Annotated in this window: 57 protein-coding genes (1 of these 57 running past the window's edge); 27 read left to right on the plus strand and 30 right to left on the minus strand. The window is 61.9% G+C overall.

Annotation, left to right across the window (positions count from 1 at the left end):
• The 3 genes from VF662_RS06465 to hisIE form a co-directional block, all read left to right on the plus strand.
• Positions 1-206, plus strand: a 206-nt coding sequence (locus VF662_RS06465; RefSeq protein ID WP_464138997.1) for a HisA/HisF-related TIM barrel protein, incomplete at its 5' end; no start/stop codon positions are given.
• Complete coding sequence (gene hisF / locus VF662_RS06470; protein ID WP_464139000.1) at positions 193-957, plus strand: imidazole glycerol phosphate synthase subunit HisF; 765 nt, start codon at positions 193-195, stop codon at positions 955-957. The genes VF662_RS06465 and hisF, both read left to right, overlap by 14 nt.
• A complete protein-coding gene (gene hisIE, locus VF662_RS06475) occupies positions 933-1565 on the plus strand; it encodes a bifunctional phosphoribosyl-AMP cyclohydrolase/phosphoribosyl-ATP diphosphatase HisIE (protein ID WP_464139002.1) in 633 nt (210 codons plus the stop codon). The genes hisF and hisIE overlap by 25 nt, the downstream gene beginning before the upstream one ends.
• A gap of 124 nt (positions 1566-1689) precedes the next feature.
• Here hisIE and VF662_RS06480 read toward each other — a convergent pair whose 3' ends face one another.
• The 3 genes from VF662_RS06480 to VF662_RS06490 all read right to left on the minus strand — a co-directional run bounded on the left by VF662_RS06480 (position 1690) and on the right by VF662_RS06490 (position 4280).
• Positions 1690-2466, minus strand: coding sequence for an inositol monophosphatase family protein (locus VF662_RS06480; protein WP_464139005.1), 777 nt, complete (start codon positions 2464-2466; stop codon positions 1690-1692).
• Positions 2467-2533: 67 nt separating this feature from the next.
• A complete protein-coding gene (locus VF662_RS06485) occupies positions 2534-3001 on the minus strand; it encodes a hypothetical protein (protein WP_464139009.1) in 468 nt (155 codons plus the stop codon).
• A gap of 238 nt (positions 3002-3239) precedes the next feature.
• Positions 3240-4280 carry a rod shape-determining protein gene (locus tag VF662_RS06490; RefSeq protein WP_464139012.1) on the minus strand — a complete coding sequence of 347 codons (1041 nt, stop codon included), beginning with the start codon at positions 4278-4280 and terminating at the stop codon, positions 3240-3242.
• Positions 4281-4471: 191 nt separating this feature from the next.
• On the opposite strand from VF662_RS06490, the gene VF662_RS06495 reads away from it, so the two are divergent.
• The gene (locus VF662_RS06495) at positions 4472-4735 is read left to right on the plus strand and encodes a hypothetical protein (protein WP_464139014.1); all 264 of its coding nucleotides are present in this window, start codon (positions 4472-4474) and stop codon (positions 4733-4735) included.
• On the opposite strand, the gene VF662_RS06500 is transcribed toward VF662_RS06495, so the two are convergent.
• Positions 4732-5487 (minus strand): 2OG-Fe(II) oxygenase, encoded by a 756-nt coding sequence (locus tag VF662_RS06500; RefSeq protein ID WP_464139017.1) that lies wholly within the window; start codon positions 5485-5487, stop codon positions 4732-4734. The genes VF662_RS06495 and VF662_RS06500 overlap by 4 nt on opposite strands.
• A gap of 91 nt (positions 5488-5578) precedes the next feature.
• Between VF662_RS06500 and VF662_RS06505 the strand changes: the two genes are divergently transcribed.
• On the plus strand, positions 5579-6325 hold the full coding sequence (locus tag VF662_RS06505) for a 2OG-Fe(II) oxygenase (RefSeq protein ID WP_464139020.1): 747 nt from the start codon (positions 5579-5581) through the stop codon (positions 6323-6325).
• 20 nt (positions 6326-6345) lie between these two features.
• On the opposite strand, the gene VF662_RS06510 is transcribed toward VF662_RS06505, so the two are convergent.
• Positions 6346-6864, minus strand: coding sequence for a hypothetical protein (locus tag VF662_RS06510; protein ID WP_464139023.1), 519 nt, complete (start codon positions 6862-6864; stop codon positions 6346-6348).
• Positions 6865-7136: 272 nt separating this feature from the next.
• Between VF662_RS06510 and VF662_RS06515 the strand changes: the two genes are divergently transcribed.
• On the plus strand, positions 7137-10211 hold the full coding sequence (locus VF662_RS06515; protein ID WP_464139025.1) for a TonB-dependent receptor domain-containing protein: 3075 nt from the start codon (positions 7137-7139) through the stop codon (positions 10209-10211).
• A gap of 62 nt (positions 10212-10273) precedes the next feature.
• On the opposite strand, the gene VF662_RS06520 is transcribed toward VF662_RS06515, so the two are convergent.
• From VF662_RS06520 to VF662_RS06535, 4 genes are all read right to left on the minus strand, one after another.
• On the minus strand, positions 10274-12055 hold the full coding sequence (locus VF662_RS06520; protein WP_464139027.1) for a tetratricopeptide repeat protein: 1782 nt from the start codon (positions 12053-12055) through the stop codon (positions 10274-10276).
• Positions 12056-12589: 534 nt separating this feature from the next.
• Positions 12590-13336, minus strand: coding sequence for a transposase (locus tag VF662_RS06525; RefSeq protein ID WP_464139030.1), 747 nt, complete (start codon positions 13334-13336; stop codon positions 12590-12592).
• 424 nt (positions 13337-13760) lie between these two features.
• Complete coding sequence (locus VF662_RS06530) at positions 13761-14726, minus strand: IS110 family RNA-guided transposase (RefSeq protein ID WP_464139033.1); 966 nt, start codon at positions 14724-14726, stop codon at positions 13761-13763.
• A gap of 429 nt (positions 14727-15155) precedes the next feature.
• Complete coding sequence (locus VF662_RS06535) at positions 15156-15953, minus strand: hypothetical protein (RefSeq protein WP_464139037.1); 798 nt, start codon at positions 15951-15953, stop codon at positions 15156-15158.
• 266 nt (positions 15954-16219) lie between these two features.
• On the opposite strand from VF662_RS06535, the gene VF662_RS06540 reads away from it, so the two are divergent.
• The 5 genes from VF662_RS06540 (at position 16220) to VF662_RS06560 (ending at position 21194) form a co-directional block, all read left to right on the plus strand.
• Positions 16220-17968 carry a type I secretion system permease/ATPase gene (locus tag VF662_RS06540; protein ID WP_464139041.1) on the plus strand — a complete coding sequence of 583 codons (1749 nt, stop codon included), beginning with the start codon at positions 16220-16222 and terminating at the stop codon, positions 17966-17968.
• Entirely contained in the window at positions 17965-19326 is a 1362-nt protein-coding gene (locus tag VF662_RS06545) for an HlyD family type I secretion periplasmic adaptor subunit (RefSeq protein ID WP_464139045.1), read from the plus strand. Before VF662_RS06540 ends, VF662_RS06545 begins: the two co-directional genes overlap by 4 nt.
• Before the next feature lie 341 nt (positions 19327-19667).
• Positions 19668-20036 (plus strand): hypothetical protein, encoded by a 369-nt coding sequence (locus tag VF662_RS06550; RefSeq protein WP_464139048.1) that lies wholly within the window; start codon positions 19668-19670, stop codon positions 20034-20036.
• A 193-nt stretch (positions 20037-20229) separates the two neighbouring features.
• Positions 20230-20670 (plus strand): hypothetical protein, encoded by a 441-nt coding sequence (locus VF662_RS06555; RefSeq protein WP_464139050.1) that lies wholly within the window; start codon positions 20230-20232, stop codon positions 20668-20670.
• Positions 20667-21194, plus strand: a complete 528-nt coding sequence (locus VF662_RS06560; protein ID WP_464139055.1) for a hypothetical protein — start codon at positions 20667-20669, stop codon at positions 21192-21194. The genes VF662_RS06555 and VF662_RS06560 overlap by 4 nt, the downstream gene beginning before the upstream one ends.
• Before the next feature lie 25 nt (positions 21195-21219).
• On the opposite strand, the gene VF662_RS06565 is transcribed toward VF662_RS06560, so the two are convergent.
• The 6 genes from VF662_RS06565 to VF662_RS06590 all read right to left on the minus strand — a co-directional run bounded on the left by VF662_RS06565 (position 21220) and on the right by VF662_RS06590 (position 25569).
• A complete protein-coding gene (locus VF662_RS06565; protein ID WP_464139060.1) occupies positions 21220-21450 on the minus strand; it encodes a DUF6961 family protein in 231 nt (76 codons plus the stop codon).
• A gap of 461 nt (positions 21451-21911) precedes the next feature.
• Positions 21912-22148 carry a hypothetical protein gene (locus VF662_RS06570; protein ID WP_464139065.1) on the minus strand — a complete coding sequence of 79 codons (237 nt, stop codon included), beginning with the start codon at positions 22146-22148 and terminating at the stop codon, positions 21912-21914.
• A gap of 151 nt (positions 22149-22299) precedes the next feature.
• Positions 22300-22902 carry an SOS response-associated peptidase gene (locus VF662_RS06575; RefSeq protein ID WP_464139068.1) on the minus strand — a complete coding sequence of 201 codons (603 nt, stop codon included), beginning with the start codon at positions 22900-22902 and terminating at the stop codon, positions 22300-22302.
• Positions 22903-22986: 84 nt separating this feature from the next.
• Positions 22987-23409, minus strand: coding sequence for a hypothetical protein (locus VF662_RS06580; protein ID WP_464139071.1), 423 nt, complete (start codon positions 23407-23409; stop codon positions 22987-22989).
• A gap of 332 nt (positions 23410-23741) precedes the next feature.
• The gene (gene ligD, locus VF662_RS06585; RefSeq protein WP_464139075.1) at positions 23742-24812 is read right to left on the minus strand and encodes a non-homologous end-joining DNA ligase; all 1071 of its coding nucleotides are present in this window, start codon (positions 24810-24812) and stop codon (positions 23742-23744) included.
• A 307-nt stretch (positions 24813-25119) separates the two neighbouring features.
• The gene (locus VF662_RS06590) at positions 25120-25569 is read right to left on the minus strand and encodes a hypothetical protein (protein WP_464139079.1); all 450 of its coding nucleotides are present in this window, start codon (positions 25567-25569) and stop codon (positions 25120-25122) included.
• 714 nt (positions 25570-26283) lie between these two features.
• Between VF662_RS06590 and VF662_RS06595 the strand changes: the two genes are divergently transcribed.
• Positions 26284-27195, plus strand: a complete 912-nt coding sequence (locus tag VF662_RS06595; RefSeq protein WP_464139081.1) for a methyltransferase — start codon at positions 26284-26286, stop codon at positions 27193-27195.
• Here the strand turns inward: VF662_RS06595 and VF662_RS06600 are convergent.
• Positions 27192-28100, minus strand: coding sequence for an isoaspartyl peptidase/L-asparaginase family protein (locus tag VF662_RS06600; protein ID WP_464139085.1), 909 nt, complete (start codon positions 28098-28100; stop codon positions 27192-27194). The two genes, VF662_RS06595 and VF662_RS06600, sit on opposite strands and share 4 nt — an antisense overlap.
• Positions 28087-28905 carry a hemerythrin domain-containing protein gene (locus VF662_RS06605; protein ID WP_464139087.1) on the minus strand — a complete coding sequence of 273 codons (819 nt, stop codon included), beginning with the start codon at positions 28903-28905 and terminating at the stop codon, positions 28087-28089. Before VF662_RS06605 ends, VF662_RS06600 begins: the two co-directional genes overlap by 14 nt.
• A 364-nt stretch (positions 28906-29269) precedes the next feature.
• Between VF662_RS06605 and VF662_RS06610 the strand changes: the two genes are divergently transcribed.
• The 3 genes from VF662_RS06610 to VF662_RS06620 all read left to right on the plus strand — a co-directional run bounded on the left by VF662_RS06610 (position 29270) and on the right by VF662_RS06620 (position 31881).
• Complete coding sequence (locus VF662_RS06610) at positions 29270-30100, plus strand: cyanophycinase (protein ID WP_464139090.1); 831 nt, start codon at positions 29270-29272, stop codon at positions 30098-30100.
• Between the two features lie 350 nt (positions 30101-30450).
• The gene (locus VF662_RS06615; protein WP_464139093.1) at positions 30451-30861 is read left to right on the plus strand and encodes an esterase/lipase family protein; all 411 of its coding nucleotides are present in this window, start codon (positions 30451-30453) and stop codon (positions 30859-30861) included.
• A 531-nt stretch (positions 30862-31392) separates the two neighbouring features.
• Complete coding sequence (locus VF662_RS06620; RefSeq protein WP_464139095.1) at positions 31393-31881, plus strand: hypothetical protein; 489 nt, start codon at positions 31393-31395, stop codon at positions 31879-31881.
• A gap of 36 nt (positions 31882-31917) precedes the next feature.
• Here the strand turns inward: VF662_RS06620 and fixJ are convergent, their stop codons facing one another.
• A complete protein-coding gene (gene fixJ / locus VF662_RS06625; RefSeq protein WP_464139097.1) occupies positions 31918-32532 on the minus strand; it encodes a response regulator FixJ in 615 nt (204 codons plus the stop codon).
• Complete coding sequence (locus VF662_RS06630) at positions 32522-33967, minus strand: sensor histidine kinase (protein ID WP_464139100.1); 1446 nt, start codon at positions 33965-33967, stop codon at positions 32522-32524. Before VF662_RS06630 ends, fixJ begins: the two co-directional genes overlap by 11 nt.
• Before the next feature lie 199 nt (positions 33968-34166).
• Here VF662_RS06630 and VF662_RS06635 point away from each other — a divergent pair, with 199 nt between their 5' ends.
• Positions 34167-34856 (plus strand): alternative oxidase, encoded by a 690-nt coding sequence (locus tag VF662_RS06635; protein WP_464139102.1) that lies wholly within the window; start codon positions 34167-34169, stop codon positions 34854-34856.
• 50 nt (positions 34857-34906) lie between these two features.
• Positions 34907-35287, plus strand: coding sequence for a response regulator transcription factor (locus VF662_RS06640; protein ID WP_464139105.1), 381 nt, complete (start codon positions 34907-34909; stop codon positions 35285-35287).
• A 746-nt stretch (positions 35288-36033) separates the two neighbouring features.
• Here VF662_RS06640 and VF662_RS06645 read toward each other — a convergent pair.
• From VF662_RS06645 to VF662_RS06655, 3 genes are all read right to left on the minus strand, one after another.
• A complete protein-coding gene (locus VF662_RS06645) occupies positions 36034-36249 on the minus strand; it encodes a response regulator (RefSeq protein ID WP_464139108.1) in 216 nt (71 codons plus the stop codon).
• 88 nt (positions 36250-36337) lie between these two features.
• On the minus strand, positions 36338-37189 hold the full coding sequence (locus tag VF662_RS06650; protein WP_464139111.1) for a DUF6544 family protein: 852 nt from the start codon (positions 37187-37189) through the stop codon (positions 36338-36340).
• Positions 37190-37240: 51 nt separating this feature from the next.
• Positions 37241-37873: a CPBP family glutamic-type intramembrane protease gene (locus VF662_RS06655; RefSeq protein ID WP_464139113.1), complete on the minus strand. Its 633-nt coding sequence runs from the start codon at positions 37871-37873 to the stop codon at positions 37241-37243.
• Positions 37874-38395: 522 nt separating this feature from the next.
• On the opposite strand from VF662_RS06655, the gene adhP reads away from it, so the two are divergent.
• A complete protein-coding gene (adhP, locus tag VF662_RS06660; RefSeq protein ID WP_464139117.1) occupies positions 38396-39418 on the plus strand; it encodes an alcohol dehydrogenase AdhP in 1023 nt (340 codons plus the stop codon).
• Between the two features lie 480 nt (positions 39419-39898).
• Here adhP and VF662_RS06665 read toward each other — a convergent pair whose 3' ends face one another.
• The 4 genes from VF662_RS06665 to VF662_RS06680 all read right to left on the minus strand — a co-directional run bounded on the left by VF662_RS06665 (position 39899) and on the right by VF662_RS06680 (position 43201).
• Positions 39899-40654 (minus strand): CPBP family intramembrane glutamic endopeptidase, encoded by a 756-nt coding sequence (locus VF662_RS06665; protein WP_464139200.1) that lies wholly within the window; start codon positions 40652-40654, stop codon positions 39899-39901.
• A 28-nt stretch (positions 40655-40682) separates the two neighbouring features.
• Complete coding sequence (locus tag VF662_RS06670; protein ID WP_464139119.1) at positions 40683-41765, minus strand: S41 family peptidase; 1083 nt, start codon at positions 41763-41765, stop codon at positions 40683-40685.
• Entirely contained in the window at positions 41753-42259 is a 507-nt protein-coding gene (locus VF662_RS06675; RefSeq protein ID WP_464139121.1) for a MarR family winged helix-turn-helix transcriptional regulator, read from the minus strand. The genes VF662_RS06670 and VF662_RS06675 overlap by 13 nt, the downstream gene beginning before the upstream one ends.
• 189 nt (positions 42260-42448) lie before the next feature.
• The gene (locus VF662_RS06680) at positions 42449-43201 is read right to left on the minus strand and encodes an alpha/beta hydrolase (protein ID WP_464139124.1); all 753 of its coding nucleotides are present in this window, start codon (positions 43199-43201) and stop codon (positions 42449-42451) included.
• A gap of 824 nt (positions 43202-44025) precedes the next feature.
• Between VF662_RS06680 and VF662_RS06685 the strand changes: the two genes are divergently transcribed.
• Positions 44026-44433, plus strand: coding sequence for a response regulator (locus VF662_RS06685; protein WP_464139126.1), 408 nt, complete (start codon positions 44026-44028; stop codon positions 44431-44433).
• A gap of 30 nt (positions 44434-44463) precedes the next feature.
• On the opposite strand, the gene VF662_RS06690 is transcribed toward VF662_RS06685, so the two are convergent.
• Complete coding sequence (locus VF662_RS06690; protein ID WP_464139129.1) at positions 44464-44814, minus strand: response regulator; 351 nt, start codon at positions 44812-44814, stop codon at positions 44464-44466.
• 55 nt (positions 44815-44869) lie between these two features.
• Positions 44870-46219 (minus strand): PAS domain S-box protein, encoded by a 1350-nt coding sequence (locus tag VF662_RS06695; protein ID WP_464139131.1) that lies wholly within the window; start codon positions 46217-46219, stop codon positions 44870-44872.
• Positions 46220-46757: 538 nt separating this feature from the next.
• On the opposite strand from VF662_RS06695, the gene VF662_RS06700 reads away from it, so the two are divergent.
• From VF662_RS06700 to VF662_RS06735, 8 genes are all read left to right on the plus strand, one after another.
• The gene (locus VF662_RS06700; protein WP_464139135.1) at positions 46758-47462 is read left to right on the plus strand and encodes a helix-turn-helix transcriptional regulator; all 705 of its coding nucleotides are present in this window, start codon (positions 46758-46760) and stop codon (positions 47460-47462) included.
• Positions 47463-47838: 376 nt separating this feature from the next.
• Positions 47839-48435: a hypothetical protein gene (locus VF662_RS06705; protein WP_464139139.1), complete on the plus strand. Its 597-nt coding sequence runs from the start codon at positions 47839-47841 to the stop codon at positions 48433-48435.
• A 205-nt stretch (positions 48436-48640) separates the two neighbouring features.
• Positions 48641-48952 carry a hypothetical protein gene (locus VF662_RS06710; RefSeq protein WP_464139142.1) on the plus strand — a complete coding sequence of 104 codons (312 nt, stop codon included), beginning with the start codon at positions 48641-48643 and terminating at the stop codon, positions 48950-48952.
• Positions 48949-51717, plus strand: coding sequence for a relaxase/mobilization nuclease domain-containing protein (locus VF662_RS06715; RefSeq protein ID WP_464139145.1), 2769 nt, complete (start codon positions 48949-48951; stop codon positions 51715-51717). Before VF662_RS06710 ends, VF662_RS06715 begins: the two co-directional genes overlap by 4 nt.
• Positions 51718-51808: 91 nt before the next feature.
• A complete protein-coding gene (locus VF662_RS06720; RefSeq protein ID WP_464139148.1) occupies positions 51809-52633 on the plus strand; it encodes a 3'-5' exonuclease family protein in 825 nt (274 codons plus the stop codon).
• A gap of 77 nt (positions 52634-52710) precedes the next feature.
• On the plus strand, positions 52711-53286 hold the full coding sequence (locus VF662_RS06725) for a hypothetical protein (protein WP_464139150.1): 576 nt from the start codon (positions 52711-52713) through the stop codon (positions 53284-53286).
• Positions 53287-53362: 76 nt separating this feature from the next.
• A complete protein-coding gene (locus VF662_RS06730) occupies positions 53363-54142 on the plus strand; it encodes a 3'-5' exonuclease family protein (protein ID WP_464139152.1) in 780 nt (259 codons plus the stop codon).
• A 191-nt stretch (positions 54143-54333) separates the two neighbouring features.
• Positions 54334-54831 (plus strand): hypothetical protein, encoded by a 498-nt coding sequence (locus tag VF662_RS06735; protein ID WP_464139156.1) that lies wholly within the window; start codon positions 54334-54336, stop codon positions 54829-54831.
• 335 nt (positions 54832-55166) lie between these two features.
• Here VF662_RS06735 and VF662_RS06740 read toward each other — a convergent pair whose 3' ends face one another.
• Together VF662_RS06740 and VF662_RS06745 are read right to left on the minus strand one after the other, a co-directional pair.
• Positions 55167-55400 carry an MFS transporter gene (locus tag VF662_RS06740; RefSeq protein WP_464139158.1) on the minus strand — a complete coding sequence of 78 codons (234 nt, stop codon included), beginning with the start codon at positions 55398-55400 and terminating at the stop codon, positions 55167-55169.
• Positions 55401-55668: 268 nt separating this feature from the next.
• Positions 55669-56414, minus strand: the final stretch of a protein-coding gene (locus tag VF662_RS06745) for an HsdM family class I SAM-dependent methyltransferase (protein WP_464139160.1). Its footprint extends 3124 nt past the window's final position; 746 of the gene's 3870 nt are visible here — the last part of the coding sequence; its start codon lies off the right edge, out of view; the stop codon is at positions 55669-55671.

Genomic DNA, 56414 nt, shown 5'->3' on the forward strand with positions numbered 1-56414 from the left:
TCGGCCGCGACGGGATGCTGGCCGGCCCGAACTTCGAGCTGCTCGAGGCGGCGGCCGCCCGCTTCCCCCACCTCGCCATCCAGGCCTCGGGCGGGGTCTCGTCGCTCGACGACCTTCGCCGGCTCCGAACCGCCGGAGCGATCGTCGGCAAGGCGCTCTGGGAAGGCCGCATCGACTTGTCGGAGGCGATAAGTGCCTGCGCGTAGGATCATCCCCTGCCTCGACGTCAAGGACGGCCGCGTGGTGAAGGGCGTGCAGTTCCGCCAGCATCGCGACGTTGGCGACATCGTCGAGCACGCGCTCCGCTACCGCGAGGAAGGCGCCGACGAGCTCGTCTTCTACGACATCAGCGCAAGCGCGGAGCGCCGCAGCCTGGACACCGAGTGGGTGCGCCGCATCGCCCGCGTCATCGACATCCCCTTTGCAGTCGCCGGCGGCGTCCGCACCCGCGACCAGGCCGCCGCCTGCCTCGATGCCGGCGCCGACAAGGTTTCGATCAACTCCCCAGCGATCGAGCGGCCGGCGCTGATCGAAGAGCTCGCCCGCGATTTCGGCAGCCAGTGCGTCGTGCTCGGCGTCGACAGCTATGAGGCTAACGGCGACTACCGCGTGAAGCAATATACCGGCTCCCCCGAGGCAACCCGCGACACCGGCCGCCGAACGCTCGATTGGGTGCGCGAGGCCACCGGGCGCGGCGCTGGCGAGATCGTGCTCAACTGCATGCGCCGCGACGGCGTCCGCACCGGCTACGACCTCGACCATACCGCCGCCGTCGTCGAGGCCGCGCCCGTGCCCGTAATCGCGTCCGGCGGTGCAGGCGCACCTGAGCATTTCCGCGACGCGTTCGCCGCCGGTGCCAGCGGCGCGCTTGCCGCCACCGTCTTCCACGACCGCATCCTCTCAATCCCCGACCTCAAGGAGTATCTGGCCCGATGCGGGATCGAAATGCGCCGCTGACCGAGGCGGATATCGCCGGCCTCGCCTGGGACAAGATGGGCGGGCTCCTCCCTGCCGCGGCCCAGGACGCGGCCACGGGCGAGCTGCTCATGCTCGGCTACATGGACCGGGAGGCGCTCGCCGCGACCTTAAGCACCGGCTTCGCCACCTTCTTCAGCCGCTCGAAGGGCCGCCTCTGGCAGAAGGGCGAGACCAGCGGCAACCGCCTCCGCGTCACTTCGGTGCACGAGGATTGCGACGCCGATGCCCTGCTGGTGCGCGCCGACCCGGAAGGCCCCATTTGCCACCTAGGCACCCGGAGCTGCTTCGGCGGGGAGGGGGAGGGCCCGGGCTGGCTCGCTCAGCTGTCGCGCGTGATCGTGGACCGCGCCGCGGCCGGCGGCGAGACGAGCTACACCGCGCGCCTGCTCGCGGAGGGGCCCGAGCGAATTGCGCAGAAGATCGGCGAGGAAGGCGTCGAAGTCGCGCTCGCCACGGTCACTCGCGATGCCGCGGGCTGCGCCGAGGAGGTCGCGGACCTCCTCTATCACATCGCGGTGCTGATGCAGGCGAAGGGCTTCGGCTGGACGGACGTGATCCGCGTCCTCCGCACCCGCCACGGGGCCTAGGCAACAAACCGGCTAAACCTGCGCCACTCCGTTCGGGCTGAGCCTGTCGAAGCCCTGCCCTTCTCTTCAGGGTAAAAGAGAAAGGGCAGTCCTTCGACAAGCTCAGGACGAGCGGACGAGTGGATCAGACGCGCATCGCCTCCAGCGCCGCCTCGTAAAGCGCCCGCGTCGCCGCCGCGATCACCTTGCCTTCGGAGAAGTCCGCGCCGCCCTTCCAGTCGCCGATCGCGCCGCCTGCCGTCCGCACGACCGGGATCAGCGCGTTGTAATCGTGCGGCTTCAGCCCCGCCTCGATGACGAGGTCGAGCGATCCCGCCGCAAGCCGCGCATAGCCATAGCCGTCATGGCCGTAACGGGTGGTGCGCACCCGCTCCCGGATGCGCTCGAATGCGTCGGCCTCGGCGCCTCGGAAGAGGTAGGGATCGGTGGTCGAAAGCCGCGCCTGTTTCAGGCTCGAGCACCCGCTGCCGCGAAGCTCCGCCTCGTTCCCCCGGCCGCGGAAAAGGCTTCCCCCGGGGAAGCCCACATAGCGCTCGTCGAGGCACGGCGCGTCGATGATCCCGAGCACCGGCTCGCCTTCGTCGAGCAGAGCGATCAGGGTCACCCAGGTCGGCAATCCGCAGATGAAGGAGCGCGTGCCGTCCACCGGATCGAGGCTCCACGAATACCGCCCCCGCGTCGGCCGGTCCGGAAACTCCTCCCCGCTTATCCCATGCTCCGGATATTCCGTTTCGATGAGCCCCCGCATCACCCGCTCCGCCTCCCGGTCCGCGTCGGTGACGGGATCGAACTCGCCGCCTCCCTTGTCGTCCGCCGCGGCCCCGTTCACCCACCGCGGCAGCGTCTCGAGCCGCGCGGCGTCGGCGAGCCGCTGCGCGAAGGTGATAAGGTCGTGCATCATGGGGCCAGTAACGGTGCGACCGGCCGGGGGAAATAGGGGAGTAAGGAGGCTCAGCCAAACAAGTAGCCTAACCCCGCACCTGCCTCACCATCCGCTTGCGTTCGCGCTCGTCGGCATAGGCCCAACGGACTGGGTCCACGCCCTGTGGCGCGGGTGGGGTGGGGCTAGCCGGGGGAGGGGGGTCGTGGTCACTTGGCTTTGAGCCGATCAGCCAGTCCGGCATCCGCTCCGAGCCGGCGAGCCAGATGAAGGGCTGGTCCGCGCCCGCCGCCGCGACGAAGCGGCCGCTCGTCCGGCATTTCGAGGCCTTGCAGCGCGCCTTGCGGTCGATCAGGCTCCATGCCCGCCCCCTCAGCATCGCAAGCGCCTCCAGATCCACGTCGTAGACGCGCTTGCACGCGGGGCAGGCGAACCGAACCGCCGCCTCCGCCTCGATCATCTCGCCGAGCGTCCGCGCCCACACCGGCCAGATCCGCTGCGCCGCAAGCGCCTCCCGCTGCTCGGCTTTCCACCGGTCGTTCCGCGATTTCGCCATCGGGCCATATGGAACGAAAAAGGAACATTGCAAAATAGGATTTCGTCTGGCCTATGGTCCGGATGAAGCCTGTCCCGTGCCCATCCGAAGCATTTTGTTCGCCGGTGCGCAGGAGCGGCGCCCGCATGCGGTGCCGCCTTGGAGGGGACACCCCCCGCGATTCCATGTGACAGTCGTGCCATTCGTGCCATTCGCTACGCCGGCGCGCTGCGCTCCCCCGCGGGCCGTTCCGGCGCCGTCAGACCTCGGTCAGCACGCCCTTATAGTCCGGATCCTCGAGCGTCCGGCCGGAGCCGAGGGCGACGCAGTTGAGCGGATATTCCGCAACCGTCACCGACAGGCCGGTGGCGGCCGAAAGCGCCTCATCGAGCCTGGAGAGCAAGGCCCCGCCGCCGGTCAGAACGATCCCCTGGTCGATGATGTCGGCGGCAAGCTCGGGCGCGGTGCTTTCGAGCGCGGTGCGGACGGTGCCGATGATCTGGCTCACGGCCTCGTGAATGGCGTCGGCGACCTCGGCCTGGCTGATGATGACCTCCTTGGGCATCCCTTCAGCAAGGTGCCGCCCGCGGACGTGCATCGAGATTCCTTCTTCGGTGGGTGGAAGCGCGCTCCCAAGCTCGTGCTTGATCCGCTCGGCCGTCGTCTCGCCGATGACCAGATTGTGCCTGCGCCGGACGGACGCGGCGATCGCGTCGTCCATCTTGTCGCCGCCGACGCGCACCGAGGAGCTGTAGGCAAGGCCGCGCAGCGACAGCACGGCGACTTCGGTGGTGCCTCCGCCGATGTCGACGACCATTGCTCCGACGGGGTCGATCACCGGCAGGCCGGCGCCGATCGCCGCCGCCATCGGTTCCTCGATCAGCCACACCCGCGAGGCTCCGGCGTTGGTCGCCGCGTCCCTGATCGCGCGCCGCTCGACCGAGGTCGAGCCGGACGGGACGCAAAGCACGATCTCCGGGAAGCGGGGGAGGCGCGAGGGGCCGCCATTCGCCTTCTGGATGAAGTGCTTGATCATCTGCTCGGCGACTTCGATGTCCGCGATCACGCCGTCGCGGAGCGGGCGGATCGTGCGGATACTGTCCGGCGTCTTGCCCATCATCAGCTTGGCGTCCCGGCCGACCGCCTTCACCCGCTGGATGCCGTTCACGGTCTCGATCGCCACCACCGACGGCTCGTTGAGGACGATCCCCTTGCCGCGCACGTAGACGACCGTGTTCACCGTCCCGAGGTCGATCGCCATGTCGTGGGAGGGAAACCTGAAGAGGCGGGAGAAGAGCATGCGGATCCAGGATTGCGGGCGAGGCGGAGCGAGCGGCCCGCATCCTCGCGCGTTCGGGTGGGAAGGAAGTCCGGGTGCAGTGTGGCAGCCGCCGGGAAGGATCAAGCCCAAAGTGCCGCGATCGGGCCCGCCCGAGCCGCCGTTCCGCTTAAGCGGGCGATCCGGCTCGGCAACGATGGTAAGGAGCGCCCATGAACTTCGATGATCAGCTGAGCCGCTATTTCGGCACGTCCGACATCTCCGCCGTCACCCCGGCGGCGCTTGAAGCGGGCGTGGAGCGGATGCGGGTCGATTTCGGCCTTGAGACCGACCGCGGCCGCCGCTTCGCGCTCTGGGTGCTCCTCTACACGCTCGGCGCCGCGCCTGACCTCGAAGCCTTTGAAGACCCTGCCGACCGCGACGCCGCACGCAACTTCATGGACCTGGCCGACGAAGCGGGAGCGGGCGATTGCTAGCTGCTGCGGCTCCCCGGGAGCGCCGGCGGCTTTTCCCTCAGCCAGCCGGTGACGCTATAGCGCCGATAGGGCACGAAAGGAGCGACGAAGCTGACGCTGTGCGGCTGCGGGACGGCGAAGATGTTGAGCGTATTGAAGCGTGGTACGAAGCTTTCCTCCACCCAGCCGGACCGGTCGGTGAAGGTAAGCAATCCGCCCCAATCCGCCCTCCACTCCGATGCCAGGCTGAAGACGTAGGCGGCCAGCCGGTTCTTTCCCGCCACCTCGTCGTCGTGGCTCGTCAGGAAATGGTTCGGCCCGTAGGCGGTTGCCTGGGCGTCGGCGAAGCCGATCGAGCTCTGGCCCGTCACCCGGCGGAAGAAATCGAGGCAGTCCGGAGAGGACAAGAAGCGCGCGAACTGCGCCAGCAGGCTGCCGTCTTCGCACCTTTCGCCCTCGCTGTCGGGCACGCGCACCGTCTCGTAGCGAAACTGGAACCCTTGCCGGGCGCTCTTGTAGATGCCGGTGTCGAGATCGGCGGCCATTTGCGGCGTCAGCGCCGCCTGCGCCGTGCGGTCGAGCTCGAAGAGGCGGTCCCCCTGGTTGAAGACCAGCCGCCAGTCCTGCCGCTCGCGAAGATGCGCCAGCAGACGCTCGGCCGAGCGCTTGTGCAGAAAGGATGGAATGTGGATCCGCCGCCGCCGGCTGAACTCTCGGGACAGGCTTTCAGGGTCCAGAGCCGGATTGAGAGCGAAGTCTTCGGTCAACACCATGGCCGATTATGACGACGGTTCCGGAGGGTCAACCAGCCTGCTTCCCGGACCGGCGGGCGCATGCCATAGCCTCCTCCAACCTGCGGAGGCCATGAAGTTGACGCGCACTCAAACCCCGCTTTTCGAGCTGAACCCGGAGCTTCGGCGCAGCGATCTCGCCGCCAGCTTCGCGGCGCATGGCCGGCTTCAGGTAAGGGACGTCCTGACCGAGCCGACCGCGAGGACGATCCACCGGATCCTCGAGAGGGAAACGCCGTGGGGGCTCGCCTGGCAGGCGGCCGGCGACGGACCGCACAACATCCGGAGCGAGCGGCTGAGGGCGCTGGCGCCGCAGGAGAGGCAGGCGATCGGGGCCAAGATCGGCGCAGCGATGGGGGGCAGCGACTACGCATTCGCCTACAGCCAGTATCCGATGCTCGACGCCTATCTCCAGAAATGGTCGGAAGGCAGCCCGCAGGATCTTCTGCTCGAGCATATCAACGACGCGCCCTTCCTCGATTTCATCCGGCAGGTGACGGGGATACCGGAACTCATCAAGGCGGACGCGCAGGCGACGCTCTATGGCCCGACGCAGTTCCTGTCCGTGCACGACGACAGCGACGCGGCGGAGGGGCGGCGGGTGGCCTACGTCCTCAATTTCTGCGCGGTCGATTGGAGGCCCGACTGGGGCGGCTATCTCAACTTCTTCGACGAGGGTGGCGACGTGATCGCCGGCTTCGCGCCCCGGTTCAACGCGCTCAACCTGTTCCGCGTGCCGCAGAGGCACAATGTCGGCTACGTCCCGCCGTTCGCGCCGGCAGCACGGTTCGCGATCACCGGCTGGTTCAGGGATCGATGACGGTGAGCCCGCCTCCCGGCTCAGCGAACGCGCTCCACTCCAATGGCGATCTGGCCCTGCACGTTCGCGAGGTAGGAGCCCATGGTCGCCCGCCTGATCTTGATGCTGTCTCCGACGCGCGGGGTCCTCGACAGCTCCCGAGTGTCGATCTGCGCCCAGCGGGCGCCGTCTTCCAGCTCGAATATCCATTTCCCATAGGGGTTCCGGCTGATCCTGCGGATCTTGCTCTCGATCTGCGAGATGCCTTCGGCGCCCGGGGTGTCGTCTCCGAACACCGAAAGATTGGGCAGCGTGAGCCCGAACAGCTTGCGCCGCGTCGACCGGATTTCCTCCCGTTCCACGATCACCACCGCGCCGCTTGCCTGCGCCGCCTCGAGCGCCGCCGTCTCCCGGTCGAAACAGGCAAGCCGGGCGGCCGCCTCGGCGATCGACCGGCACTCGGCCAGTTTCGTCAATGCTGCGGACCGGCGGGGCTGCGCAGCGGAGGCCGCGAAGCCTTGAGCGGCAATGACCGCGGCAATGAGGATGGCCAATCTCATTCTTCCGCCTCTTCCTGCAGGAGACCCCAACCGGTCTAAACAGCGCTTTACCGATGCACAAGCGCATCTATTTGTTGCTGATTTGCTACAGGAGGATTCAAATATCCTCTTCGGCTCAGGATCGTTCGCGAAGCAGCAAAACTCCGTGTATCGAGCAGGTTCGGCGTGGTCTCCTACTGCGCCGCAAGAGAGACAAATGTCGTGGGGTGCGATGCTGTCGGGGACCTGGTCCCAAGGAGCGCATCGGCACTTGTCAATAAAAGGGGATGAAAATGGCTAGAAACGTACGGCAGAGGCTGCTTGCCTCGACCTTTATCGCAGGGGCTGCCGCCATGGCTGCTCCGGCCTACGCGCAAGCGTCGGACCAGGACACCAAAGAGAATGCGGTTCAGGCGACGGCTGACCCGGATAGCGGCGAAGGCACCGAATCGATCGTGGTCACCGGCTCGCGCATCCGGCGGATCGACCTTACCTCATCGAGCCCCGTTGCAGTCGTTCAGGATGAGGAATTCAAGCTCTCCGGGACGGTCAACGTCGAGCAGGTGATCAACACCCTGCCTCAGGTTCTTCCGGGAACGACGGCCTTTTCGAACAATCCGGGCGGCGGCTTTGCGACCCTCGATCTCCGCGGCCTCGGCTCGTTTCGTACGCTCGTCATCGTCAACGGGCGTCGCTACATGTTCTTCGACACCTCCCAGCGCGTCGACTTGAACACGATCCCGGCCTTCCTTTTGGACGGCGTCGATGTCGTGACGGGCGGCGCCTCTGCCGTGTACGGCTCCGACGCGATCGCCGGCGTGGTGAATTTCCGCCTTCGGCAAGACCTTCAGGGCATCGAAGCCGGCACCACCTACAGCATCACCGACCGCGGCGACACGCCTCGGTTCAATGCCCATATCGCGATCGGCACCGCCTTTGCTGACGGCCGCGGCCACGTCACGGCTTATGCGGAATATTACGACCGGGACGCCACGTTCGCGGGCAAGCGCGCATTCTCGCGCCAGGTCTACAACGCGACCCTCGGCACCGCCACCACTCCCGAGACGCGCGGAGTGTTGTATCTGGGTGGAAACACCACCACGCCGCAGGGCCGTTTCCAGGTAGCGGCAACGCAGACGGTCGGCGCCGGCAACAACCTTCCGGCAGTAACTCTGAACCTCGGCGCCGGGACTAACTTCGGCACCGCCAACGGCGCCACCTTCCTGACGCCGAATGACGGCTCGATCCCCTATACCTCGGCGAACGCCTACAACTTCTATCCGGACAACCTGCTGGTTGTGCCGCAGGAGCGCTGGGCCCTTGGCTCCTACGGAGAGTATGAAGTCTCCAAGGGGATCACCGGGTACATGGAGGTGAGCTTCGTCAATAACCGCGTGCAGAACGAACTGGCGCCGACGCCGGTCACCGGGACGTTCGGTATCAGGACGAACAACCCGTTCGTCACTGACGCGGATCGCGCTGCGCTTGCTCAGATCGATGCCAACGAAGCGGCCATCGAGCAGGCCCGCTTCGCGCGTGCGACGGCCGCGGGAAAAGCGAGCTTCACGTCCACGACGTCGAACGTCGTCAAGAACCCGGACGGCACCACCACGATCACGGCGAACCAGATCGCCCAGATCTCGGTCAACCGCCGCGTCAACGACATCAACGCGCGTAATGCGCTCAATGAACGGAACGCGTTCCGGGTGCTCGCCGGCGTGAAAGGCGATCTGACGAGCAATTTCACGTACGACGCATATTATTTCTATGCTCGGACGCGGAACACGATCTTCCAGCGTGGCAATATCTCGCGCTCCGCCTTCGCGGCGGGCTTGCTCGGGACCGCGGCGAATGGCGGCACGCTCGACATCTTCGGTCCGGGGACGATCTCAGCCGCTTCCGCGGCTGCGATCTCGATCAACTCGACCAACCTCGATTCGTCCTCGCTGCAGGTTGCATCCGCAAGCGTCAGCGGCAGGCTCTTCAACCTGGGTCTCGGTGCCGAAGACATCGGTCTTGCAGCCGGTGTCGAGTGGAGGTCTCAATCCTCCTCTTACAATCCGGATACCGCACTTTCCTCCGGGGACGTGATCGGCTTCAACGGCGGCCAGCCGACGAAGGGCTCCTATAACGTGAAGGAAGTGTTCGGCGAGCTTCGCGTTCCGATCATCGCCGATCGGCCTTTCTTCAACCGCCTGGAGATCAACGGCGCCGCCCGCTATTCGGACTATTCGCTTGTCGGCGTCGGGAACACCTTCACCTGGGCGGCCGGCGCTGAATGGGCACCCATTCAGGACATCCGCTTCCGGGCTCAGTACCAGCGGGCGGTCCGTGCACCGAACGTCGGCGAATTGTTCGGGGGTCAGTCGCAGGGCTTCCCCTCGGCGACCGATCCTTGCGGCGCTTCTTCGCCGGTCGCGGGCCGTACGGCGACCGTTCGCAGCCTCTGCGAAGCCACCGGTGTTCCCGCGGCGAACGTCTTCCAGACGATCGTTCAGTCGAACACCCAGCTGGAAGGCCGCTTCGGCGGCAACCCGAACCTCGGCGAGGAAACCTCCGACACCTACACGATCGGGGCCGTGCTGAGGCCAAGGTTCATCCCCGGCCTCAACATCACCGCCGACTATTTCAACATCACGGTGGACGATTATATTTCCACTCTCGGCGGCGGTCTGAACAACACTCTGAACCTCTGCTACAACGTCATCCAGGATGTGAATTCGATCTACTGCCAGGCGGTCTCGGCCGCCCAAGGGGCACGTAACCCGATTTCCGGCGCCATCGGCGGGCAGTTCCTGCCGAACATCCTGAACGCCAACGTGGGTGCGCTGAAGACGTCCGGTGTCGACGTTCAGGTGGATTACACCACCCGGCTCGGCTTCGGGATGATGAGCGATGAATCGCGCATCAACTTCTTCTTTCTTGGAACCTGGACGGAGAAGAACGACCTCACGCCGGTCGCGGACCTGCCGACCATCGTGAACCGGTGCGCGGGCTATTTCGGAACCACCTGCGGCAATCCGCAGCCGAAATACAAGTTCACCTCGCGCCTGTCCTGGATCGACGGCCCCGTGACGGTCTCTGCCCGCGGGCGTTACATCGGCCGCACGAAGGACGATCGCATCATCCTGCAGGCTCGCGATCCGGCCGTGATCGCGGTTCCGATCCTGAAGCCGAAGTTCTACACGGATCTCAGCTTCTCCTACGACGTGAGCGACCAGTTCACGTTCGCGATGGGGGTCAACAACCTGTTCGACGTGCAGCCGAAGATCCTGCCGGACGAGCGCGATCAGCAGTCGGGAACCTATCCCTCGGTCTACGATGTCCTCGGCAGGGACTTCTTCGTGAGCGCGAGGTTCCGGTTCTAATTCGAAGTCCCTCAAGGACGATTGGGGCGGCGGGTCATCCCGCCGCCCCTTTTTTTTTGGCGTCAGGGGTGCCCGCGGCAAACCATGTCGAAAGCGACCGTAAGCCGCTCGCCTGCTGCGAAGGGCCTCGTCCCATGGAAGAAGTAGCTGGGAAACAGAGCCAGTCTCCCGATGCGCGGCTCTATCGTGGCGACCGGGGACACGGCCGCCGAGAGCTCCGGCGGCGCGCCTCCGATCTCGAGCCACCCATCCCGGTCCCGGGCGTCACCGGTCGCATCCGGAAGGGCGATATAGCAGGCCGAGCTCAGCACCCCCTCCGGGTGGACGTGGCTGACGTGGAATCCTCCTCCGAGGAGCCGTACCGACCAGGATCCGCCGAACGACAGATCAGAATCCCGATGCCGCAGGAGCGGATGGGCCAGGTCGGCCGGAGGTAGAGCTTCACAATAACGCTCCACGGCGGCGATGATGCTCCGGCGGAGGTCCGCAAGTTCAGGCTCGGTGCGCCAGAACAGACGCCCCCGCGTCTGCGTTCCGCCTCTGAGCGACTGAGCGATCGGATGTGCACGAGCCTTATGCAATCTGCGAAGCAGCTCTGCCACGTCGAGAAGCCGTGCTTCGTCCAGGCCGAGATCCTGCGTGCCATAAAGCCCTTCCTGGCCCGACAGCCAGTCGGAGCGCGGGTCGTCCAACAGCCGCCAGACCGCGCCAAGGTAGGCCCATGCCTCCACCGAAGACGAGTCGGCCTCCACCGCCTTTTCGAGATAGGATGCCGCTTGAGCGGCATCCCCGGTCCGCAAGCGATGGACGCCCCGCGCCAGGAAGGCGCTCTCCCCGACGGCCCCAAAGAGCTTCGAGGCCAGTTCCAGCTCTCCGGATTTGCTGGCCAGGATTGCTTCGATGAGCTGCAGTTCCGCATCCTGGACCAGCCGCGGCCTGGCAGCCCTCAGCGCATCCAGCGCAGCCGGTGCTTCCCCACCCGCCGCGAGCATCTTCCAATAGGATAGGCGAAGGGATCGATTGTCGGGGCTCGACTGGAGCGACATACGATAATGGTCTGCGAAATCGCGCCCGTCGCCGGCCTCCGAACGCATCCTCGCAAGCTGCTCGTGGCCGGTCACCCAGTCAGGGTGTCGCTCGACTGCCTCGGCCAAGAGGCGCAGGCCGCCATCGTCTCCCTCGGCCTCAAGGGCCTCGGCCAGCCCCAGGATCAGCTCGAGGTCGTCCGGACGATGGGTCAAAGCGGCGCGGTAGTGAAGGGGCGCATCGCTATCGCCCTGCTCCAGCGCCACACGCGCTCTCCCGTGCAAGGCGGTGGCATGGTTCGGCGCCAGCTGGAGCGCGCGCTCATATGCCTGCCGAGCCTCGCCAAGTCGCTCAAGCTCCCGAAGGACGGCAGCCCGCGCCGTGTGCACGTTCGCTCGCCCCGGGTCTTGGCGCGCAGCAAGGTCGATCTCGGCCAAAGCATGCTGCCGGCGCCCGAGCCGCTGGAGAGCCAACGCCTTGCCAAGCCGCGCGTTGGCGAATTGCGGCGCAGTGTTCAGGGCGCGATTGAAATGCGCAAGAGCGGGCTCGAATTCTCCCAGCTGCACGAGGAGATTGCCGAAATTCGTGTTGATCTCCGGATCGATAGGATTCAGCGCCAACGCTCTTGCGAATGCCTTGCGTGATGCTTCCCACTGCTCCGACTTCTTCTCGACGAGCGCCAGAAGGTGCCAGACCGCCGGATGATCCTGGATCAGCCGCGCCACCGCCTGGAGGTCGCTCCGCGCCTGCTCCAGGCGCCCGGCGACGAACGCCTGCTCGGCCCGCGCGAACAGAAGGTTCGGATCCGGCTGTGCCACTACAGGGCCATCTCCGAAAATTGTCGGTTCAAGGGAATTCCCGGCTCTCCTGCTCGAAGCGCTGAACGACTACCCAATGCCTTCGACGCGGTGGCAGCCCCGGCACCGAAGAAGCCGGGATGGCACGGGTGGAACGCTTTGGAAATCCAGTGGCGGAGCGGGAGGGAGCCACACCGCAGGCCGGAAACCTTTGATAGCAATGAGATATTATATGCCACTCTGATACCGATGCCCCCACGGGTGCCCCCAACTAAGGGCGTCTTGCGGGGGTCCGCTCCCTGCCTGGAAAGCGACGCTACTAAGGTAATCCCGATCGACCGCGTCGGCAATTGCTTTGCTACCAGTTTCTCAGGGTTGGCCCGGAGCTGAACGGGAGAGGGTTGGTGCTCCATATTGGATCGACTTAGGCGTCCGCTGATGGCCGTTAGCGGAACGTCTGCTTTCAAAAAGAAATGGCGCGAAGCGGACGCCGACAGACGGCCTGCGGTATCATCAACGGCAACGTCCGTTGCGGCTAATGTAACGAGCGCGAACTTAACACAGCGGCCGTTGAGGGCGATGTGCACCATCATGAGGTTCGAAAGGAAAGCCCAAAGATAGCTTCTGCCTGAGCAGTGTCTGCGCGCTGGCCGTCGCAATTTGGCTGAATGCCTGGTGCACGCTTCGGATCGCGTTCGGTACTTCGAGAACAGCCACGGGTTCGCCGGCTACGTAGGCCGAGACGACCTTAGCCGTAAGGATAGTAAGGTAGTGACGATGAACGGGTAGCCAACTGCTGTGTAGAGAGCTTCGATAGGGTTCGTCCTCCGACGCCTCCTCAATCTGGATCAATGCAGCGGCCGCTCTGCCAAGGATCCCCTGCCATGGCTCTTGCAGCAACGCATCACGCAACCGGCGGCACATAAACAAGGCACTCTTGGGGGTAAGGCCAAGTTCGCTGCTAAGATGCTCAGCGGTGATGGGACCATCAGCAAGCCCTAAAAGCGAGATTGCGTATAGCCACTTCCCTGCTGGTATGTGGGAGCCTTGAAGGATTGAGCCTGTGGTGACGGAAAAATTTTTCCGACATATTGCGCATTTCCACCGGTTCCGGGGACGCCTGATCTCGCCGGCCGGTGGATCCCGATAGGCGTAGGTGATCTGGTAAACCTTATTGATGCTTGCACAGTCCGGCTGGGGACAACTTACTCCGTGCGGCCATCTCAGGCGTTCCAATGCCAGTTGTGCAGATGCCTCGTCCCGAAGCCAAAGCGCTATTTCGGGGATGCGGCCGTGCTTCATCTCTGCGGACTTGCAGCTAGATGGATATTCAGAACATCTTCCGGAGCAGCATCACAACCACACCCACTATCAAAGCGACGGAAACATACCCAGCGGCAGCGCTTAGCTTTTCCACAAGGGTCATGTGACGCCGATAGATCGGCCGCGCGGGCTCAAGTTTATCGTGCTGGGGCAACCTTCGCCCTCTCTATCTTGAGGTATTCCATCTTTCGCTCCACCCATGATTGACGGCCGGTCCAGCTTCACCTCGGAATGCAGGGTCGCGCCCTAAAGAGTCAATCGAAGTCCGAACCGGCCGCTCCCTGGTGGGAGCCTCACAACGATTGCATCCCGGATAACTCTTCAACGTTGAAAGAACTATCGTGTTTCCACATGCTTAGCATCAGCACCGACAACTTACGCGCGACTGCAACCCTCGCCTTTCTCACGCCGATCCGCGCTGAGAGCGAATGGCCCCATTCCTGGATAGAACTCGTTTTTTTCGGGTCATCAATAGAGCATTGGCAGCTTGCACAAGGTTGGTGCGAGTGAGTTTGTTTCCCATTTTGGTGATCCTCAGCATTCGCTTGGTGCTACCCGACTGGTGAAGGCGGGGTGTCAAGCCGAGGTAGGCCGCCACGTCGGTTGAACGAGAGAAGCGCCACGGATCCTCCACCGCGCTATAGAAGGACAGCGCGCAGATCGGACCAACGCCAGGTATCTCCAGAAAGCGACTGCACACAGGATGGGACCTGGCGGCTTTTAGGAGCCACGCATCAGTTTGCTTCAAGTGTGTCCGGAGGCCTTCCGCGATCTCCACCAAAGGCAAAACCTCATCTGACAGGTCTACTCCCTCGCTCAGCTCTATCTGAGCTATCGCGGCTTCCGCGCGAGATCGAATACGCGTGGTGTCAGTCCGAGGCCATTGTCCGCCGTTCAAACGAATGAGACTACGCATGAACCCTTCGGCGGCCATCCTGTGCTGGATCAGCTTGTATCGGAGGCGCAATCGCGTTCGAATGCATTGGCAATCGAGACCCTTCAGGTGCACTTCCCCAAGAGCACCTCCCGAGAGGCGAGCGATGTCCGCCAAGCCCCTTGCGTCGTTGATGTCACTCTTATTGCGTCGTATCCTTAATAGGCGCTGAGCCTTGATGGACTCTAGGACTACTACCCGATAGCCGATCTGTCGCAGCTTTCGAGTAAGGTACGTAGAACAACCGGCTTCAAGGGCAACTTGCTCCACCGCCTCCCGCGGAACCGCAGCCAAAGCCGCTGCTACGTCAGCGGGCTTAGCGGAGCACTCGCTCTCGCAAACTATATTTCCGTGAGCATCCACTATGCAAAGGTTTGCGCTAGCCACGCCAGCGTCAACTCCGACCCAGTAACTAGCAGCTTGCACCGCAGCCATCGATCGCCGCTCCAAGTGAGAGCCTGCTTCATCTTCGAGGTCGTGCTGTCCGTCCCACAGGTGCGGTCCAAACGCACATCGACTACAGCGAAGGCAGACTCTCAAGCCGCGGATACTGCATCTCTGATGTGCTTACCACCTCTTCTTGGCACGGGAACCCCGGAAGCGCAGCGGCCGATCGGCAATGCCACGGACGCCCGGTGTGGCACAAGCTTCGATCTAAAACTTCTTGCAGGACTCGAGTTCGATACTTCGGCCAATCGGATCTCGATACGCAGCTTGATAGCTGAGGGGTATTCTGCCGAAGCGGTCTACCACTTTCTCCCGTTGATCGGTTACGTCGATGAGGGGAAGACCGCTCGATACGTCTCAGCACCGGACAGGTTTGTTCGAAAGCGGGGGCGCACCCATGCGCCCCCTGGTTCGAGTTTACAGAAGACCGTGGTCCATGTCCCAGGTGTGGCTAGGGCCGCTGTCCGAGCCTTCGTTCCCACCGTAGTACGGCCGTCCATCAAGATCGAGACCGAAGAGGGTATCCAGAAGCGCTTGCCCCTTCGCCTCGTCGGGAGTCGCGTTGCTGCCCCCGGATGCGTAACCAGGTGCATTCGGGCTGCCATTTGCCGCGTTCCCATCGAAGAACTTATCGATGATCGAGTCGATATGCAGATTACCGAGCAGATTGTCGTGCATCGACTGTAGGCGGTCCGGATTGGTGCCAGCGTCCGGACCATCCGGGGTGAACTTCGCGACCACATCGGTGAGTGGCGCACCACCTGCCTGGAGGTATTTCGCATACGCGATACCCAGCTCGACGCCGTAGCCGTTGATGACGGTGTTGTAGTAGCTGTAATTGTCGTCGATGTAGTCCCAGAGCAACATGAAGACGCCGGCCTTCGCACCATCGACGCTGAGCATATTCACCGCGCCGGCAACGCCGTACGTGTCGAGAACTGCCTTCAGGAATCCGTCGAGATTGGAGTCGGGTTCGAACTTGTGGTTCGTAGCAGCATCTGCTCCGACGAATTTGATGCCGACGATGTTGATCTTGTTTGCGGCAGCGAGATCGACTGCGGTGATGGTGGAGAACTGCGCGTCAGAAAAGATGGTAGTGCCGCCCCTGCTGACGGACACGCTGCTGCCGGTGAAGTCGAAGGTGTAATTGCCGGGCTGGTTCAGCGTGAACACGCCATTCTCGATCGAAGCAAATTTGTCAGTCTTTTTAGCCATGAGTGATTCCCCCCACAAAAAAGGTTTTCGGACAACGCGATAGCCGGCATCGGTGAGCGAACTGGTCGGCCGCAACATGGAGGCTGACAATGAATCTGAGCCAAATCAAGCCCGTGTTTCAAAGTGGGACACCCGCCCACCGGCCGCGCCAGTCTAGCGGTTGGGGCCACACGCAGTTACTGTTCGATTGGCGATCGATAAGATAGGTTTGACGTGAGAGAGAGCTTACGCCGGTTCCGGTGACGGTTCTCTTCTGGGGGGACGAAATGGGTAATGGCGAGGCAGCGCCAAGGGTGAAGGGGACTCTTGGCCGCGTGATGGAGACGGTGAGAGGTCACTTCCTCTGGACGGCGTTCTTCAGTGCTCTCCTGAACCTGCTTTTCCTCGCGCCCTCGATCTACATGTTACAGGTTTACGATCGGGTGGTGCCCACCAGGGGGACCACGACCCTATTAGCTCTTACGCTTGTTCTCTTGTTCTCGCTCGCAACGCTCGCAGCGTTGGACGCACTTCGCTCACGCCTGCTCGTCCGCGCAAGCATTAGACTGGAGAAGCAACTCGCTCCCGACATCCTTGACGCGACCTTCGCGGACACCCGTAGGAGCGGCAGCGTCAACAGGCAGATCCTGCGAGACTTCGACACTCTGCGCCAAAGTCTGACTGGGCCGGCTGTCTTAGCTCTCTTCGATGCGCCATGGACGCCGATTTACATCTGCGTTTGCTTCCTCATCCACCCAGCTATCGGCGCACTGGCGCTCTGCGGCGCATTGCTTTTGCTCCTCCTCGGCTGGCTAAATGAGCGAGCAACCAAGGATCGCACGCAAAAGGCGGCCGTCGCTTCGGGACTGGCCTATGCTAGCCAGGATCAGACCGCTGCGAACGCGGAGGTGGTCCGAGCCTTAGGGATGCGCCAAGCATTGGTGGCGCGCCACGTCGCCGAGCGCCGCCAGAGCGGGTCGCTACAATCCGAAGCGAATTTTGCTTCCAGCCGCTATGTCTCGCTGACGAAATTCGTACGGCTCGCACTTCAGTCGCTCGCACTTGGGCTTGGAGCCTTGTTAGCTGTCGAAAATCTGATCTCCGGGGGCGCGATCTTTGCCTCGTCATTCCTTGCCGCTCGTGCCCTTGGTCCCATGGAGCAGATTATCGGGGCTTGGCGTAGCATCGTCCAAGCAAGAGCTGCCTACGCCGAACTGGGCGACCTGCTGGATAGGGGCTCGGCCTGCGCTGCGAAGACGATCCTTCCTCCTCCTACAGGAAAGATCGATGTGGAGGCGGTCACCGTTACTCGTGCCGGCGGAGAAGCGCCCATCCTTCACCAGGTTAGTTTTGAGCTTGCCCCTGGGGAGGTGCTTGCACTGATCGGCCCAAGCGGAGCTGGTAAATCCACTCTGGCTCGGGTCCTCTCGGGTGCCACTCCTGCGGACGCTGGCTACGTTCGATTTGATGGTGCCGAGATGAAGGAGTGGGAACCAGAGCGTTTAGCGCGCCACATCGGCTACGTTGCGCAGGAACCATGCCTCTTTTCGGGGACAATCAAGGAGAATATCGCTCGCTTTCAGACCAATCTTCCCGGTGGTGATTCCGCCGAGACTGATGCTGCAGTCATCGAAGCGGCACGGCTATGCGGCGCACATGAGATGATCCTCCAGCTGCCGGGCGGGTATGACTTCAGGCTGGGGTGGGGCGGCCGCGGGCTCTCTGCTGGTCAATCACAACAGATTGCCCTTGCGCGAGCCTTGTACGGCCAGCCTCGCATTGTCATCCTCGATGAGCCAAATGCACACCTCGATAACGAAGCCGAAAGCCGGCTCGTCAAAACCATCTCCTTCCTAAAGGCGCAGGGTGCGTCTGTTCTGCTAATCGCCCACCGGATGGGCGTTCTATCGGTGGTGGATAGCCTGCTTGTGCTTCGAAACGGGCACGTGGAGTTGAAGGGAACCCGCGACGAGGTGCTTAAAACAATCGCATCGCCGAGGGTGGTGCCAACCTCGTTAGCCAGGGAGCAGGCATGAACCAGATAGTCTCTGCCGAAGCCTTCTTGCCGTCGCCATCAGGTCCAGACTTGAACGACGATCCGAGAACGGAGATTCGGATCGGGCTCCTTGTCGCAGGTTTGTTTTTCGTGGTTTTTCTCGGATGGGCCGCGACCGTTAGGATGGATGCTGCGACCTACGCCGTGGGCAGAGTGACAGTATCAGGACAACGTCAGTCGGTTCAACATCGTGACGGCGGAGTCGTCCAATCGATCCTCGTGAAAGAAGGTGACCGCGTCCGAAGGGGTCAGTTGCTGCTGCAGCTGTCGTCGCCTGAGGCGCTTGGGGAGGAACGGGCGCTCACCAGCCAATTCATCAGTCTGGTCGCTCGGAAGGCTCGGCTGCGGTCAGAACAGCTTGGCTCGACCAATATGACCTGGCCGGCCGAATTTAGATCCCTTGAGCCGCGCGACCTCCAGGAGGCCCAAGACGCATTCAGGGTGAATCAGGCGCAGTTGGCTGCGCGATCGTCTCTCCTAAACGTGAGCCAAAGCGTGATCCGCCAACAGACGGCGGAAGTGGGTGCTCGATCGACTGGGCTCAAAAGCCAGTTGGCAGCCGTAAGGGAACAGGAGCGTTTGATCAGCGAGGAACTTGAGAGCCTCCGAGCGCTGGAAGTCAAAGGGTTCGTCTCGAAGACTAGGATACGCTCGCTGGAGCGAGCACAAGCGGAACTGCGGGGACAGCTCGGGCAGTATGCTGCTACCGTGGTCGGCTCATCTGAGGAGGCACAGCGCACTCGCCTAGAGGTTGCTCAAGCCGAGAAAGCCTCCCGCGATAAGGCCTCTTCCGAGCTGAGTGATGTGGAAGCCGCCGTTGGTGACCTCTTGCCGAAGCTAAGTGCTGCACGCGCTCGCCTCGCCCGCACGAGAGTCACAGCACCGGCAACAGGGAGAGTCGTCGGACTGTCGGTTTTCACGGCCGGCGGGGTTGTGGCTCCTGGGGAGACGCTAATGGAGATCGTACCGGAGCGGGCAGCTCTGGTGCTGGAGGTGCAAATAGCACCGAACGACGCTGATGACGTGCGGGTGGGACAGCTCGCTCAGGTGCGTCTTAGCGGAGTTCATGAACGAAGCCTCCCAAACATCGAGGGTACGTTGACCAGGGTTTCCGCGGATAGCCTCACCGACAAGCGAACCGGAGAGAGCTTCTTTCCCGCTGAGGTAACGGTGCGGCCCCACGATTTAGCGAACGTAAAGCGCATTCTCGGAAACGACTTTGAGCTGAAGCCCGGGATGCCAGTCGAGATCCTCATTCCGCTCCGCAAGCGGACTGCGTTGCAGTATCTTCTGGAGCCGCTCACCCACACGGTGTGGACATCATTCCGTCAGATTTGACCTAGGCGCTCGGAGCCGCTTGCAGCTGTCAGTACCTCATGATCTCACCGGACGTCGGCAGGCCTTAGCCTACCAAACACGTGTCTCCAGCGTCCGATTAAGCCTGCCGGCGTGAGCCGACGCAGCAGCGAGAGGCGTATCGCTACGGCGAGGCGACGGCTGACAAGGTGCTCCCCCGCAACCGGGGAATGTGAAAGTCGCCTTCGGCCCCAAAGCCACTCTTACTGGCGCGGGTTTGATCGAATGCTGTTGCTCATCCGCAACAACATATTTGAGGTATGTCCTTGACGCAAATGCGTTATTTTGACATTTCTGGCCTTTCAAATTCGAGGAAAATCCAAATGAAACTGATCAAAGTCGCCGCGCTGGCGGCAGTTCTTTCGTTCGCCGCTGCTCAGCCTGCTCTTTCGAAGGAGAAGGCAAAGAAGGAGTTCGTCATCGTCAATGAGGACGTCGGGGTTCCGGTGTTTCCGCATGACATCAAGGATCGCGAGTACACGGTGCTTGGCGAGGTGAAGGCTGGCGTCCGCAAGGCCACTGTCTTTAGCAAGGAAGCTTCGCAGAAGAAGATCTACAAGGAGCTCTGGGAGCGCGGTGAGAAGCTCGGAGCTGATGCGGTGATCAACGCCAGCTACGGCGACTCCCACGTATCACTTACCAGCTGGGGCAAGACGAACGCGACCGGCACTGCCATCAAGTTCAAGAAGTAAGGAGCGGCAGCTGATGAGACGGCAGGCACTCCTGGCGGCCACCTGCGCTGGATTGTGCCTGCCGGGCATCGCGCCGGCACAGGCGATCGACACAGCTGGGCAACCTCCTAAGCCCCCGGCGGTGATAATCGCTCCTCCAACCAGAACGGCCACAGGGGCCATTCTCCTTCCACGAGACACTCTGGTGCGTCTCATGGTGACGAAGGAAGTGAACTCGCGAGACGCGAAGGAGGGAGATCGCTTCCTCCTGCGCGTTGACGAGGATGTGGTCCTCGACGGCGTGAAGGTCATTCCTGTTGGCGCAAAGGCCGTCGGCGAGATCGTGCATGTTCAGGAGAACGGGGCTGTAGGTAAGTCCGGACGCCTCGGGGCTCGGCTTCTTCACGTGCAGGTCGGTGAGGGCGAGATCCCAATCCGAGGAGAGCAGCAGACGAAGGGTCCCGGCAGCAGCAATCGCGTCATCATGAGCATGATCGGTTTCGGCGTGTTCGGTCTTTTGACCAAGGGTAATGCCGCCAAGCTCAAAGCCGGCGAGATCTTCAACGGCTACGTGTCGGAGGATATGGCCTTCGATCCGGCTACAGCCGCTTTTGTGCAAGCGAGAGCCGCAACGACCGCTGCTGAAGCCCGATGATTCCGCTGTCACTTGCCGCCGGCGTGGCGCTGTTGGCGCTAGCGCCAGCCCATCAAAGCCCCGTGCCCGCGCCGGTGGGTGCAGCAGAGCATGGAAGCCTGGTACTTCCGGCAGGTACTGAAGTTCCTCTTGCGACGCTCGAGGAGCTTAGCTCGCTGACGGCCCGTCAGGGGCAGCGGTTCGACCTCACTGTTACCGACGACGTTCTGGCACGTGGCTACGTGGTGATTCCTCGCGGCTCCCGCGCTGTTGGGGAAGTCCGCCGCGTCATTGGCAAGGGGATGGTCGGTAAGCGCGGCCGTATTGATATGCAGTTGCTCTTCATGGAGGTGGGTGGGCACCGGATAGGAATTGAAGGCCGCACCGACGATCGTGGAAAGAGCGGTGCGGCTCCCGTCGTCGGGACAGCCGTTCTCGCTGGGGCTTTTGGTGCCTTCGTAACCGGCACAAGTGCCAAGCTTCCGAAGGGCACTTTGGTTCGGGGCTATACCCGATCAGACTTGCGGCTTTCGGTGTCGCGCTGACTCAAAGCTACCGTGCGCTGAGCAGCTAGTGCTTCGACGCTTCTCCCGGGGGGATGAGTTGGTTGATACGCTGGACGATCAAGCGCCAGTTGGCCGCTCCATCAAGATCGACCTTCTTCATCAATTCGTCTGCACGCATGGCAGCGATGATCGGCGCATCAAAGCCGTGTTGCCTCACCATCTCTTGCGCGCAGGCCCAGAGTTCCCAGTCCGTAAGGATGTGGGTCGGCGCGCAATCTGGTTTATCGACTGCCATCACGTACCCTAGATCATGAGCAGCGGTGTCTGCGCCAGTACTGATCCCATCTCAATGCGAAGCCTCTCCGCACCATCGCACAGCTGAGGTCCACGCCGGCTGACGTGGTGCACCAGGCGGCGGTGCGATCCCCTTTCGCCGATCCTTCCGAACTGCAGCGAAGCGGCATCGCCTTCACAAGGATGTGTCCCGTTCCCGCGACGCCGTTGCTCCCCCCTAACAAAGCCACCAGCCCATCTCGAGCAGCGACCCCGGAAGCTGTGGGGCAAGGGTGGTGCGGCTTACATGCGCCGTCGATCTCACGTGTAGCTATTCCAGCAAGTCTGATCTTGGGACCCTCCGCGCACCAGATCGGCCCATCGCCGTCCCAGACTTGCGTGGGGGTGCAGGTGAAGGAGGTGCCGGCAGCGACGGTGGCAAAGAGGAAAGACGTGAGCATCAACTACGGCCCTTATGGATGATCAGAACCATTCACCATCAAGTTCGGCTAGCAACGCGCCCATTCGCAAACGCCCTTCATCAGTGAGGCGCAGCAGGGCGTACTTCGAGTTCTCAGAAGAGGCATGCCGACGCAGTAGTGCGGCCTCTTCCAGTCGATTGATCCACGCGAAGCCCGTCGCGTGAGCGATGGCAGCCTCGTCGCAAGCTACGCTAGCTCGCAACTCGCGCCGCTCCTGTTCTGCCAAGTAGACGACCAAGAGCAGTTCAAGCGCGGGGGCGGTCTGCAGACCGACTGGCAGATGCTTAGTCCGCAGCCGAGCTGCTCGCACGAGCTGTCGCCCCGCCTGTACAAGCGCTCCGGATACTAGGGGCGCTTCTTCCGGAGTCGCAACAGGATGTCTTCTGCGCTTAGGCACTGACGCACATAAGCTGCGACGGGAACGGAGCAACGAGGGAGCAAGCGTCTGCTGCCTCACCATCAAGCCAGCGATCGTAATCCTCCGGGTGCAGGATTACCGGCATGGCCTTCTCGTGTATCGGAGCCACGAGTGGGTTGGCTTCGCAGGTGAGGAAGGCATAGCAGTTCCCCTCCGCGGTCGGCCGCCAGATGCCGGCGAAGGTGAAGATCGGCGCAGCAGGCAGGCTGAACCAGTGCTCCTGCTTCGAACCCTTTTCGCCGCTCCACTCGCAGAACTCGGTCACCGGCACCAGGCAGCGGTAGTGTGGGTTTGCGATCGTTGAGCGCCAGAAGGGGCTCTCCAGGTTCCGCACGTTGGTGACGTAGCTGACGGTCGGCTTGCCCCTCTTGCCCTTCATGTGCCGCGGGATGCCCCACTTCATGGCTTCGAGGGTGCGCTCCCCGTCGTGCTTCCGGACGATCCAGCCAAGCCGCTTCGGGAACAACTCGGGCGGCGGGAGCGGCTCCGGCTCCGGCATGAGCTTGTCGACGTCGAAGCCATACTTCTGCGCGAGCTCGATCTGCTTAGCACTGACGCGGTACCGATTGCACATGGCGGCCACCGTAGCTGGCGAGGCTGCGGGAGGGAATGTCCGCTACGGCCTCCCTCCCGTCCGTTGTCGCTTGGAGGCTACCGGTTAGGTGCCCTTGCAGATCAGCGCGGCGAGAGCGACGACGCTGCCTTGGACAAATGTAGCAAGGATCGCCCGCAGGGCGCTGACGGAAACCCCGGCAATCGCGGCAATCGCTGGCGCCAGTCCGCCCGTGAAGATGGTCGCCGCCGCGACGGTTCCAGTGATTCCGATAGCATTAAACAAGATTACCAAAGTAGTCGTGCACGGAGTCGCCCAGCTGGCGCTCATCTGGCCGTTGGCCCGCGCCTCGATATCCTTGTAGGTTGGCCCTCCGCGCACTCCCTGTGAGAACTGAGCAACCGATACGCCCGCCGGCAAGGGCCCGCCTTGTGCAACCCATTCCGCGCCTGGATCCCGCAAGAAACGCTGCGCGGCTGCCCTGTCCGAACGCAATTTTTTAATTACTCGCTCTGCCTCGCTTCTCATAACCCCCCCCATTGATTGACTTAGGCGCTCACAGATTAGAGCCGAGTAGAAATATCGCAATCCTTCCTGTCAGCAAGTTGCGCGCAGGGGTCGGCACAGCTTAACGCCGCCTCTCTCAAGAGGCATCCTCGGCCTTGTTGATGAATAGCTGTCGGGGCGGAATGCCTGGCGCCGCGCCGGCATTGGCAGGAGCGCTCCACGCGAGCACTCACAGCGCTGCGATTGCATGGGCCGCCAAAGGCAAGTCGGGCCGACGGGATGTGATCCCCGATAACGAGCAATTCCTTCAGGAGCCGGTGCGGCGGTATGCTGACGCAGAAGCGGGTGCACCGTCAGCGCAAAAGGGCTTTAACGGTGGCGTGCCTTAGCATCTCCTCACCTTTGAGATAACGCGCCCGCACCCGCATCTCCGGCCGCAACCATGAGGTCTCCCTGCGGGACTCCATCGCCAGCGCCGGCCGGTCGACCTTCAGCTGCTCATTCATGCGCCAGAACGTCTCCCGGTCCGGATCCGCCAGCGTCACCATGGCGGAGCCGGCATATTCCAGCCCCGCCTGCGTTTCGCGTGCCAGTAGGGCCGTCGGGGCTCGATCGCCGCGGGCGGTGCCGATCACCACGAACTCGGCCTCGCCGAAGCACTTCACCTTCAGCCACGACTTTGACGGGCCGCTCCGATACCGGCTCGTGATGCGTTTCGAGACGATCCCCTCCAGCCCCATTCGATCGGCGGCGGCGAAGAGATCTGCACCGGCGCCGACAACATGATCGCTGAAGTGGATGCAGCAGGAGGGCTCGTTCTCCCCCAGCAGCTCCCGCAGGAAGCTGCGCCGCTCGATCAAGGGTAAGGAGCGCAGATCCCTGCTGTTGAGGTGGAGCAGGTCGAAAGCCATGAAGACCAGTTCCTCCGGCCGCCGATCCATCGCCGCCTTGAAGGAGCCGAAGTCGGACCGGCCCTGCTCGTCCTGGATGATCACCTCGCCATCGATAATTGCGCTGGCGCAGAACAGCTCCGCCGCTGAGCGAATGATGCCCGGGTATTTGGCAGTCCAATCATGGCCGTTGCGACTGAATGCGCGGACGCGGCCGCCGTCAATCACCAGTTGCGTGCGGTAGCCGTCGTATTTGATCTCGTGCTGCCACTCGCCTCCCTCCGGAGGTTCGTCGACGAGCGTCGGCATCATTGGCTTGATGAAGCGGAGTCCCTCAGATGTGCGCTCGTGCCCCGGCTCCTCGTGAAGTAGGACATCACCGAGCTGGCGCCGATCCACCACCTGGCCACAGGCGTCACAGCGGTACAGGTGCCGCGCTTCGGGCAGGTCGGGCGCGGAGAGGCGGCGTTCGTTGAGCTCGACGCGGCTCAGGCCCCGCGGCAGCCTCAGGCGCTGGAGATCACGGTCGGCCAATTCAGCCTCCTTTCGGGCGGACTCAACAGAAGCTTCTCGGATCGGTTCCGGCGGCCGCTAGTGCTGACTGCTGCCGTCGCGCGATGGCACAGCCGAGAAGAGCCTGGTATGGTCGTACCTTTGCAAGTCAGGCCGTTCGGATCACACATTGCCAAATTGCTCGGAAGAGGCTCGGCGGGAAGCCCGATCCCTCCACCGCCAGTTGGGAATCCTGCTTCGCGGCCTTGATCACCTCGGCCTGTTTCAAGCTGGTGCCCACGTCGCTTTGGCCATGGCCTCTCTACAGAAGCGAACGGAAGGGGCAATTTCAATCGATGTGGGAGCAACTGACGCATTCGAGGAAGCTGCTCATCTTCTCGAATGCAGCGTCAGTGAGGGTGACCAGCACCAGCCGGCGGTCACTCCCTTCGCGATAGCGCCGGATTAGGCGCTCCTCTTCGAGGTTGCCGAGCCATCTGAGCGCAGTCGTGGGCGGCACAGCAGCACCGATGCATGCACTGGAAATAGACACCGGCCGCTGCTCAGCTCTCGCGACATATAGGTCAAGCAGGATGTCCCAGCTCGCCTCACCCAGAAGATCGGGGGCGAAGTAGCGCTCTCGCAGTCTTCGGACGCTGTATAGCCGCTTGGCAGTGGCCTCGAGAGCGGACGGCATCCGGTCAATCATCTGGTCCCGGCGTAGGAGCAGCACTGCCTCTTCGAGTGCGGCAAGGAGCCTCGCCTCTAGCTCCCTGCCTGCCAGCGTAGGTTCGAACACGGCCGCTCCCGAGGAGAATAGGGTTCGCAGTGTCGCGCGATCCCCACCACGCTCACCGGAGTATGCGTGTCCCGCATCGGGAGGGGCAATAAACCATGTCAATCGTGGCCTTGGCTACCGACGTTTCATTAGCAGCAACGAGGGTTGCGGCTAATGATACGCCTTTGATTGAGCTGGACAAAGCGATCGTCGGGACACCTGCCTCACACATTCGGTCGTCCGCTTTTGGCAAATCGAAAAGTGGGCTGAATGGCTGCTATTGGCGCAAAGCAGAGTTTAGATTACCGACCACCTAACGTCGGCAAAGGGCGCTTAGCGGCCGCACGGCAGGTAACGGCACCACCTTGGCAAGGGTGCCTACGGATCCCGCTCATCCGGGCGAATGGCGGCATGATATTCGCGGTGCCCCGCAACTCGGCCTATCGCCTCCTTCAGAGCGGCCAAGCTCTTATTCCTAGAGCGCACAGAGCAACTGCAGGCAAGCGCGCAGGACGCCCTCTCGGGCACGACGGCCGAGAAGGCGTTGCGAAGGCTCGGCAACGCAATCGCCTTGCTCGACGGCTCCGCCCCGCCTGAGTAGCTCCAGGAGGCTAGAAGCGACTTTCGGCCTTGCTACAGACGGCGTGGCTCTGCTTTGGGCCCGCAGAGCTGCCTCGGCAGCCGAGCATCAGGGGGTCCGCCGTTTTGCAGCTTACAGATCAAGCACAGCATCGCTTGCCCGATCTCCTCAGCTTCCTCGAGAGCTGCGGCTACGAATTCGTGACCCCGACGCCTGCCACCCAACGGAGGGTGTTATCCAGGCCGGACAAGCTTGCCGCTCGCGGCCTTCGCGACTTCTTCGGCTGGAACCTGCCGGCCGAAGCGTCGCTGCTCCCCGACCGAATCATCGAGTCACTTAAAGTCTCCGGCGCCCTCAGACGGGAGCAGGACGGAAGGCTGCGGAGCCGAGTCCGGGTGGCACGCCTCTGCGGCGATCTCTTCCTCCATTCGGCCTTTCCGACGGACGACGACAGGTCGGTATTCCTAGGTCCAGACAGCTATCGTTTTGCCAATCTGCTGATGCGGGAGTTGGCCAACGTCGAAGGAGAGCCGCGCCTGGTGGATTTTGGAACCGGCGCCGGTGTCGGAGGAATCGTCGCAGCAAGGCAGATCCATCCTTCCCGCGTGACACTCCTCGACACGAATCCGCTCGCGCTGAGACTCGCAGCCATCAATGCCGCTCATGCAGGCTTGGAGGTGGAGCTCATCGAGGGCTCGTCATTGTCTGAGGTGCTCGGCAACGTCGACGTGGTGATCGCCAATCCCCCTTTCATGATAGACTCGGATCAGAGGACGTATCGAAGTGGCGGAGATCTTCACGGAGCACGGGTTTCACTCGATTGGTCGCTCGCAGCTGCCGAGCGGCTGACGCCGGGTGGGCGCATGATCCTCTATACGGGTGCCGCCATAGTGGATGGCGCCGACGCGCTGCGGACCGCCCTCGAAGCAGAACTGCCGCGCCTCGGATGCAGCGTTCGATATCAGGAGCTCGATCCCGACATTTTCGGGGAGGAGCTATCCAGGCCGGGATACGCGCAGGTGGAAAGGATCGCCGCCGTAGCGGCTGTGATCCGCAAAGAGGCCTAGAGGCGATCGCCGCCGGCTGCTTCTTCCCTTTTGTGGAGATAAACCGCCGGGCCGCTTATCCGGCTTGTCAGGATGCCGACGGCGAACATGGGGCTGTTGTGAGCCCAGCCGACCTGTCCGTCCTTTCGGATGCCGATGCCTCCGCCATCCGCTTCCGCACCCCCAGTTCCGGGGAGCTTCGCAACCGACTTCGCAATGGCGCTTTCGACGCTTTCGCCGTCTTCCAGTGAGGCCATGATCCTGCCGGACAACGCCAAGCGGGTTATGGTCTCACCGTCGCCGGAGAAACAAACGGCGCCGATGTGGTTGTCGGCGTAAAGGCCCCCACCCGGAAGCGGGCTGTCGCCGATCCGGCCCACCTTCTGTCCGTTAATGCCGCCGGTGGAAGTCCCGGCGGCAAGGTTGCCGCGCTGATCGAACGCCACCGCGCCAACCGTGTCATGCTGCCCTTCGGAAGCGGCTTGCTTCTCTGCCTCCGCCAGCAATTCCTGCTCGGTTGCCAGTGGAACGCCTCTCTCCTTCGCGAACTTGGTAGCGCCCTCACCGACGAGGAGCACCTCCTTCTCCGCTATGAGGAGCCGGGCTACGCCGATCGGGTTGCGGACCTCCCGGATCGCTCCGACCGCGCCCGCCGACAGATCCCGCCCATCCATGAGGCCGGCGCACATCTCGACGCCTCCAGCCTGGTTCGGCACCGAGCCGCGTCCCGCGTTGAAGACTGGCAGATCCTCCAAGGTCCGAATTGCGGTCTCGACCGCGTCGAGCGCGCTCCCGCCGGACGCCAGGACTGCCGCTCCTGCCTGAACCGCCTGATGCACCCCGTCCCTGTTTGCCTGCTCTTCAGCGGCGTCCCAGGGCTTCGCGCCGCCGTGCACGATGAGAGACCAACCTTCAGATTGCGCCATTGCTGCTCCGTTTTCCCGTTTTGCGCCCTGCCATTGCGAGTGCCACCGAGGCAGCAACGATTGTTACTATGGCGGCGGCCGCCCAGGGCGGCCGGGCTGTTCCACGCCTGGTGGACGGATCCTCCCCGCGCCGCAGGCCTGGGAGCCGCTCCAGGGCATTCGAGGCACGGGCGAGTGAGGAGCTGAGCCCCTTGAGAGGCGACGATGCTGCTCCTGTCCGTCCTCGGATGAGCGAGTCCACGCCGTCGCGGCAGTGATCGAGGATGGTGAGAGGCACCGCCGCCAGCACATTGCCCGGCGGACGTCGTGAGACGATCGCGTGGGGGCGAGTTGGCGATAATGCCCGAACTGCCTCCCAGGCTATGCCAAGACGCCGGAGCTCGGAAACTCCAAGCTTCATCTGCAAGGCGGGCAGGAGCTTGTCTTCTTCATCGCGGACATCTTCTCGGAGAAGCTCCACCAGCCGCTCAAGCACTCGATGCCGCTCGGCAGAACTTTGCTCCAGCGTTTCGAGCCGGGTGGCGAGCTCGTTAATCTCCTGATGCTCGAGCTCCACCTGAAGCGTCAGCTCGTGCCCATCCACGAGAACACGCCGAATGACCGGCCAGAGGACTGTTTCCTCCGCATAGGCATGTGGGAAAACCAAGCGATAGATCTGGAGAAGGACAGCGTTCTGCTCCGCCGGAGGCGCGGCGCCCAGCCGGCCCAGCAAGCGATCGAGCTTTACGTGGTCGCGCTTCTGTCGGCTGAGCACGCTTCCAGCACCGCCCATTTCCTCCACGCTCTGATGCGCCAATGACTTCATTTGCTTCCTTTTGGCCATACGAACTGGCGCCACGTCGTACTGTAGTTCACCGCAATTCGCGTTCGATCAGCCGGCCTGCTTGTGTCCTCTCTGTGCCATAGATAGGCCCACGATCATTCAGTCGAGACGAACGAGGCGCGGGCGGCACCGTTGCAGAAATAGTGCCTAACATAGCTTAGAATGCGAAGGATTGCGCAACTCGACGCGTCGTTGAGGAGCTTCAGACCTCCACTATCGTGCCGTGGCAGCGCCGAAGGCGACCTGCGACTGCCTCGCCATTTTGGCAGGAACTATCGGTATTTAGGGAGTTTCTGCGCTTCCACTCTTCGGCAGATCACTCCGGTCGGTCGCTGCGGATGCACCCATGGAGATCGCCGTGACATCGAGCCCAAAACCGTCGCAGACAGGCACGCTCATCATCATCGGTGGCCATGAAGACCGGGAGCCGAGCGGTGAGCGAATCATCCTGAAAGAGGTTGCCCGCCGTGTGGGCCCGTCCAAACTCGTCCTGGCTACCGTCGCAAGCCACCAACCGGAAGGCTATTACGACGACTATGACAAGGCCTTCGCGGACCTTGAAACAGGGGAGCTAGTGGAGCTCTACGTCACCAACCGGGCGGAAACGGCCGAAAAGCTGGACCTCCTCCGGGACGCTGGAGGTGTCTTCTTCTCGGGCGGGGATCAGCTGCGGCTTACATCCCAGATCGGCGGGACCCAAATTGAGGACGAGTTGCATCGGCTCCTTGCACGCGGAGGCGTGATCGCGGGCACATCCGCTGGTGCGTCGATGATGAGCGACACGATGCTGGTCAAAGGCTCAAGCTCGGAGACGCACAGGATCGGAGACCTCCATATGGCTCCCGGGCTCGGGCTGATCCGGGACGTCATCATCGACCAGCATTTTGCGGAACGAGGCCGCTTTGGACGCCTGATTGGTGCGATCGCGCACAATCCCCGGGTGCTTGGCCTCGGCATCGATGAAGACACGGCCGTGGTTGTCGAAGGTGACGTCCTAACCGCCATCGGCAACGGCGCGGTCTACATCGTGGACGCGAAGAAGGCAGCTTACTCCAACGTCGCGGAGGCCGGTTCAAATCGGGTTCTGTCGCTGCACGACATCCAGGTTCACGTGCTCGCAGCGGGCGATAGCTTCGACATGCAAGTGCGGCGCGCCTCCCCCGCCTCTCGAAGCTGAATGGATCGGCCATGGAGCTCAGAAACAAGGTTGCGCTCGTAACCGGAGCTGGTCCGGGGATCGGCAAGGCCGCAGCCCTGAATATGCGGACGGCAAGATTCCTCTGACAGACGGTGAAGGCGGATCGGCTGAAGAAGTGGCCGAGTTGCTCCTGTTTCTGGTGTCGGAGCGAGGCCGGTTCATCTCCGGCACCCCCATCTGGATCGCCGTCGAGAGGACGGGGAAGGGCCGGCCGGTACTCGTGTTCCCAGCATTTCTCGGGAATGATCTTATGACGGTGCGGCTGCGGAGGACGCTCGCTGCTGCCGGCTATCGGCCATTCGGCTGGGCCAACGGCATCAACCTAGGGCGTGCGGCCGGACACGTTCGAGCGGTTGGGCCGCCGCCTCGACGAGGTGTTGCAGACCGCCAGAGGGCCTGTTGCGTTGATCGGCTGGAGCCTCGGCGGCCTCTATGCTCGAGAGCTCGCAAAGCGCCGACCGGACGAGGTGTCGCTGGTCATCACGCTCGGCACATTCTGGCAGGCGATCTCAGTCGAAGCGCTCCCAACGACGTGGCTCGATCCCTGGGGGTTCGGGAGCCGGGGCCGGTCGCGCGGCGTGCGCAACTGGATCAACTCAGCAACAAACGGGATTACCAGTAGCCCCTCCCTGTTCGTCCCGCGTCACCTGGGCAACGGTCGCGGCGAGGCCCGCAGCCTCTATGACAACAGCGTAGCCGCTTCCACGCTCGGTCCTTGTAGACTTCGATCGTCTGAATGACGGAAACGTCAGGTTCTGCCTGGCGGCCACAGACGTCGAGGCGGGCGAACCGGTGTTCTTCGATACTGCTAAAGGCGACTGCATCGAGGTCGAGCACCTTCTCGCCAGCAGCAGGCTGCTCCCCGTGTTCGAGCCGACCCGTGTGGGAGACCCCTTTGCTTTGCCCCTCGGCTGACCTGTCACGCCATCACTGTGGCGGCAAGGGTTCGTAGGCGAACGTAGCTCCTCTGCCTTGATGAAGGTCCGCTTTCCTAACGCTCTCCAGTGGCCGCCAATGGCCGGTTTTAGCGCAAAGCAGACGCCTCTGCCCTGCGTCTGCTTCTGGCCGAAAGCAGACCGTCCGCTTTCGAATCGGAAGCGGCGAAATCAGACACGATCACTGAGGCCAAGCTCTCGCGAGATTAAGCTTTGGGCTGCGACATCCAAACCACCTAATGCGCCGCCTCCGGTAAGTTACTTAGGGAGAATCTCCGAATATCGCACTCGTGCCAGTCCATCTAGTCTGCTCCCGGCAACGAGAGGAGCAGCGAGATGCGTTACGAACAGACCAGAGCCAAAGATAGCTTCACCAAAGTCGATGTAGCTGCTGTTTGGCCCACCAGTGCGACCATGGCTCCGCTGCCGCTCCTCGATAGCGAAGAGGTATCCGAAGGTGCGGTTTTCAGCCCAACAGCGGCGGCGCCCGACGTGCCTGCTGCAGTGGGCAAGCTGATCGTCTGCTCCTACGTCGGTCTGCTGGGCGCGTTCGCACTCGCCACGGTGGCTTCTTCTTATTCGATCTACATGATGACGATCAGCGCGCTCTTTTTGGTGGCGTACTTTACCGTGCCTTGGCTTTTCTTCCGCCAAGAGCCCGGGCAGGAAGCGCGGCCAAGCTTCGATCGCTTCATGCAGAACGGAATGGAGACGCTCACGGGGCACAGCACCGGTGGTGCGGCTCTGGTTCAAATGATGATCGTCCCGGTTCTACTCACGTTCGGAGTGCTACTGATGGCGATCGCGGCCGCAGTGATCATGTGAAGAGCAGACAGGCGCCGCCTGGAGGACCGGCGGTGCTTAGCCGGTGAGCCTCGCAGTCGTGACCATGCGCACCAGCTCCGAGAGGCTCCCGGCGTTCATCTTCGTCATCACGTTCGCGCGGTACACTTCGACGGTTCGGGCGCTGATGTTGAGGTCGAAGGCGATCACCTTGTTCGCGTGACCCTCGACCAGACCGTCTAGGACCTCCTTCTCCCGTTGCGACAATGTCGCCATGCGAGTCTTGATGGCTTCGCGCTCGGCATCGGCTTCCTCACGGCCGCTGCGACGCGCGAGGGCCGATCGGATCGCGTTCAAGATAGCATCGTCGCTGAAAGGCTTTTCGAGGAAGTCTGACACGCCCGCCTTCATCGCCTGGATCGCCATCGGGACGTCAGCATGCCCCGTGACAACGATGACCGGATCAGGAATCTTCAGCGCCTTGAGTCGATCGACAAGCTCAACCCCGCTCATCTCCGGCATCCTGACGTCTGTGACGATGCAGCCATGTTCCATGTGCGGGACGGAGTCGAGGAACTGGACGGCGGAGCTGTAGCTGCGGACCTGCATGCCTGCGCAGTCTATCAGGAACGCGAGCGCCTCCCGCGCCGAATCATCGTCGTCGATCACGTGCACAACTGGCTCAGCGGCCATCCAGAAGCTCCTCTTTCTCAACGCTCTCAACAGTGAAGCGGAATACAGCGCCGCCGCCAGGGTTCGGCTCAACCCAAATCCGCCCGCCGTGCGCCTCGATGATCGTCCTGGAGATGGAGAGGCCAACCCCCATCCCGGTTCGCTTGGTGGTGACGAATGGCTGGAAGAGCTGGTCCGCAACGTCAGCGCTGATGCCGGGTCCAGTATCAGCAACGCTGACGAGCGCCATCTGGTCATCAGCTAGGGACAGGCTCACCGTCAGTTCGCGGCGCGGGTAATCGATCATCGCGTCGATCGCGTTCCGAATGAGGTTGAGGACGACTTGCTGGATCTGGACCTTGTCCGCGAGAACAAGGTCAATGTTCTTATCGAAATCGAAGCGGACTCTGATGCCATGCTCCTTCGCACCTACGAGGCCGAGGGCGCTAGCTTCCTCAATCAGCTTCGGAAGGCTCTCGATCGAGCGTTCGGTCTCGCCGCGCGAAACGAAGTCCCTCAGCCGGCGAATGATCTGGCCTGCGCGAAGCGCCTCCTCGGCGGCACGGTCAACCGCGTGCGCGATGCGCTCCGTTGGGATCTCGTCCCTCTCGAGGAGCATCTTGCTGCCCTTGAGGAAGTTGGCGATCGCCGAGAGCGGCTGGTTCAGTTCGTGCGCAAGCGATGACGCCATCTCGCCCAGCGCGGTGAGGCGCGACACGTGGACAAGCTCGGTCTGGAGTTCCTGGAGACGAGTTTCAGTTTGCTGCCGCTCAGTGAGATCCCGGATAAACCCCGTGAAGAAGCGGCTCTCACCGATCCTCATCTCGCCGACGGCCAACTCCATAGGAAAGGTCGAGCCGTCCTTCCGTTCGCCGACCACCACTCTGCCGACGCCTATGATGCGCCTCTCGCCGGTGCGATAATATCGCTCCAGATAGCCGTCGTGCTGTTCCCTATACGGCGACGGCATCAACATGCTGACGTTCTTCCCAGCGACCTCGAGCGGGGTCCAGCCGAACAGCCGCTCGGCGGCTTGACTGAAATCCCTCATCAGCCCCTGCTCGTCGATGACCACCATGGCATCGGGGATCGTCTCCAGGATCGAGCGGAGGTGGGCCTCCCGACGGGCGAGATCACCGGTGATCGCCTCGCCTGCGGCCCTCGCCCTCTGAAACCACTCGCCGCCGATAGTGACCGCCACGCCCACGAGGATAAAAACAAGTCCTGCGATCAAATTGCCGCTCGAGATCCCCCCAGTTGCACGATCGAGTGCCAGGCCCGCGGCGGCGCCCACGGCGGTCGCGAACAGCCCCGGCCATAGCCCCGAAAGGGCGGCTGCGAGCACGACCGCAGGCACCGCGAACAGAAACGTGGCCCGCTGACCCAGATATGGATCCAGGCCGAACCGCACCGCCATTCCTGCGGCAATGGCTATGACAGCGGCCAGGCAGGCCATCAGGGGTCCTGTACGCAGTAAAGCTGAGCTGATCTCGTTGCCGTTCCGAGCCATCGCGGGCTGCATAGCCGGGAAGCAAGGCGGCGGCGACCTCCGGGATTCTACTTAGGGTGAACACCCGAATTTCGGCATCTTATTGACGGGCCTAAATCGGCTCCAACGGCAGCGCGGTGATGGCGCAGTCGGCAGGAGATTTGAAATGACCGCACCCTTCATTGACCTTAGCGTTCACCATCAGCCTAAGGGCCTGTCCGACCGCATCGCGTTCGGCTTCACCAAATTGCTTCGTTGGACCGCCGACACGTTCTTCGCAGAACGTTATGGCCACCGTGCCGTCGTGCTGGAAACGGTTGCTGCTGTTCCGGGAATGGTGGGCGCCACGATCAACCATCTCGCCTGCCTCCGCCGCATGTGCGACGACAAGGGTTGGATTAAGACGCTCATGGACGAAGCCGAGAATGAGCGCATGCACCTCATGACCTTCATCGAGATCAGTAAGCCCACCCTCTTTGAGCGTGCCGTGATCATCGGCGTCCAATGGGTCTTCTACCTCTTTTTCTTCGCCCTCTATCTCGTGAGCTCGAAAACGGCGCACCGGGTGGTCGGCTATTTCGAAGAGGAAGCTGTGATCAGCTACACGCATTATCTCGCTGAGATCGACGAGGGCCGCTCCGAGAATGTACCGGCGCCTGCGATCGCCAAGCGCTACTGGGGACTGCCTGAGGGTTCGACGCTCCGGGACGTGGTTCTGGTCGTCCGCGCCGACGAAGCTCATCACAGGGACGTCAATCACGGGTACGCGAATGAGCTAGCAGGCCTTCCCGTCAGTTCGGTAGCGCCTTGCCCGCCCCACGTTGAGTTGCAGCCAACCTGGAAGCAGGCAGCTTGAAGGTCAGAGGCGGCGGGTCTCCCGCCGCCTCTCTTTCTAGGAGCCCAGAAATGGCCGCTCGTCCCAAGATCCTTCTCGTCGATGACGATCCAGCAGTGCGGGCATCCCTCGCATTCTCGCTCGAGATAGAGGGCTTTCTAATCGAGACGTTCGAATGCGGAGAGGACCTGGCACACAAGGCGGACTACCCTCAGGAAGGCTGCCTCGTGATGGATTACCGCCTTCCAGGGATGGACGGTTTGTCGCTTTTGAAGATCCTTCGCGGCCGTGGCGTCGAGCTGCCGGCGGTGTTGATCACGAGCGCTCCCAGCCGGCACGTTCGCACCCGTGCGGCCGAGGCGGGCGCAGTGATCATCGAGAAGCCTCTTCTGGGCGACGCGCTTACCGCAGCTGTTCGGGCTGGTCTGCGAGCGGAAGCGAAGGTGGCCTGAGAGCAGTCTCTGCCGTTGAAAGACGACTTGAAAACCACTGACGCAGTGTATTGGCGCTGTAGAGCGCCGATGGAGATTTGGGAACATAAAAGCAAAGAAGCTGGCGCGGAAGCTGGGCGACAAGTTCGCTAAATTGCGCCCTGTGGCACCTTTGCGGGAGCGAGCTGCTTATAGCGCTTTGACACCCTCGTTCGGGGGCAGCTTCAGCCGTTCTTCGCCGGCAGACTTCCTTCGCCTCGACTATCCAAACAGCTGCGTCAGCCGACTCCAATAAGGCCGCTCGGCTCCACCTTCAGGCTGCGGATCACCTGAAGCGTCGGCCTTCTCAGGAGCAGCAGGCGGGACACGCGGCGAATCAGGCTCCCAATCGAACAAAGGTGTTTCCCCGCCCATAAAGTCCGGTGGGAGCCTTGCTTCATCTTCGTCAGGTTTGCGCTCGGTTTCCATCGGCATTGCTCCTCATGCATCGACTCCGAACACGAGCGAGCTTAGCCCATTCGGCGGCTCGGAGGTAAGGCTCGGACTGTAAGTATATTTGTGCATGTCAACACGCCGTCCACCTAGGCGCGAATGGCCTGGATCAACCGTCTATTCTTCGACCGCCTCAAGCTGGCGCCGCGCGAGGAGTAGTGCTTCACCGATGGCATCGCGAAGGTCCGCCGACCTAAATGGTTTTCCGATGACGGCGGCATATGGCACAGGCCGAGCAAGGTCACGTGGGCTCCCGACGATGAATACGACAGGAATTACTTGGTCACGCATATCTTCTGTACCGCTTCAACGCCACTGCCATCCGTGAGGCGTTCGTCGGCCGTGATGAGGTCGGGGCACTTGCGTTCGGCGGCGGCCACCGCGGATAGCTCGCGGTCCACAACGTCGAATGATGAGTAACCAAGTTCGCGCAGCTCCTCTTCTATGAGTGCCGCGATTAGGAACTGATCCTCAATGATGAGCGCGTGCATGTTCGGCACCCCCACACAAGAAAATACTCGCAGCTGGACATTGAGTCGAGTCGATGCGCGGAGGTCCGGCCGAAAGGCGGCTTTGAAGCTATAGGAACCGAGCCCCTCTCACCCTTGCCTGAAAGAACGGGAGATAGTCTGCCGTTCCATAATGGTTGCCAACGCGCACATTCGTCGGGATCCTGTAGCCGCCGAAACGATCGTTTCCATGGATCGTGCCGCCAAACGGCTGCAGGCGGAATTGCTGATCAGCGTTTGCGTTTGACCAGCGCTCGCCCACGACTTCACGCACTGAGCCATCAGGCGCTAAAGCTAAGCGGAGGATCAATGTAGGCGACAACTTGGTAAAGTGCAGACGAGCCTCGTTTGGGCCCGTCTGCTCCCAAGTCACCCCATGCCGAGGCAGCAGGCATGCGGGCACCCAGATACCCTCCATCGCCGATCTAAAAGCAGCGGAGCGGACCAGATCGGGTGACGAGCGGGAATCCGCAACGGGAACCAGGCCAAGCAGCCAAAAGCGTGTCCAAGCCTCACCCCCGACAAGAGCATCTGATCCGGTGATCCGCATCATTCCGGACTGCAACCGCGGTATCCACACGAACTGCGACGGCGGCTGGAGGATCTGTCGAGCCTGCATTGAATAGGTTTGATGGCTTTGCCGATCGCCGAGCAGGAAAGTCCCATCCATCTCTAGTTCGACCGTAGTCAGAAGCGGCGTCCCAGGTTCGATGGCGTAGTTGAAATAGCGTCGGCCGATCTCCGGCAGCTCAGCCACCATGGCAGGACTGAATCGCTCCGGTGCCGACGTCGACCTTGACGCGATCCGGCGCCAGGCGTCCTCGGCCTGCTGCATCGCGCGCTGGTGCGAGTAGAACGCTACGCCAACAGCTGCGCCGGCAAGAACAGCTCCGAACGCTCCAGCCTTAAAACCCGCGTTCATATTTCCTCCACGAAGATTGCACAGCTGTGGTTCGAGTGGGAGACGAGGCGCTCACTTAGCCTCACAAGGCCCTCGCCAAAGAAGCACTGCCGCGGCCATGCCTACGAACGTCACGAGTGCACCCGCGGCATTCATCCCGATCGGGCCCAGCGCTGGGTTGACCATTGCGAGGTCCAGCAATCCATGAAACGTCGCCACGACTAGCACCGACCGATTGGTCGCCAGAAAGAGCCAGCCCATCAGAACAGAACCTGTAAGCAGGCTCAAGATCCAGCCGACGACACCCGCGACACCCATCTCGATATAGGTTTCATTCGTCAGAAAGAGCGGCAGGTGCCAAAGTGCCCACGGAGCAGTCAGAAGCGCCGAAGCCGCCAACGCGCTCATGCGAGACATCAAAGACGGCAGCGCGACTCCTCGCCAACCCAACTCCTCTCCGATGCCATAGAAGAATATCTGAGCTCCAAGAAGTTCCGCCGAAGTCAGATAGGGATATTCATTCGAAGTGAGCGCGAGCCTTAGGTTGGGCCAGCTGCCTTGAAAAAGGCGTTCGGCGCCAACCGCGGCCAAAAACAGAAGCGAAGGGAGGCCAATGCATATCAGCCATCCCAGGCGCCCAGGCCGGCCGATTGACAACCCATGCCAGAGCTCCATCAGACCAGAACGGCCGGCACTGAGCGCCACAGAGACAATGGCTGCGAGAGCTGGGCCAATGCTGCCGACCAGGTGCAGCCATGTGGGTGGGCTGGCGCCTCCGTTCGTTCTGGCAGATACAAGCGGGGCCCAAACGACCCAGGAGAGAGAGAACGCCAAAACGAAGAACAAAAGGAGCCATGCCAGACCCAGGGACGTAGGATATCGGCCTGATCCAGTTGCGTCCGGTTCTCCTCGTAACTTGTTCAACAGTTCCTCTCAACCGGTCTCCCGGAGCATCGCTGGAGACGCTTGCCCAGCGGAGCGGCCAACCCAGCACCGTGAGATTTATAGAAGTTGGAGCGTACGCAGGCGCCTCCGGTATTCTACCTAAGGAGAATACCCGAATATGCGGGCAAGAGACCTGCATCTAGTCTGCTTTCATAGAAGCGATTTGGCTGCCGTCTTAACCGACGAGTTCACAAGTCACACCGCTGCCGCTCACTGAAGAACAAGCTGCCGCGCGAGAACTCCTTCGCTCGGCTGCTTCGCCCGCAACCTAAGCAGGATAACATGCCCCAGATAATGAAAGCCGCCGTCGTACACGCCTTCGATCAGCCGCTGCAGATTGAGGACGTGCCCGTTCCCGAGGTCGGTCCGGGGGACGTGCTCGTAAAGATCGAGGCGAGCGGCGTCTGCCATACTGACCTTCATGCAGCGCGCGGCCACTGGCCCGTGAAGCCCAATCTGCCATTTATCCCAGGGCACGAAGGCGTAGGAACGGTTGCCGCCGTCGGTCCCGGCGTCACCCATGTCAGGGAAGGAGATGCGGTCGGCGTGCCCTGGCTTTACGACGCCTGCGGCTACTGCACTTATTGCACGAGCGGCTGGGAAACACTCTGCGAGCTCCAGCGGAACACCGGCTACGGTGTTAACGGCAGCCATGCCGAATATGTGCTCGCGCGCGGCGACTACGTCGGCCTGCTTCCGGAAAATCCGGACTTCACGGCGCTCGCGCCCATCCTTTGCGCCGGCGTCACCACCTACAAGGGGCTGAAGGAGACGGAGGCGCGCCCAGGAGAGTGGGTGGCGATCTCCGGCATCGGCGGCTTGGGTCATGTGGCCGTGCAATATGCCAAAGCAATGGGCCTCCACGTGGCGGCGATCGATGTCGATCCGGCGAAGCTCGAGCTCGCTTCTCGCCTGGGCGCCGACATCGCCGTCAATTGCAGCGAGGGAGGTGCGCTCGAGCGGCTGGTGAAGGAGACGGGCGGCATGCATGGTGTCCTCGTCACTGCCGTGTCCACATCGGCGTTTGCGCAGGCGATCGGCATCTCAAGGCGTAAAGGCACCATCGCTCTCGTGGGGCTGCCACCCGGCGACTTTCCGACGCCAATCTTCCCGGTGGTGCTGAAGCGGATCACCATTCGGGGCTCGATCGTGGGAACACGGCAGGACCTCCGGGAATCGCTCGCTTTTGCCGCTGAGGGAAAAGTGCGGGCCAATGTCGCGGTGGAACCGCTTGAAAACGTGAACGACGTTTTCGAGCGGCTAGAGAAAGGGCAGGTAGAGGGGCGCATCGTGCTAACGCCCTAATATCGATGGCGCCCGTTAGCAGTTCAGCTGATGCAGCCGACGCGGCGACTGGGCTTCTTCACACTCGCACAATTCCAATAATGGCCAAGGGTCATTTCTGCTTCCCGGAAGTTCGCCCGCCGGATGGATGGCCGGAACTGGCGCATATCGGACAACCCCAATCCCTCGTCTCCTTTTGGCAAGCAGACCGTCTGCCTTCACACGCCTCCGGCGCGAAGCGGACGTTCAGCCCGTGGCGCTAGTTTCGTCCGCCTTCGACCCGTTGCGGACGTGCGACCGAGTTGTCAGAAGAGCTGCGGTTGCCTCCACGGGAGGCCGGCGAGCATCGATGATGAAAAACTCAAGCGAACGTTCGGCCGAGCGAAACGAGTGACCTCCGGCGGCAGCCTTATCGGGGACGCGCCAGAGGTCACCGTTCACTTGTCGAAAGTACCAAAGGGAGTTGAAGCCTTTCAACCTTTCTAAGCTACGCTTGCAGGGTTAAGCTTTCCTCACCGGGCCAGGGTCTGCGTCAACACCTCCACCGCGTGCCTTCCAAAGCAGCCAGAGAACCAGTGAAATCTCAAATACGCGTGAGGCCCAAGTTGCGAAGGTGAGCGTGCCCGCAGCACGAGCTGCCTCATCGTCCGAGAAGATTATGCTAAGGTTCACCAGCATGTGGAGGACGATTGGTGGCCAAAGGCTCCCCGTCTCCGCCCGCACTGCAGTGAATATCAGCCCGCCAAGCACCGTAACGAGGGCTTGGTGGCTTGCGGCGGCCCAGTCCCCTTCCATGATCCCGTGGATCAGGTGCATGGCCCCGAACAGCAACCCGTTGATGATAAGAGCACGAGCGAGGGGCAACCTGAGCAGCAGCGCGAAGATAACTCCTCTGAACAGCAGCTCCTCGCCAAAAGCGTTGAATGCCTGGATTGTGACAGCCCCGCCAATGCTTGCGTCGGCGGGCACTCGCAAACCAAGCAGCAAATAGGGCACGCACACCAACAAACTGATGAAAAAGAATGGTGTCATTCCGATGCGCTGCAGCCCGAGCTCCCGCCATAGGCCGAGTACCTGAGCCAGCATGACCGGAAGAAGGAGCGTCGAGGCGAAAGCTACCAGCTTGACGGCCCCAAACTTTTCAGCGGGTATCAATGCTTTGCCCGCTACCAAGATCGCTACAGTGAGCCCAAACTGGAGGACAGCGCAGGCGATTGCGGCCGCGACCGGATGCCTGTCGCGCAGCCGAGCGAACATCACGCGGTGACCCCCCAGTGCCGTAGCATCAGAGGCCATTTTCCAGGACCTTTCGTAGCTCGTCTTTCCGCTCAGGATCCGCTGCCGCGGATGCCAGCTGTCTCAGGGCGTGGCCGTGAGCAACCTCCAGCTCGCGCCCAGCTTCGGCTACGATGTCAGGCGACACTCCCACACCCTCCCAATTTGTCTTTGTCAGCGGGTTGATGGCTCGTCCTACTGGAATGAAAATTGCGAAATGAGAGTTCAAGGGAACGGATCCACCTGGGTTGGCTCCCCCAGCGGTTTGTTGACCTACCACAAGCCCACGTTTGAGCTGTTTGAGATCATACGCCACCTCTTCAGCCGCCGAGATAGTCGTGCCGTTCGTAAGTACATAAACGGGGCGCTCAGTACCATAAGCACCACCGGGCACGACCGGCAGGCTCCAGACCTGAGTCGTGGTTTGATCGACCCTGGTGTAGAAATCGTTCAGGTGTGTGTTCGGCGGCACCAAGTAGCTGAGGAGGAGTGCAACCATATTTGGGTCCCCTCCTCGATTATCGCGCAGATCTAGGACGAGAGCGTCTGTGTTGGAAACGAACCTCATCGCCGCCGCGAGCGTCTCGCCCGCAAATTGCGCGGGTAAGAAGTTAGTCAGCTTGATGTACCCGACGTTCCCCGGAAGAACCTGAACTGCTGGGATAGCGAAATTGCGACGAGCTGCCGAAGCCCGCCATCGCTCCATGGCTGCGGGGTCCCTCGCTTTTGCCGCGCCCAGCGGCGGAAGCGGCTCTGCAGAATAGGAGACCCCGAGGTGCTTGTCGTTCGTTACTGCGAACAGATCTGCGGTGAGCTTTGACGCAAAGGCCTCACCCTCGGTAATTAAAGAATATTCACCGCGCCGTTCTGCTGCTCGAAGCGCCCTTTCTACTTTGTCGGCGACCTGAGGGAAGACGTATGTCTCCCGCATTTTTCGGATGATCCCGCCAATAATCTGCTTCTTTTCGTCAGCAGTAATCGCGGGAGCGTCTACGCTCTTCGGCGGGGCAGCCGCCAGCGCAGTTCCTTGCAGCACGGCAAGGGCCATTGCAGCGGCCGAGATCAAGACGGAGAGGTGGGTTAGCGAACGCACGGTGTGTCCTCTGAAGAGAGTTGAGATTGCAGCCGACCGGCGAGTGGTTCTCGCGCAAGCGCGGCTTCGAAGCGATCGACCGCGTCCAGCAGGTCCACGCCTGCCTCTTCGAACACGCGGCGAAACACGACATCCAGATCACGGTTCAGGCGGTTCAGGTGAGCGGCTTCAGCCCGGCCCTTCTCCGTCAGAGTGAGCCATTTGCGCCGAAGGTCATCACGATCATTTTTGATCGTTATTAGGCCAAGAGCCTCAAGCTTCGCCACGACGCGAACTATGAAGGGGTGGCTGACGCGCAGGCGCTCCGCGATTTCCATCACGCCAGCTCGCTCATGCGCGGCCAGCACCAACAGCGTCGAACCTGCCGTCGGTGGGACGTCTAGTTGTTTAGCTTCAATCAGGCACCCAATCGCAGTCACAATATGTTCAGATAGCCGCTTGAGGCGGTGGGCGATGAAAGGTGTGCCACTAGCTTTGATGAAGTCATCATTCATAGTGCGTAACTATGCACGTACCTATGAACGTGTCAAGGCAGGAGCCGCCGATTTGCGTGGGGCCGAGACGATTATGCTCTTGTGCTGCCACGGTACTGGCGCAAAGCAGGCCGACCCGGTGTGGGCAATGAATTTCCGCTCAGGGTCCGGAGGCGACGTTCCGAGCACCGCGACCCCGGACGTGCAAGGCTAACGCCGGATGAAATCTACAATCCGGTCGACCAGTCCCGAGGCCAGTGGGAGATCGGGGTTCGCATAGGTGGCAGCATTTGCTGCGCGATCCGCGGGCGCAATCTTGAGAACATGGTTCATACCCTCAACGATCGCTAACCGCACGCCGGGTCTAGCCTCTGCCAACCGATGGGCGTCAGCAAGGCTGGTCTGAATGTCATTCGCGCCCTGAACCACGAGCACGGGACCTCGGTATTCGCGTAAAAGCTGAGGTGGATCGATCTGCATCATCGAAATGACGAAAGGCTGCACGCTTGGCCGGAAGAGCGGAAGCAGCGCGGGATGCATACCTTCCACGCTGACCGTCTGGCCAGCTTCGAGCTTTTCAATGATGCTTAAAGCTTCGTTGAGAATCGGAGCATTGGCGGGGTTCGCGCGTAACTGCTCCCGCATTACGTCGCCTGCCTTGCGCCCGAGCGGCGAAACGAGCACCAATCCGCAAACATCTGGATTTTGCTGTGACGCAATCAAGGCGTGCAAAGTGCCCTCGCTATGGCCGAGCAGCCACACACATGGGGCTCCCGTCTCTTCACGAAGCTTCCGTGCCCAGCCGCGGGCGTCTTCGGCAAAAGTCTCTATTCTGAGGTTCTGCTCGGTTGAGGCGGCCGCCGCGCTGGCGGCAATACCTCGCTTGTCTACTCGCAAGCTGGACACGCCTTGGGCGGCGAGCCCGTCCGCCAGCAGCCGGTATGGCTGAGCAGCGATACCCATTGGGCTGTTGCCGTTCCTGTCAGTCGGACCCGAGCCAGCTAAGATCAAGACGGGATTAGCATGTCCTCCAGGGGATGCTCGCACCAGCGTCCCGAACAGCGCCCCATTTCCTTCGCCGAGTTGAACATCGGAGATCTGGGCTGGTGGGGTGACCTGAGGGATTGGGGACATTGCGCATCCAAGTAAGAGGAATGCCCATACAGATAGCGGTAACTTCATGCCTGACACCCCCGGTTGGTCGAATTCTAGAGGGGGAGCGCGGACGCTCCTGAAGCAGGGTTTAGCTAAGCCTTGGATGAGAGCAATCCCGTTGGACAGACCTCGCACGCTCGAGGAACCCTAGGTCATGACCCCTGTAGGTTGAAGCCAAACGTAGCGCCGCGCCTGAACCAATGTCCGCTTCCGGCGAAAACTGCCCGGCCTCGGAGAGTCCGGAACTGGCGCATTGCAGTCCCTCAGCGGCAGACCGTTGGTCCTGCTATTTGGCGCGTGCAGTGCAGATATTCCGAGCTACCATGCACTGCTGCCGACGGGCATTGTCAGCCTTGTACCCGCTACCACTGGTGTAGGTCATAGCCCCGCCCAACAGGCGCTAAACTGCGCTTGGCAAGAGTTGCTCGGCCCTTCGTTGGCATGCCGGCCACCCGCGGCCCCTCGTCCCGAGCTTGTCCTACTCTCTAAAGGCGAGCGACTGCCCAATGTCAGCTTTGACCTATGTTAGCTGTTAGGTGTTGGTGCACCGGCCGTGGCCAGATTCGCCTGTTCATCCGGACCGTGCTACAGGCGCTCACCTGTGAACTTGTGCGACCGGACGAAGGGGCCTGATGCACGCGCTCATCATTGAGGACCAGTTCGCCATCGCGATGCTTCTCGAGGACTTGCTTCGCGACCTCGGCTACACCTCTTTTGACATTGTTCAGACTGAGAAGGCGGGAATATCGGCTGCTAAGGAGCGCTGCCCCGATCTGATCACCGCCGATGACCGGCTCACCGACGGAAGTGGCATCGATGCCGTGCAGGAGATTTGTGCCGCACGGGCCATCCCTGTCGTCTTCATCGTGGGCGACTCATTGGAGCTGAACAGGCGGATGCCTGACGCCGTCGTGCTCATGAAGCCCTTCCGAACGCACGAGTTCGCTGACGCAGTCGGCCAGGCGCTGGTGCGAGGTCGGCGCGGAAAGGTCTCTGGCTTAATGCTGGCTCAACTGCAGAACATCAGCGACGGCAAGTAAGTGCAACCTCCCCTGCTCATGCTGAATTGGTCAACCAAACAGTTCCGCCAGCGCCTGTGCGAGAGCCTCTAAGCTATAGGGCTTTGTAAGGACCGGAGCCTCGGCGAACGGCGGTTCTAACCCAAGATGCCCATACCCAGTGGCAAACAAGAATGGCACCGATTTTCGGGTGAGCATCTCCGCCACCGGGAAGCTTCGCACATCGCCGAGATTTATATCGAGCACCGCGCCGTCGATCTGCTCCACGCTGGCTAGCTCAAGCGCCTTCGTAAGTCGCAGTGCCGGACCCACGACGACGCAACCGAGGCTGAGGAGCATGTCTTCCAGCGACATCGCCACGAGGGCCTCATCCTCTACGACCAGGATCCGACGCCCAGCCACCGACGAAACCTGACCCGGTGCCGCAGAAAAGGGGACGGTGGCCGGCGTTTCGATTTCAAACGCCTTTCAAAGCAAAACGTAGGTCCCAGCGCAGGCCCGAGGGCAAGTAATCGGCGTTCATTTCACCGCCCAATTCCGCCGCGGTAACCTTGAGCAGCCGAGTTCCAAATCCCGAAGACTGCGGCGGCACAACGAGAGGGCCGCCGCTCTCGATCCAGCGAAGGCGCAGGAGGGGAGTCCGGTCGCCAGCATCTTCTACTTCCCAGCTGACCGTTACCGCGCCTCCGGGGCCGGAGAGCGACCCATATTTGGCGGCATTCGTCGCCAGCTCGTGAAGAGCGAGGCTGAGGGAAAGGCTTATCTTGGGGGGCAGGACGAGCGGGGGGCCGTCGGCAGTGAGCGACCGATCCTCAGTTCTGTGAACGCTGAGCTCTTCCTCCACGATTTCTGCCAATCTCACTCCGAGCCATTCGTTGCGGGTAAGCCTGTCGTGGGCAGTGCTGAGAGCCAGAAGGCGAGGTTCAAATCGGGAACGGAACTCGGCGGCGGTCGTGCAACTGCGTGCGGTCTGCGTGACGAGCGCCTGAACCGTCGAAAGGGTGTTCTTCACCCGATGATTCAGTTCGTTGAGCAGAAGCTTCTTCTGACGGTCGCCCTCGACCCGTTCAGTGATATCCTGAACCATCCGTACGCCATAGGCGAAGGCGCCCGTGGAATCGCGCACCGTGGAGCTCGTTACGGCGACGCAGATCACCCCGCCGTCAGCCCGGACGTAACGCTTCTCAGTCTCGTAATGGTCGACCTCGCCCTTCACTTGGGCAGCCAGCTTTGCCGCCTCCCGTTCGCGGTCCTCAGGGTGGGTTATGTCTGCGATGTCCTTGGCGAGCAGCTCCTCCCGGCTGTACCCGGTGATTGTGCAGAAGGCTTCGTTCACCCGAAGGAAATGCCCTTCAGCATCGACTTCGGCGATTCCTGCAAGGACGCTTTCGTACGTCGCGGCCAGCCGCTCCTTGGCCTCGCGAAGAGCCTCTTCAGCCTGCACCTTCGCAGTCACGTCCACCGTGAAGCAGCGGGTGTTGACGAACTCACCCTCGCGGAAGCAGACGCTGGAGGAAATCTCGACCTCTCGAAGTGAGCCATCGCGAGCGCGGAGCCGGGCGCGATACTTGTCGAGCTTCTCGCCCCGCGTCAGGCGTCCCAAGATGTCTTCAATGACGGGTCCGTCGGCGTGAAACTCTGTGATCGAGCGCCCGACATATTCGTCGGCAGTGTAGCCGAGCGGCTCGTAGTCGGCCCGATTGGCTTTTAGGATGGTGCCGTCGGGGCCGACGAGGTGCAGACCTACGGTGCCGTTCTCGAAGAAATCTTCCAGATCGAGGGCGCTTTCTGACTCGCTGGGGCTCATTGGTTCTCCACTCGCGCGCGGCCGACGAGTCGTTGCCGCTATACCTTCTCCGAAACGACGTCCACCGCTGCTTTTCCCGTACTTTGAGCCTATCCTGTGCCACGAGCCCCATCTCGTCCCCAAAGAAGGGTCGCTCAGCGAAGGAGCGCATCCTCCTGATCGTCCCAGAGCTTGAGCAACGTCTGCTTTACGGCGACCTCGGTTCGCATCCGAACGGCCGCTATTGGCGCAAGGCGGACGTTCAAGGCCGCTCCACAGTCGGAGAGATGCTGCGGGCATTCATCGCCGCACCCACGCGCGAAGCCGCAGCGCCCTTGCCCGCCTTCCGGCCGGCGTTTGCCGGCGCGCGTCCGCGTCCACTCAACGACGCGTGAGCAGGCACTGGCGGCGCCCCACCAGGCTCGTGGTGGTGCTTTGGCGAGCATCAACGACCGCTCTATAAGGTTAAGCAATGGGCCATGACGAACCCGCACCTTACCCCATGAGAAGCGTTAAACTCCCTTTCACGCGCAGCAATGATTATCCTAGAACCTCGAACATGAACGTGAATACCGCATCTCCATACCTTATGGATGAGCCGCCTACGTCGACCGGGCGTGTTCTGCTCGCCAGCGCCTTCTCGCACTGGTGCATACTGCACCATGGCTATTCCCCGGCGGAGACCGCTGCGGCGCTTGATCCTGAGACCGCCGCCGCCCTTGATCCCGATTTCAATTGCGGTCTGCAGGATCGTCGCACCGTTGGCACGGAGGCGCGCCTTCTCGGGGGGTTGCTTGCCGCAGGTCATATTCGAGCATTCACCCGACCAATCGGGGCTGGCAATCCCGCGCCGCTACCAAGCACCGTGTGGGAGCGGGACGACTTCCGACCGATTTTCGCATGCAGCGCGTTGGACCCAGCGCGACCCTTTGAGGATAGCCTTCGACCGACTCACTGGATCTTTCTCGACCTTGACGACTTCAATCACGTGATAGCGGCCAGCTGCGGGGAAGTTGTGCCGCCCGCTCGCCAAGTCCCAGATGTTGTTGCGGCCGCGCCAGCAGAGCCTGAGCCTGAGGGCGCCAGACACATCGGCAACGACCTTGTACGGATCAAGGAAGTGGAGCGCCGGACACAGATGTCGCGCGCCACGATTTACCGCCGAATAGACGATGGTCGTTTTCCGAAGCAGGTGCCGATCGCGGGTAATATCGCTGTGTGGCGTGAAAGCGACATCGCGGAATGGCTGGCAAACCCCCGCTGAACAGATGGTGCCGAGAGCCCGGCAGCCCCATTTTTCACCTCAAAGCACCACCCTAGGCTAAGGCCGCATCGGATTTTACAACCCAACTTGGGTTGTTGAGAGCGTAGATCACAACCCAAGTTGGGTTGTGGCGAGGCGCACTTCTACGTGCACATGGCTTTAACCATTTATTAGAAGATTTATGTCACCATAAGGTTCTGCAGCACTCTCGGCCTGCCGGACCGAGCCCCAAAATGAGCATCCGCTTGAGGGGCTATGGAGTTTCGATGACCTGCAGCGGCGCCGCCGTGACGCGCGACCTGGTCCCGGTCGCGTATTGTAAGTCGCACATACGCGACCTCAGTAGCCAGCATCCCGCCGGCTCAACGGAGGACGCGTGATGCGCCTGCAAGATGTAATCAAAAAGTCCAAGGGCGTCTTGCCTCAGAACATTGGCGACGACGATGCGAGGTACGTGTTCGTAGCACGTACAACCCAGCTCATGCTCGAAGATGCGGCTGCAGGAAAGCAGCTTCAGTCGGCCCGATGCTATTCCATTGAAGCCATCACATGGTTCAATAGGGTCGCGTCGGCCAAGCCATTCCGCTTCCAGCAGTTGACGAGCGCAGATGGGCCGGGGGAGCTAATCCATCGCGAGACGTTCTTTCGCAACAGCGTTCGCAAAATGATGGATGCGGTAATTTCTGGCGCTGTCGCACAGAAGAGATGGACCTGGCGGTTGGTCACGGAGCTTCGTGAAGCGGCCGACCGCGAGCTATCAGACTTCGTTCTTCAGCCTATGAGCGCAGTCGATGAGTGGGGATCCGAAGACTTCATTCAGGAAATCTATGCCCACCTGCGAAAGACAAGGTCGTTTCGCAGCTTGCCGCATGCGGCCGAGTATCAGCACTTTTGTGAACACGGCTTCCCGCTCCAGGAGCATGAGCGCCGGCTTCAAAAGGCAGGCCTAATAGCTCGGGAGCTTTGCTCATGAGCCGCCATCTGACCGGCTGGCTTGTTGCACCCAATCCGGCAGCTCCCCAGGCTGGCGCCAACTTGGCGCCTATCCAGTGCAGGGTAGAGATCCGAAACAAGTTACAAAAATTAGCAGGATGGATGTTGTCCGACACAAACATCGGAGACCTCTCGGCGCTTTGCTTCTCGCTGTCTCTTAGTTTGCAGAAATAGGAGGCAGTCTCATGCCAAATAAGAAGACCAAGGAACAACGGGTAACACTCCGGGTTCCGCCTGATCTTTACGCAGAGCTGGAGGCTCTTACGGGTGGGACACCCCGCAAGATGACCGCCGTGATCCTTGCGCGGCTCCGTAGCCAGTCCGGCACAACGGTGTCTATAGCTGAGGGCCTGATGCCGATCTTGGCGATGCTGTCCACGATGCTCGATCAGATACGTGATGCCGACACTTACAGCAGCGAGCACATGGACACGGCGCGGCTGCTCTACGGCTCGCTTCTTGAGAAAGCTTTCAAGCTGCTGGGTGATGGTCAATGAGTGCTCAGTCACCGACCATCGTGCTTGTGCTTTTCGATGCAAAGAACAAGCCGACATTTAAAGCTACGCCGCTGCAGCCGGACGCTTCAGGCCTGATCGGCTACATCACCAGAATCGCGAACTTCTTAGAGCATGAGGTCCACGACCAGGCAGCTGTGCTCGGCTACGTCCATCAGAACGGCGACGTCGGCGCGTTTGCCCACAGCGGCTTCCACACCGACACGCTCGCGGGGATGGCCCGCGAACTTGCCCTTGATGCTAAGCTGGCAAGGCCGGGAGTCAGGCCCGCTTTGTCGCACGGTTCCATTTCCTTGAAGTTGAAGCCTGGAGAATCCTCCGTCGCTCCCAAGGAGCTCCTTGAGGTCGGCCATGCAGCGATGAAGCTCCTGGGCGTCAATCAGAATCGTTATGTTCTTGCCGTGCACATCGACACTGACCATATTCACCTTCACTTCCTCTACTCTCGAGTGGCGGAAGGCGGTGTGTTGAGAGAGCGTAGCCGAAAGTACAGCAAGTTTCTGTGTGAGGCTGCATGCGCGAGCCTCGCCTATGAATTCGAATTCGCTTTGGAGAAGAGACATCTTTCGCGCGGCGACGCGAATGGTGTTCTTGATCTTGCGTCTGAGCGATACACCCACGACGCGGACTTTACGGAGATCAAGGCAGGTGCGGAGATGCGAACTAAGGCACGCGCCAAGATCGCCGCCAGACCCGAGCCTATCCAAGAACTAATAAGAATCGCTCTGGTGGCACGCTATGAGGCCCGCGGGGATCTCACCACCTTTCGTACATTACTCGCCGAAGAGGGCATCTCCTACAGCCGTAAGGGTTCCGGAGCGGCGTTCGTCGATGGGCAGGGGGTGGAATATAATGCCTCTGACGTTGACGCGCGCTTTTCACCGACGAATATCGGCTTGGCCGGTGTGGCGCCGATGTCGCTGCCGGATGAGCCGGGTTGGATCACCGCGAAGATCGCCGAACGACGCCAAGAATCGCTGGCGATCGACCATTTGGTGCCTGATACGGACGCGGCGCAAGAATGGAACAGGTTCAAGGCTGCTCGCGATCAAGGCAGTGGCCCATACGTCCCATTAGAACAGAGCGGTCGCATTGATCATGACATAAAGCGGTCGTTCCGGAAGAACGGAGCCGGCCGTCCGTTGAAGGCACCTCTCCCGGACCATTGGCCCGTCAGGGCAGTACCTGCCGTGAGTCTGGGCGCCGCCACTTTCGCTAAGCGCAGAGTGACCATGCCAGGCGAGAAGTACACGCGCATGGAGCAACCTTCGCGGACGGAGTTCTGGCGCGGTGACGCGCTCGTAGCCACTGTCCGCTATTCCATCATGATGGTTTATTCAAAGCAGGTGGCCGACCTCGAGGCAGCTCTCATGGCAGCACATAGGGCTTGGGGCCCGGTCGAGGTGTTCGGGAACAAGCGGTTCAAGGCGAAGATGGTCAAGCTGGCCGCACAGCTTGACGTGCCGCTTTCAAACCCGGAGCTGCAAGTGGCGCTGGAAGCGGCGAGGAGCGCCTTAGGCAAGCCGCCGTCCGTCGCTGCGCGCGAGCACCCGCTAGACCGGGTTCGGACCGACGAGGGCACTGGGCCGATCGCGGTGTCCCCTATTCCGATCCAGGAGGACGCCTCGCAGGGGCCATCCGAAAATGTCTTGGTTCCACGCGAAGGAGCCTTGGAGGCTCGAGAGGTGCACGTGGGATCAAGCAGAAGTGCTGACGAAGCGGAGGCTACGGTTGAAGCCGTGGATCCTGCATTCGGTGACCTCTCCCGAGCCGCGGATCCGCGGCCGCGGACCCTGCCGTCGCATCTCGTTCACGGTGATGATCCGCATGTTGTGACTCCTCGCGTCTCGAGTCCGCTTGACCGTCAAAAGGATACCCGCGACGCGGCCCAAGCTGCACCCATTCAGGTGGCGCTGCCGAGGTCGTCCGTTGCGGTCAAAAGCGGTCCAGCGGAACCACCACCGCCCGCGACCGCTGCAACCCATCCGCGTCTACCGGAGACGCTCGCTTCAGCCCCCGCCGGCGACCTAGCAGGCGCCAGAGCCAATCCTGATCAATCGATCATTGATCGCACGGCTGAAGCACCGGCTACAAAGGACCATCAGCAGACGCACGTCGAGCCGTCCGCGCCTCCCGGTGGCACGACGGTAGACGCACGCACGAGCTTGTTGGTGGAAAAGGTGCCGCCGCAGGCACCGCCCCGAATCAGTGGCATGGAAGTTGCGGCTGGGAGGAAGCCTCCTGCTCCTAATGTGACCGGCACGGAACCTGAGAACACCCAAGCCAACATCCCGTCCAAAGCGGCCCACGTCCCGCCATCGCTAGGCGAAAGCGCTAAAGCGGCTTCGACCGCATCTCGTGCGGGGATCCGGGCCTCCCTCACCGACGCAGAAATCGCGGAAATCTTGCGACCGCGGCTGGTCGGAGCTGATGGCGTCTTCAGGCCCCGAGAGGAGCTGGATCAGATCTCCGTCGCCAAGGTCATCTGGGCCTACGGGGACCTTAGTCCGCGCGCACGTGCGGGGCTGGGCGCCGCCGACCTCTACGCGACAGCAGAAGGACACCGTCAAGCTGATGACCTCCGCGTCGCGCTCGCCCGCGGCCGGACCAGACTTCGGGAGGAGACCAGCCGAGGACCGAGCAATCCGCGACCTCAGCCCGAGAGCGTGCTTACGGATCAGGACAGGGCGAAACAGGCGCAGATGCAAGCCGCGCTGCACGCACAGCAAGGAAGGGGAGGAATTTGACAGGGGAAGGGGTGGAGTGAGCCCGGTAGGGAGTTGGAAAAAGGGTCGGCAGTCGCTGATCGCTCCGCCGGGCTTCGCAAGGAGAAGTCCCATGAGCCACGGCCGGCTACGAACCCAGTTCAACGAGAGGGCGCTCTGCGCCCTCGACATCGAGACCGTCAGCAGCGAGCAAATGGAAGACGGCGGCTTCCCGCCCTGGCCGACTCATAGATGTGTCGTGGCGTCGATGCTGACCGCCGACCTCGACCACTATGGCGAGTGGGCGTTTGCGGTTGAGAGCGTCATGTTCGAAGAGGATCCGAGGGCGCTCGATAGGATCGACGAGCTGCTCCAGGGCCGTTCGGCGCTGAGCATGAACGGGAGAGGCTTCGACTTTCCCGTCCTCCTGCTCCACGCGCAGAAGGCGAGGAAATTCAAGCTTCACGCGCTGACGGCTGCGGCCATGGAACCGCGCTTTTCGTCGGCACGGCATTACGATCTCGCCGACAAGTTCTCCCAGTATGGTGGCGCCCGCGGTGCCTCTTTGGAGCGCTTGTGCACAGCCCTCTGCATCCCAGCCAAGATCGCGGCGCATGGCAATGAGGTAGGCGAGTTGCACGCGGCCGGCGAGACACAAAAAATCGCCCAATATTGTGAGCAGGACACTGCATCCACGTTGCTCGCGGCCGCCTACTTCCGAGCGATCGAGACGGGCAATCCTACGTATCACGCCGCCCTCACCTACCAGTTCGCACGGTGGGCCAAGCGGCAGGGAGAACATCTGCACCCGTATGCGAACTTCCACGCCACCGAAAACCTGCTTCAGCTTTCCCTATTGGCGCAGATCGACGCAGCCCTCGAGGTTGCGCAGATGAATGCCGAATGCCGAGCGATGCAGGCCCTTGAGGGCAGCTTCGTCGAGGTGAGTCCCTACTAAACCCTACCGACGACCGCCGGCCGTCGTAGCCCCGCTGCGGCACGATGGTGCTCGCCTAAACACAAGGAAACTCAGAAATGGAACACGTGAACGACGACAGCGGCCTTCAGCGGCCGCTCATCCAGATCCTGGTGCCCGATTTGCGGACCATCGACCAACCAGGGACCCGCTACGCCTGGTTGAACGGGTACTGCCTCCTCAGCTGCAATACAGATGACCTCACTGTGAGCGGCGAGGTTCGCATCGGCGAGCACCTCGCAGAGAACCCCGATCTGATCGCCGACTTGGCGCATGCTCTCGTCCCGACGGCGGTGCTTGCGGGGACGGACCTGACGGCGATGGTCAGCGGCTTGGGCAGGTTGCCGTTCGATGCACCGAACCAGGCTCCCTCGTTGGCGCTGCTGGCAAAGCTCAGGAGCATGATCGAGCACAATCCGCCGATCGACCTGGGGGAGATCGATGGTGACGACCTGGACAGCCTGAACGCTCGTTTGCTGGCCGAGATGCTCGCCGACAAGGCAGGTGCGTGCCTCGAGGCGATGAGCCACCGCACGCTGCCCGAAGGGTCGCATGCAGATCTGTACGCAGCCTGGCAGAAGTGGCGCGAAAACCTCGTTCCCGTTCTGCCGGAGAGGGAGGTGTGCCGATACTAAAACGCTGACCCCAACCATCACCACCGACCACCCCGCCCGCTTCCGCGGGCTTTTTTGTACCTAAGGAATGTAGAACATGAACATCCTCAACTTCCCTGCTCAGGATGGAGTCCAGCGCTTCATCATCCTCGATCTCGAGACCCGGAACGACGATAGGCTTTACCACCGCTATCGTACCACCGATCCGCGGCCAGCGCCGTGCCGCTGGCCTTTTCGCCGCGTGGTTTCGGCCACCGTCATGGAGGTCGCGGTCGAGCATGGCATCTGGGAAATCACCCACTTCCAATCGTGGGCCGGCCCCGAGGACCATCAGATTGTTCGACAGCTGTTCAACTGGATGATCGAACGGCCGGCGCATCGACTTGTCACCTACGCCGGCGCCTCCGAGGATATCCCGGTCTTGAAGACCGCCGCCATGGAGATAGGCTTGGCCTTGCCCAGGCAGCTCCGCCATCTTGAAAGGGATCGCGCCGGCTGGCTTCACGCGGATCTCGCGCTCGTTCTGAAAGGCGGAGCTGGGCCGTACGTTCATCAACTTGAGCTCGCGACGCGCTTGGGTTTGCCGGCGAAGATGGCCGGAAGTGCCGGACAGGTCCCGCACCTGTTCGACGAAGGGCGCTTTGAGGCTGTAGCGTGGATCAGCGAGTGCGATGTCCTCCTGACTTCCCTCCTGCTCGCGGCGCACTTGGCCAGCCTTGGGCAAGTCATAAGTGTCACCGCCGCCCAGTATGTGACGATGCGGTTCGTCCGGGAGCGGCGTCCTACCGCATCCTATCACCGCGAGCTCGGGAACTACCTGGCGAAAGTCGCGCGCCAGATGATGGAGGACCAACAGGGCTGGTTGGAAGCATCTTGAAATAAGGTGCTGCGGGAGCGGCGATGTGTCGCTCCCGCCAAACAGTGCGCGACCCCATCCAGCCCAGATGCGGCCGCTCGACAGCCCGGCATCAAAGGGCCGCGCGTGCTCGCCTCGTCAAGAAGAATAAGACTGAGTCAGCTGGAGGGGAGGACGGACCCAACGGTGGGAAAAGTCACAGGAGTCGAATCATGAATAACATTGTTACGCAGATGGCCGCAATCAGCGCTGCTATGCGGATGCTTCTAGCAGGCGACCAGATTGTCAAGCCGCGCAACCTGCTCATTGCGGCCGCCAGCGGCCTTACAAATCAGTTGATAGAGACGATGATGTCGCATGCGGCCTCAAAGCGCTCGACTTTCCTCGCGATGTTCCAGATTCAAGGCAATGCAGCATACCTCGAGAAGGTGCTCGTTGTGGACGCTTCCACAACGAAGGGCGAAATCAACATAGGTGCAGGCAAGTTCATCCAGAAGCCGGATGACACCTTCGCTATCCTGTCGCTCAACCGAGAACAGCCGTACCAGTATGCACTTCGGAACTCGGGTCGCCGTCTCGTACGGTCGCCTGCGGACATTCAGGGCGATCGAGCATTGATGGAATTCCGCGGCCTGCAGGCGCTTCTGTCAAAGGCAGCCACGTCCGAGTGCCAAAGGGAAGCCTTCCAGCGCGCTGTGTATCCCTATTGATCTTAGCGGACATCGGTCCGGCAAAAGAAAATGCCGGACCGATTCGACGGCTCCGGCTGCGCCGTAAAATCCGCGCGGCCGGCTTCCCCAGCGAAGCGAGAGCCCGATAGCTTGGGCGGATCTCGGAGACTGGAGTCTTGCCGAGCAATCCGGTCGGGAGCCCGCCGTCGATCAGCCCTGCGATGATGCCGAGACCGGACATGGCTCCATACACGGCCATGGCGCTGTTGCCGCGCTTTCCCTTCGGGGAAAGTCGTAGCTAGCAAAGCAAGGGCATTTGGTGCCGTCAGAGCGGCGCCGACGCCTTGAACGCCGCGCCAGCCGATCACGCTTGCTCAAGGTTGGGCGAGACCGACGAGGAGCGACGCTACCGTGAAGATTGCCATGCCGACCTGCAGCATGCGCCGGCGTCCATAAAGATCGCCGAGCCTGCCGCCGAAGAGAAGCAGGCCACCGAAGGCCAAGATGTAGCCGTTGATCACCCACGGGAGGTTCGAAGGGGAGAGGCCGAGGTCGTTCTGAAGCGTCGGCAGAGCAACGTTAGCGATCGTATCGTCGAGCACCACCATAAGCTGGCTGTCGCGCTGACGAGCAAAGAGAGGCCCAACCCACGCTCGGGCGGGGTAACAGGGGCCGGGGCTCCCAACCGAGCGTTCGAAGGTGAACAGCCGCGCGTCCGTTGATGTCAGCCAAGCTGACGCCCTCCGTACCACGCGCGGGAAAACTGCCGAAAGCATCGAGGTCAGGCAGGAGCATCGAGCGCAAGGACGCGGCCAGTTCTCAGGAGTCCTCTATGGCGCAGCCCCGTGTGGCTCGATCGCTGCTCGTTGCCCAGGATCAATCGTATCGATCATCCTCGCCATGATCGGCATAGGGCTGCACACGTAGGCCCCGTTGCGCGATCATCGGGCGCATCTTGGAGAGGATCGGATCCTCATTCATCCGCATGATCATGTGATCGCGGAGCGCATCCGGAACGCCGCACATCAAGGCGACAATCGCATCGAGCCGGGTCAGCGCATCAGCATAGTTCTTAACGAGGTTGTCAGTCGCCAGAGAACGGATGGCCTCAGCCACTTCAGCGAGGTTGCCGGGTACAAAAATGTCGAGCAAATGCTCCCTTGCGAGGAGGTCCTCGGGATCGGCTTCAAGCTTCCGCTCAATGGTGAAACGGATCAGGGTCCGAAGGTCAGCATCGGGAACGGTGATGTTGAAAAAGAGATCGCTGGATCGGATCTGATCGCCCGCTTCGATGATCGATGCGATTCCAATTCCCGTCTCCGAAGCGCCATTGACGTCGATCCCGACCGCTTTGGCATCCTGATTGACGATCAGGCTCGCCAGTGAAGAGCCGTTTGCGGTTCCGGCGGTTATGAGCGCATCAATCGTGCGGTAACGATCGGCGATGTCGCTATCGGCCTCGAGGACCGCCTGCCCCGCAGTGGTCAGTTCCTGCACATTCGCCGGAGATCGATCTTGCGGGATGGGCAGCAGTGTGAGGGTTCGCTTGTACCAGTGGCAGCCAAGGTCCTCGATGACCGATGAGCGCAGGACACGGGCCGCATAAAACTGAATCAGCCGGC

The organism is Allosphingosinicella sp. (genome assembly GCF_036387215.1).
Taxonomy (GTDB): domain Bacteria; phylum Pseudomonadota; class Alphaproteobacteria; order Sphingomonadales; family Sphingomonadaceae; genus Allosphingosinicella.

Coding starts and splice junctions, on each gene's coding strand:
- VF662_RS06565 (WP_464139060.1), bottom strand. CDS start 21,450: ATGGCAGTCGATAAACCAGATTGCGCGCCGACCCACATCCTTACGGAC.
- VF662_RS06545 (WP_464139045.1), top strand. CDS start 17,965: ATGAACCAGATAGTCTCTGCCGAAGCCTTCTTGCCGTCGCCATCAGGT.
- hisIE (WP_464139002.1), top strand. CDS start 933: ATGCGGGATCGAAATGCGCCGCTGACCGAGGCGGATATCGCCGGCCTC.
- VF662_RS06605 (WP_464139087.1), bottom strand. CDS start 28,905: ATGAAGTCATTGGCGCATCAGAGCGTGGAGGAAATGGGCGGTGCTGGA.
- VF662_RS06525 (WP_464139030.1), bottom strand. CDS start 13,336: ATGAAGCACGGCCGCATCCCCGAAATAGCGCTTTGGCTTCGGGACGAG.
- VF662_RS06555 (WP_464139050.1), top strand. CDS start 20,230: ATGGTGACGAAGGAAGTGAACTCGCGAGACGCGAAGGAGGGAGATCGC.
- VF662_RS06550 (WP_464139048.1), top strand. CDS start 19,668: ATGAAACTGATCAAAGTCGCCGCGCTGGCGGCAGTTCTTTCGTTCGCC.
- VF662_RS06725 (WP_464139150.1), top strand. CDS start 52,711: ATGGAACACGTGAACGACGACAGCGGCCTTCAGCGGCCGCTCATCCAG.
- VF662_RS06730 (WP_464139152.1), top strand. CDS start 53,363: ATGAACATCCTCAACTTCCCTGCTCAGGATGGAGTCCAGCGCTTCATC.
- VF662_RS06530 (WP_464139033.1), bottom strand. CDS start 14,726: ATGGCTGCGGTGCAAGCTGCTAGTTACTGGGTCGGAGTTGACGCTGGC.
- VF662_RS06485 (WP_464139009.1), bottom strand. CDS start 3,001: ATGGCGAAATCGCGGAACGACCGGTGGAAAGCCGAGCAGCGGGAGGCG.
- VF662_RS06535 (WP_464139037.1), bottom strand. CDS start 15,953: ATGGCTAAAAAGACTGACAAATTTGCTTCGATCGAGAATGGCGTGTTC.
- VF662_RS06650 (WP_464139111.1), bottom strand. CDS start 37,189: ATGAACGCGGGTTTTAAGGCTGGAGCGTTCGGAGCTGTTCTTGCCGGC.
- VF662_RS06680 (WP_464139124.1), bottom strand. CDS start 43,201: ATGGGTATCGCTGCTCAGCCATACCGGCTGCTGGCGGACGGGCTCGCC.
- VF662_RS06685 (WP_464139126.1), top strand. CDS start 44,026: ATGCACGCGCTCATCATTGAGGACCAGTTCGCCATCGCGATGCTTCTC.
- VF662_RS06510 (WP_464139023.1), bottom strand. CDS start 6,864: ATGAGATTGGCCATCCTCATTGCCGCGGTCATTGCCGCTCAAGGCTTC.
- VF662_RS06620 (WP_464139095.1), top strand. CDS start 31,393: ATGCGTTACGAACAGACCAGAGCCAAAGATAGCTTCACCAAAGTCGAT.
- VF662_RS06635 (WP_464139102.1), top strand. CDS start 34,167: ATGACCGCACCCTTCATTGACCTTAGCGTTCACCATCAGCCTAAGGGC.
- VF662_RS06560 (WP_464139055.1), top strand. CDS start 20,667: ATGATTCCGCTGTCACTTGCCGCCGGCGTGGCGCTGTTGGCGCTAGCG.
- VF662_RS06500 (WP_464139017.1), bottom strand. CDS start 5,487: ATGGTGTTGACCGAAGACTTCGCTCTCAATCCGGCTCTGGACCCTGAA.
- VF662_RS06640 (WP_464139105.1), top strand. CDS start 34,907: ATGGCCGCTCGTCCCAAGATCCTTCTCGTCGATGACGATCCAGCAGTG.
- VF662_RS06610 (WP_464139090.1), top strand. CDS start 29,270: ATGGAGATCGCCGTGACATCGAGCCCAAAACCGTCGCAGACAGGCACG.
- VF662_RS06720 (WP_464139148.1), top strand. CDS start 51,809: ATGAGCCACGGCCGGCTACGAACCCAGTTCAACGAGAGGGCGCTCTGC.
- VF662_RS06740 (WP_464139158.1), bottom strand. CDS start 55,400: ATGGTGGTGCTCGACGATACGATCGCTAACGTTGCTCTGCCGACGCTT.
- VF662_RS06580 (WP_464139071.1), bottom strand. CDS start 23,409: ATGAGAAGCGAGGCAGAGCGAGTAATTAAAAAATTGCGTTCGGACAGG.
- adhP (WP_464139117.1), top strand. CDS start 38,396: ATGCCCCAGATAATGAAAGCCGCCGTCGTACACGCCTTCGATCAGCCG.
- VF662_RS06675 (WP_464139121.1), bottom strand. CDS start 42,259: ATGAATGATGACTTCATCAAAGCTAGTGGCACACCTTTCATCGCCCAC.
- VF662_RS06715 (WP_464139145.1), top strand. CDS start 48,949: ATGAGTGCTCAGTCACCGACCATCGTGCTTGTGCTTTTCGATGCAAAG.
- VF662_RS06600 (WP_464139085.1), bottom strand. CDS start 28,100: ATGGCGCAATCTGAAGGTTGGTCTCTCATCGTGCACGGCGGCGCGAAG.
- VF662_RS06575 (WP_464139068.1), bottom strand. CDS start 22,902: ATGTGCAATCGGTACCGCGTCAGTGCTAAGCAGATCGAGCTCGCGCAG.
- VF662_RS06515 (WP_464139025.1), top strand. CDS start 7,137: ATGGCTAGAAACGTACGGCAGAGGCTGCTTGCCTCGACCTTTATCGCA.
- VF662_RS06480 (WP_464139005.1), bottom strand. CDS start 2,466: ATGATGCACGACCTTATCACCTTCGCGCAGCGGCTCGCCGACGCCGCG.
- VF662_RS06495 (WP_464139014.1), top strand. CDS start 4,472: ATGAACTTCGATGATCAGCTGAGCCGCTATTTCGGCACGTCCGACATC.
- VF662_RS06735 (WP_464139156.1), top strand. CDS start 54,334: ATGAATAACATTGTTACGCAGATGGCCGCAATCAGCGCTGCTATGCGG.
- VF662_RS06665 (WP_464139200.1), bottom strand. CDS start 40,654: ATGTTCGCTCGGCTGCGCGACAGGCATCCGGTCGCGGCCGCAATCGCC.
- VF662_RS06700 (WP_464139135.1), top strand. CDS start 46,758: ATGAACGTGAATACCGCATCTCCATACCTTATGGATGAGCCGCCTACG.
- VF662_RS06710 (WP_464139142.1), top strand. CDS start 48,641: ATGCCAAATAAGAAGACCAAGGAACAACGGGTAACACTCCGGGTTCCG.
- VF662_RS06540 (WP_464139041.1), top strand. CDS start 16,220: ATGGGTAATGGCGAGGCAGCGCCAAGGGTGAAGGGGACTCTTGGCCGC.
- VF662_RS06645 (WP_464139108.1), bottom strand. CDS start 36,249: ATGCACGCGCTCATCATTGAGGATCAGTTCCTAATCGCGGCACTCATA.
- VF662_RS06490 (WP_464139012.1), bottom strand. CDS start 4,280: ATGCTCTTCTCCCGCCTCTTCAGGTTTCCCTCCCACGACATGGCGATC.
- fixJ (WP_464139097.1), bottom strand. CDS start 32,532: ATGGCCGCTGAGCCAGTTGTGCACGTGATCGACGACGATGATTCGGCG.
- VF662_RS06695 (WP_464139131.1), bottom strand. CDS start 46,219: ATGAGCCCCAGCGAGTCAGAAAGCGCCCTCGATCTGGAAGATTTCTTC.
- VF662_RS06630 (WP_464139100.1), bottom strand. CDS start 33,967: ATGGCCTGCCTGGCCGCTGTCATAGCCATTGCCGCAGGAATGGCGGTG.
- VF662_RS06505 (WP_464139020.1), top strand. CDS start 5,579: ATGAAGTTGACGCGCACTCAAACCCCGCTTTTCGAGCTGAACCCGGAG.